Origin of the sequence: Marinobacter sp., from assembly GCF_048269445.1 — a bacterium.
Taxonomy (GTDB): domain Bacteria; phylum Pseudomonadota; class Gammaproteobacteria; order Pseudomonadales; family Oleiphilaceae; genus Marinobacter.
Genome location: NZ_JBLXIQ010000008.1, coordinates 1 through 57,671, shown reverse-complemented (window position 1 = coordinate 57,671; position 57,671 = coordinate 1). Strand labels below are relative to the sequence as shown.

The window sequence follows — 57,671 nt, the reverse complement described above, 5'->3', positions numbered from 1 at the left end:
CACCACGAGTACGCCAACCGGGGAATTCAGCGATTTCAGCGTGCGCTGAAACGTTCTCGCTCTCAGGGACGAGGCCTGTAAACCAACTGCTTTAGGGGCTTCGGTCGCGCCCGTCTTCAGGGCAATAAAAAAGCCCGGCAAGTGCCGGGCTTCATTATTGGCGGAGAGGGAGGGATTCGAACCCTCGATACGCTATTAACGTATACACACTTTCCAGGCGTGCGCCTTCAGCCACTCGGCCACCTCTCCAATAAACTGTTTCAAATCAGCAACGTTGTCGCTCATTTGAGGGCGCAAACTTTAATGGTTTTACGGGCGGTTGGCAACTCCCATTGGGGAAATCGTCAAAAATTTTCGGGAATCGTCCTGTTTTCGCCTTACCGGTTGAACAGATTCAGGACTATGGTTAACACAACGCTGATGATGATCATGGACGTAATCGGTATAAACACCCGGCTGTTTTCCGAACGAATGTGGACATCGCCCGGCAATTTCCCGAACCAGCTCAGGATACCGGGTGCGAAATGGAGGATAGCCCCTACTGCAATAAGTATGATGCCGGCAATAATGAACCAGCGTGCCATAACGCGTACCTTTATCAAGCGAAGCGGGCATCGATACGAGGAGAATAACAATGCTGATGAAAGTCGAGCAATCAATAGTGCTGCTGATTGACGTTCAGGAGAAGCTGATGCCGGCTATAAGCCACGGGGAAGAGGTGGTTGACCGCTGCATCACGCTCGCGACCATTGCTGGCCTGATGGCCGTGCCGGTGGTGGCTACCGAACAGCTGCCTGACAAACTCGGCCATAATGTCGAGTCCGTTCGGGAGCTTTGTGATCAAATCCTGGCAAAGCACCATTTCGATGCCTGCCCCGACGGGCTCGTGGACCTTCTTCCCGAAGGCCGACAACACATCGTGGTGGGTGGTTGCGAAACCCATGTCTGCATGTTGCAGACGGCACTGAGCCTTCTGGACGCCGGATACAAGGTCTGGGTGGTGGCCGATGCAACGGGTTCCCGGAACGAGTTTGACCGGGATGTGGCACTGGACCGTCTCAATGAGAGCGGAGCCAGGATCGTGACCCTAGAGATGGTGGCGTTTGAATGGATGCGTCATTGCAAACACCCGCAGTTCAGGAACATTCAGGCTCTGATTAAATAAAGGCATCTGGCGCGCAAGCGCCGACGTACACAACCGCTTCAGTCACCGTTGGTTTTTGAGGTTAGCAATGCTCAACATGGACTTTTCAAAAAAGGTCGTCATTCGCACCGCAGAGCAGGAATGGGTTCCCAGCCCGTCCGGAGGCGTTCTCAGGAAACCCCTGGCCCGGGAGGAAGCGGAGCGCGGCCATGCAACCAGTGTGGTCCGCTATGAGCCCGGGGCATCCTTCACGCGGCACGAACACCCGCTCGGCGAGGAAATCCTGGTTCTGGATGGTGTATTTTCGGACGAAACCGGCGATTACCCTGCCGGCACCTATCTACGCAATCCGCCAGGCAGCGGCCACGCCCCCTTCAGTAAGGAGGGTTGCACGCTACTGGTAAAGCTGCATCAGTTCGACGAGCGCGACCAGTCAGCAGTGCGAATCGATACGCGCAATACGCCCTGGCTGCCGGGCATAGGAGGCCTTGAGGTAATGCCGCTGCACGAGTTCGAGCATGAGCATGTGGCTCTGGTGAAGTGGCCCGCCAACGAGGTCTTTCAACCTCATCGGCACTTCGGCGGCGAGGAGATCTTTGTGCTGTCAGGAGAGTTCTGTGACGAGCATGGCCGCTATCCCGAGGGCACCTGGATTCGAAGCCCCCACCTTAGCCAGCACCATCCTTTCGTAGACAGGGAGACGGTCATCTGGGTCAAAACCGGCCATCTACCGGTTGCGGCGCAATAAAAAAGGGCCCCGAAGGGCCCCAACAGTGGCTAAGAGATCGCAGAGTGTTGCCAGTTGTGCCTGCTGTTCGAGTCGTTGCTTGCACCTTCGTGCATCGGGCTGAAGAGTGCTTCTTCGCCGGCCGGTACGGCGAACACGTGGTACGCTTCCGGGCCGAACGGATCCAGCGCCGTGTCGAGATACTCGAAGCTGTCGGGCACGGGTTCTCCGGAGGAAGCGACACGGAACTGCCGCTCCACGGTGGGGGTGGTGACGCTCAGGGGCTGCTCCACCCAGAGGTATACGGCCTTGTGGGGCACGATGTACTCGCTGCGTACCACCCTGTAACCCTCTTTGAGCGTGAGCGTGGTCGGCTCTTTGCCCGGTTCCAGACGGAATTTGTGGATGGTTTTCATAGCTGCTGCTCCTCTTTGGGTTGCGGCCTCTCACAACTCAATAATGGACAGGAACAGGGTTCGATAAAATAAGGATTTATGATCTTTTACCATCGAACTTTTCGATGATTCAGGATTGCCCGTTGCCCGAGTGGGCTTCGACAATCGCCCTCACACCCTCGTGAGCGGTTTTACGCCCGCGGGTTATGGCGAAAAGCTCATCCATGACTTCGTCGATCGAGGCAATCTGTTCAACCTCGTACTGTCGGCAGACCTCGTCGCGGATCGTGGTCGGAGCGGCAAAAACGCCGTATCCCTGGCTTCCAAAGACTTTGATGAGGGCACTGTCGTCGACCCGGGCAACGAGTTTCATACGCACCCCATTGAGTGAAAACCAGTTCATCAGCCGCTCGAAATAGGGCGCATCGGTGGCGTTAGCCAACAGCGGCTGGCCATTGAGGGACTCAGGAAACCCCTTCTTCAGCTTTGTCGCCAGCTCAGGCGCTGCAAACAGACTCATGCTCGAACCCGACAAGGGGTGTACGGTCAGGTTCCCGTCCTCCTGCACTCTTGGCATGCGATCGGTCAGAACCAGATCCAGCTCCTTGCGCTTCAGGCTCAGTACCAGATCCTCGGTGCGCCCCGTCTGGCATTCAAGCTGGATTGAGCGTTCGCCAGCCATGGCCGGTTGCAGCAGGTAGTAGGCAATCAGCTTATGAATGGAGGCGGATACGCCGGCGCGCAGCGTCAGAGGCCGCTCGGAAGGGTCAAGCCGGAGGGTTTCGGCAAGCTCGCCAGTGAGGGCAAAAATGTCGTCAGCATACCCCAGAATCAGACGCCCAAGATCGGTCAGGATCAGCTTGCGCCTTTCCCGGGAAAACAGACGACCACCCACGGAGGCTTCAAACGTGGCCAGCTGACCGCTGAGGGTCTGCGGTGCCAACTCGAGAACCTCACTGGCACGGGCGATCGAACCTTCCCGGCTGATCACCCAGAAATAATACAGATGGCGGAGGTTAAGCTGTTCCATCCCTTTGCCCTGCCCCTGCTTCAGGATGGCCGCGGAATCTTGAGTATCTCACCGAAGGTGACATACTCGCTTCCACCCAAACGGCCAATCGGGTCGATGGCAGCGCCATCAAAGGTGAGTCGGTTCTTGTCATCGTACCGGGTTGCCGCATCGGATACCCAAACCCGGGTTACCCTCCCGAACACCAGCGACTGGGGGCCGGCGCCAATCTCCTTGATGTCGTGGAGCTCACAGGCGAACGCTACGTGGCAATCCTTGAGGCGCGGCAGACTCGCGCCCTCGAAATCCGCCAGCTCCAGGTCAAGATTCTTCAATTCGGATTCGCCATGGGGCAGGGTTCGTGAGGATTCAGTGACCGCGGCAGCCAGGCCCCGGTGTGCAATATGGACAACGAAATGTTTCCGCGCCTCGATGTTGACCCGGGTATCCTTGGATACATCCTCCGACGGCTTTTTGCCGACGGAAATCATCAACAACGGCGGATTGCTGGTGATCGGTGTAAAAAACGAGAACGGCGCCAGATTGTAATCGCCGTCAGGGTTTTCACTCAGCACCCAGGCCACAGGACGCGGAATAACCGTCTGGGTCAGGATGTGGTAAGCATCCTTCGGGTCCAAACCTTCGAAATCTATGAGCATCATTCTCTCCCGTTAACTGCAGCTTCAGGTGACCGCTCCCGCAACAGCCACACAATCATCAGCAGCCCATGCAGAATGAGGAGCGGAACCGCGACCATGACCAGCCCGCCCCAGCCCAACCAGCTCAGTACGGCGCCGGCAGACAACGCAGCGGTGGCCTGGGAACCAAAGACCATGATGTCGTTCAGACCCTGAACACGGAAGCGTTCCGCATCCCGGTAGCCCCGGGGCAAGAGCGTCGTACCCCCGACAAACAGGAAATTCCAGCCAATACCCAGCAATAAGAGTGCGAAAAGGTAGTGGTGAAAACTGACGCCGCTGGCCGCAAGTACAATACAGCCGAGGTACGCCAGCAACCCCGCCGACATCATCAGCGGTATACCCACAACACTGACCAGCCAGCCGGTGATCAGCGAAGGCAGATACATGGCCATGATATGAAGCTGAATGACACGTTTGGCATCATCAAGGTCGTGCCCCGCCATCTCTGTCATGCTCAGTGGTGTGGCCGTCATAATGAAGCTCATCACCGCATAACCAATCGCAGCCGCGCTGATCGAGGCCCATACCAGTGGGTTGGCGAGAATTTCACGCAGGGGACGGCCACCGCCAGGATAGGTTTCCCTTACCAGCTCACCCTTCGCCCGGTAACCGACGCCGAGAATGATCAGGGCAGCGCCCTGCACCACCGTCAGACCAACCCAGCTGGTCAGAAACGGGTACTGCTCGGCTGATCCGCTACCGAAGGCGGCAACTTCCGGTCCGAGCCAGGCCGCGACCAACCCGCCGAGCAGCACCCGGGCGGCGGCGGAACCGGCCATTCCGGGAGGCACGGATTCCATGGCTGCGAAACGGTATTGATGGACCACCGCCAGGCCGGTACCACCAACAACCGCCGCCAGGCACAAAACCGAAAACAGTTCGAGCCAGGACGCCAGGGCGCCGAGCGATCCGGCCAGAATCCCCATGGTTGCGCCCAGCAGCATCACCCGTTTGCGGCCGAACCGCTCCATCAGCCAGGTGGCAGGTTTGATGGCCAGAACGGTCCCTACCACGACAAGGCCAACAGGAAGGGTGGCGTATTCGGCCGCCGGCGCGAGCAGGCGGCCCTGGATGCTGCCGATGAAAACAATGAAGGGCGCAGTGCACATGGCCAGCGCCTGAGCCGCAACCAGGACCCAGACATTAAGGGGCATGGGTCATTTTTTCCTGTAAATAATGCCGGGATGGCACTGGACCATCTCGTAAAGGTGGGGTAAACCGTTAAGAGATTCAGACGCACCAAGAACCAGATAACCGCCCGGATTAAGGGTGGCATGCATTCGGGTCAGGATGTCCTTCTTCGATTCCGCCGAGAAATAAATCAGAACGTTGCGACACATCACAATATCGAATTTGCCGAGCATGTAGCGCTCCAGCAAGTTCAGTTCCTTGAACTCCACCATGGTCTTGATCTGCGGCTTGATTTGCCAGCCACCGTTCTGGGATGGCGTAAAGAACTGTTTCTGTCGCTCCGGTGATAACCCGCGACCTATGGCAATCATCTCGTATTGACCCTTACGGGCAACCTCAAGCACGCTTTTGGAGATATCAGTTGCCGTGATCCTTACGTCACGTAACTTCCCTGGCCGGAGCCTTCGGAACTCTTCCACAATCATGGCAATCGAGTAAGGTTCCTGACCGGTTGAACAAGCGGCAGACCAGATTCGAAGCGGCTGGCTGGAATTGCGCTCGGCAAATTCGGGAAGCAGTTTTTCCTGAAGGATTCGGAACGGATGGTTATCGCGGAACCACAGGGTCTCATTGGTTGTCATGGCGTCAATAACGACTTCACGCAAGCCACCCCGGCCAGGGCGTTTGAGACGATCAAGGAGTTCACCGAGAGAGTTCATGCTGTTCTCCTCGAGAATCCGGCGTAACCGGCTTTTCACCAGATACTGCTTGTTCTCTCCCAGCAAAATCCCACAGGCGTCCTGCAGGAACGACTTGAAGGCTTCATATTCCTGTGGCGTTATATCCGCTTTCATTGGATCTCTGTTCTGAGTGAATCTCTGTTCTGAGTGAATCTCTGAGCAGGCTCATCAACCCTGGTCGATGATTTCCATCACCCGCTCGGCGAGTTCGTCGGGACTGAACTTTGCCATGAAGTCGTCGGCACCGACCTTCTTGACCATAGCCTGATTAAAGACCCCACTGAGTGAGGTGTGGAGCATGATAAACATGTCGGCAAGGGCCGGGTCCCCCTTGAGCTTCGTTACCAGCGTATAGCCGTCCATTTCTGGCATTTCAACATCGGAAATGATCAGAGAGAAATGATCCTTTGCCCGCGAACCGTCTGCGGTCACTTCCTTCAGATGCTCGTAAGCCTGTTTGCCGTCATTTTTGGTGACAACTTCCATTCCGATGGCCATCAGACACCGTTCTATCTGACGACGGGCCACGGACGAATCATCCACCACCAGTACTGGCAGATGGCCGGGCACACGACCGGCACTCTTGCTCAGCACGGCTTCGGTGACATCTTCACCGAGTGGAGAAACTTCTGCAAGAACCTTCTCTACATCAATGATTTCTACAAGTTTATCTTCGATTTTGGTGACAGCGGTAAGGTAAACATCCCTTCCGGCACCCTTGGGTGGTGGCAGTATATCTTCCCAGTTCATGTTCATTATCCGGTCGACACCCGTAACCAGGAAGCCCTGGGTTTTACGGTTGTACTCGGTAATGATGACAAAACTGGTCGCCAGCTCTTCCTGTGGTATTCCAGGCAAACCAATGGACATGCTCAAATCAATAATCGGAATGGTCTCGCCCCGGATGTGGGCAACACCCCTGACGACATTCCGGCTATTGGGAATGGATGACAGCCTGGGGCACTGCAAAACCTCCTTCACCTTGAAGACGTTGATGCCGTATATCTGACGCCCTCGCAAGCGAAAAAGAAGGAGCTCAAGGCGATTCTGCCCTACCAGCTGCGTGCGCTGGTTTACGCTGTCCAATACCCCTGCCATGTAATTTCTCCTGGCTTGCCGGTAGTACGCCGGCATATATCTTGCTGGTTACTGAATAATCGCCTGATCGACGGGAAACCGTCATCTCAGCGGCGGATTAGCCAATTTAACGGCCATTTGCCCGGAACCCTTAGCCATTGTTCGGGTTTTTCTGCCCTGATATTGACAGCATAGGACAAACTCATACGTATGCGCATCACCAATTTCGCCCTACTCCTGCTAATGTCTAGCCTGAGCGGCCCGTTGCTGGCCCAAACCACTGCCGAGCAGATCCGGCAGGCGACCCTGGCATTCCTGGACAACTTTGCCAACCAACAGACCGGTGCAGGCTATACGATTTCCTTTGAACCAGGGTCCATCGATAGCCGGCTCACCCTCGCCGAGTGCGAATACCCCCTGAGTGTCGAGTTCAGCGGCGACCCCTGGAAGAGTACAAGCCCTTCACTGCTGGTAGCCTGCGAAGGAAACCGCCCCTGGCGAATGTTCGTTACGGCCTCCGTCTCAATCCATGGGCCCGCCCTGGTTGCAACCCGCCCACTCACTCGCGGTGAGCGGATTACCCCCGATCTGGTAACGCACCAGTCCGTACAGATCAATGCCTCAAGGCGCGGAGCGATAACCGAGACCAGACAAGCGGTTGGAATGGAGGTTCGGCGTTCCATCAACGCCGGCTCATTAATAACCCCGGATATGCTCTCTGCCCCGGATGCGATAGAGCGTGGGGATCATGTTATCATTACCGCCAAAACCGGCGGATTTTCAGTGCGTTCCCGAGGTAAAGCTCTCGCCAACGCGGGCGTAGGAGAACAGGTTATGGTCGAGAATCTGAGCTCCTCTCGCACCGTAAAGGCGAACGTAGTTGCCCCCGGTCATGTGGAGATACAGATGTAGCCGCCCGCCGGCAGCATGTTGCCGGCACGGCAAGGTTCTGCCGGGACAACAATAGCCGGGTTATTCTGAAAGAATATCCGGGTAAAAAACGTTAATACGGACAGCAAAAAGTTTCTCAAAAAGTTTCTAAAGGTTTCTGCGGTTCCGCCGTTAAGAAGATATAAACTCGAGTAAGCGCCGCAAACGCGTGGCGCATCAGGCAAGCAGGTACTGATATGTCAGTTGACTTTAATGGAATTGGCCCCGGCCAGGTCAACACCCAGAGAACCACGGCCGACAAGGGCGCCGGCGCTCAGAGCAGCCAGCCAGCGACCAATGAGCAGGCAAAACCCCAGGCCCAGGGTGCCCGGGGTGAGAACGTGAGCCTGAGCAGTCAGGCCAGGAACCTCAAACAGCTTGAACAGAAGCTGGGTGATTATCCCGAGATGGATGATGACCGCATTGAACAGATCCGGTCCGCCCTCGAAAACGGGACCTACAAGATTGATGCCGAAAAACTGGCCCAGAAAATGCTTGAGATGGATGAAAGCATTTTCGGGTGAGTAAATCATGGCCGCAATCGATGATCTGAAGACTCTGCTATCCCAGGATGTCAGTCAACTGGAAACACTGGCTGACATCCTGGGCAGGGAAAAAACCTGCCTTGCCACCTCCAATCTCCAGGCGCTGAACGAATTGACCAGAGAGAAAAACGATCTTCTCGGGGCCATTCGTGAGCGGGCAAAACAGAAAATCCGGACACTGGTTCAGATGGGATATCGCCCCGAGAGCGGCGAGCCCTCTCGCTTTATTCGCAGTGCAGGTCTTTCTGACCTGTTGCAGCTTTGGCTGGAAGCGGATCAGAAACTGCGAGCCTGTCAGACGCTGAACCAAAACAACGGTCGGGTGATCGTCCACCTGCAAAAGCGCCTGACCCGGCTGACCGACATTTTCCGGGGCGCCAATGGTCAGCAGAAGCTTTACGGAGCACACGGGGAACACACGACAGTTTCTAGCCGGACAGTGCTCGCCAGCGCCTGACAACCGCGCGGGCCCTACCCCATAACCATTTCTATTGGGTATAGATAGTCATCGTGGAGTCCGGGTGAAATCGGATATCGTGAATGCTTACGTTGCCCATTGAGGCGCCCTGACTTCCGGTGACACGGATATTGTCCATGCGGATTTCTTCGATGCGCTCGGGAAACGCCAGCATCAACGCCCCATCCTCTCGGACCGCGTACCTGGGCTCCCCCTCCCGGTAGTGAACGCCCGAAATGGTAAAGTCCGATTCCAGGAAGCTCAGAACCGGCACGAAGATATTTGCCGTCAGTTTCAGCCCTTCAATAACATCAGCCGCCGGGCTTCCTCCCGCGCCGTCACCACCGATCGGGTTCTCTGCCATCGCCCCGACCAGTCCGATCCGGTCAAGCAGGGTCGGATCACCCTGCCCCGACACGGCCGCCAGTTCGGTTTCGGTCAGGGGAGCAAGATTCCCCCTTTGAAAAAGTTCGCCAGCTTGCATCCCCGATTGAGAGGCACCTGCAGTGTTACTGGCCGCAAAGGTCACCAGCGGTTGAAACGGAAGCGTGACCATGGTCACCAGGGCCGCCGCGTTACGATAGCGGGACTGGTGCTTGAGAACCCGGTGAAGTTCCTTTTCCGTGAGCCAGCCGGCCTGGATGAACACTTCGCCAAGACGCTGGCCGGTTTCGTGCTGAACTTTCAGGCCTTCTTCCACCTGGCCTTCAGACAGATAACCACGATTGACCAGCAATCGCCCAAGGCGTGATTTTTCTTCAAATCCCTGACGGATTCTCACCCAGTTTCTCCTTATTGAACCGTAATAACCGTACAACCTTGCCCGGCGAATGTTTTGCAGTCTTTTCTGCACCTGAAAAGGTTAGCTGATCGCAATCAAATGTGCGTGGATACAGTCCCCGTTTTACAATCATGTTCTGATAAGATCACGCACCGGAAAAACAGAATTCATTGAATTGTTGCAGGAAGAGCCCCTGCGAATAACACAGAGAGTGGCCGAATATGAAAAACCTGGTAAAGCCCGTGAAAAGTGTGACACCCGCACTGCTAATGCTTCTCTCATTGCTTTTCCCGGCTAGTACTACCCTGGCCCAGAACAGTGGCCAACCAGTCGATGAACCTCTTCCGAAAGTGCGGATGGTGACCAGTGAAGGTGCCCTTGAACTGCAGCTCCGCCCGGACGTTGCCCCGGCAACCGTTGCAAATTTTCTCCAGTATGCGAAAGACGGCTTCTTCGACGGCACCCTCTTTCACCGGGTAATTCCCGGCTTCATGATCCAGGGTGGCGGGTTTACCGAAGGCCTTTCCCGAAAATCCACCCGCCCCCCTGTCAAAAACGAAGCAAGGCCCACACTTCCTAACCTCCGGGGCACCATTGCCATGGCCCGGACCAGCTCGCCGGACTCCGCCACGTCACAGTTCTTCATCAACCTGTCGGACAACGACTTCCTCAATGCGGGCGTCCGCGGCCCTGGCTATGCCGTCTTCGGCAAGGTAACCGAGGGCATGGGTGTTGTTGATGCTATCGCACGCAAGCAGACTACCCGGAAACGGGGCATGGCCGATGTTCCGGTTGAACCGGTGATCATTGAGAAGGTCACCGTGCTGGACACGACTGACTGACCCCATGAGCTCGCCGCTGCTGCCTCCCGGGATCGCGCCTGCAGAACTGGCCTGGCGCGATGGCGTGCCGGAGTCTGTCTTGTTTGGGGATGTCTACTTCAACCGTGACAACGGGCTGGAGGAAACTCGCCATGTATTTCTTCAGCACAATAATTTGCTTGAGCGGTTCCCTCATGTTGAAGAAGGCGGCCACTTTGTTATCGCCGAGAACGGGTTCGGGACCGGCCTGAACTTTTTGGCATCATGGCAGGCTTGGCAGAACCATGGCCCGGCACATCACGCCACGCTCCACTTTGTATCGGTCGAACTATATCCTCTGACCCGGGAGGACCTCGCCCACTCGCTGGCACTGTGGCCAGAATTACAACCACTGGCCCGGGAGCTCATTGATAAATATCCGCCACTGGTACGGGGCGTCCACCGCCTGGTACTGGCAGAGGGGCGCGTACGCCTCACGCTCTATTTCGGCGACATCACCGACGCCTGGCAATCTCTCGATTTTGTTGCCGACGCCTGGTTTATGGACGGCTTTGCCCCCGCCCGTAATCCATCCATGTGGCTGAACAAGACGATTAACCAAGTCCGCGCCCACAGCAAGCCCGGCACTACACTGGCGACATTTACCTCCGTTGGCAGGATTCGTCGCGCCCTGGCCGAGGCCGGATTCGACATGCAGAAGACGCCCGGTTTTGGCCGCAAGCGGGATATGCTCCGGGGAGTGTTACCGGCGGATCGACATACTGACGAAAACAGGCCCTGTGCCATTGCGGTCGTCGGGGCAGGCATTGCCGGATGCACTCTGGCCAGAAACCTGGCCGAACGGGGGTTCCCAGTCACCCTGATTGATGGCGCCAACGGGCCAGGCACTGAAGCCTCGGGTAATGTTCAGGGCGCCATGTACGTGAAGCTAGGCGTTGAATTCAATGATCAAACCGAACTCGCATTACAGGCGCTGACCTATGCCCAGCGGTTCTACGAAACCTGGCGCGGAGAATACTGGCACCCGACCGGCCTGCTCCAGCTTGCCCAGACACCCCAGGAAGCAGACCGGCAACGCCGGTTCCTCCAGCGCAATCACTATCCACGGGAAATTCTGTATCCAGTGACCAGAGAGCAAGCCAGCGAACTCGCCGGTGTGCCCACAGAATCTGGCGCCCTCTGGTTCCCCGGCAGCGGCTGGCTCGAGCCGAAGCGGCTGTGCCAAACGCTCGCAGTCCACCCGAGGATCACCCCTGCGTGGGGTGTCAATGTGAACCGGCTGCTGCCCTGCAATGGTAAATGGCACATCTCGGGTTCGGACGGAAAGACCATTGTTGCCGACCGCGTGATCATCTGCGCTGGACACGTCAGCGCCGGTCTTATTCCGGTCAAGGGGACATTTCGACTTAAAAGCATCCGCGGCCAGGTAACGCACCTGCCGAAGACTGGCCTCCAGAGTCCCCGGGTGGTCATTTGCGGCAAACGTTATGTTAACCCAGTCCTGGGGCAAACAGCGGTAACCGGAGCTACCTTTGATTTGCATGATGCTAACCCGTTACCCACGACCGAGAGCCATCAGGAAAATATGCATGAACTTACAGCGATGGTGCCAGCCATTCTGAAACAAAATGATGAGGATAAGCTGGACCCCTCCAAGTTGGATGGCCGGGTAGCTTTTCGTTGCACAACCCACGATTACCAGCCCGTGGCCGGGCCGGTTTTTAATGGAAAAGGAGATGACCTTGAAGATCTTTTTTTGCTGACGGGGCTTGGCAGCAAGGGCTTGACCTACGCCCCCTTGCTTGCCGAATACCTGGCCGACCGGCTAACGGGGCAGCCCGCGTGTTTGCCGGAAAGGCTTATGCGGCGCCTGGAAACCCGACGGCTTTACCAGGCGGATGTGGTGATTTCGTAATAAACTGGACCTGAAGATTTCGCTCTGCCTGCCGATAAACGACCAGGGCACGGAGCGTTGCAACGGAGAAAATACATGTCCATTTTTGTCAGCGAACCCGGCCGCCCGATCGGAACCCGGCTACCGGAAGCCTTCCGGGCCCGGCGCGTGGGCGATGTCACAGAACTGACAGAAACGCAGGCCATTAATCCTGGCCGAAGTGAGGCAACGGATTCAGAGTTCCAGCTCGCCGCCAATGCAGGCAGGCACAAAGCCCTTGAGGAATATGGCGCTGCCGCCGCCGGAGAGCGCCGGGAAGAGCGCCCCTACCTTCCGGTATCGAGGATTTCTTCTTCTGCGCTCTATTCGGTGCCGGCTGATGCGACCGTTTCGGAGGCGTTGTCGGTGATGGACGAGCACCAGATTCATCACCTGGTTATCGTATCCGGCGATAACGTTGCGGGCCTTGTGGATCTCCGCTGGCTGCTTGGTTGGCTCCACGAACATGAAACCAGTGCCATGAGCGAAAGTCTCCTGCATATCGAGCTGCCCGCTTTCCTCACTGCTTCACCGGAAACAGACGCCCACCAGCTTGCCAGGCTGATGCTCGCTCACCAGCTTAATGCCGCCCTGGTCGTTAATGCGCAGGGCGCCGCCGCCGGCATAGTAACCAGCACCGACTACCTTCGACTGTACGCTAACGCAGGAAGGCACGAGGGAACCGTCTAGTTCTGGTGTCCGGCTAATCCAAAGGCGTCAGGAGCTCGCCTTCCGGGCTGAATAACAACACGAACCAGTCGCTACCTACCCGGGACAGGGCAACCACCTCGTCGTCCCGGAAATTCTCCAGATCCAGAATTTCCGAGTCATCCTGATCAAGCTGGTAACGCCAGTTATTCCTGAAGGTAGTATCTTCTGTGTCAGCGTCAGTCTCCGGAGCCAATGAAACCCGGGCCACAATGCCCTGATCGGCGCCGGAAACAATACCATTGCTGGCAAAATCGCCATCAGTGAAACCGGCAACAATCATGTCACTATCAAACCCGGTAAGGCTCGAGAGCACCACACTCGCCTGATCGTTCTCATCGTTGAGAGAAAATGCCCGGACCGGGATGCCAATAGAGGTGTAGCCAAGAAGGAAGCCGGCAGTGCTGGACACAGGATCTCTCTCCAGAACGGGATCCTCTTCTTCCGAATCCAGTATTGAGTAAAGACCATCACTGCTGCCAGTCAGCCACAGAGTGCTGGCCAAGTACAACCCGCCGGAGACGGCCTCGTCACCCTGCGTGCCCACCTGGCGGACATTGAGCTCAGCATCCGCACCGGAGGTATTCAAGAAAAAGGCATCTACGCCTCCGACAACCGGAGCCCCTTCCACCGAGCCAGCTGCGGAGCCGAACAGCAGCGGCGTCACGGAATCGGCGCTGCCCCCTGCCACATTGTCGTCTGCTGCGGACCCGGCCTGGCGGGTCCAGGCCACAGCAGGAAGCTGGCTGTTGCCGTCAAGCTCGGTGTCGATTCGCTGAAGAAAACTGTCCCGGCGACCCGATGCCTGCTGACCATCGAAAACGCCATCGGTTTCCCCCGCCAGCAACACATAGCCGGTGTCCCGGTTGATCCCGGCCCAACGGGCCTGGTCGTCTGCAGCGGTGCCTGTGCGGATGGTCCAGGTCGGCACATACTCGCCACCGTTACTGGCCGCATCAAACCAATAAACAGACGTCAACACGTCCGCTGCCCCGAGTGCGATTGTCCCGGCAACGGCCCGGTCGGTACTGTAGGAAACAACGAACTCGAAACGATCGACTTTGGTGTTGCCCTGGGTAACCTTGCGCTGAACAATGTTGATTACAGGATGCGGTTCCACCAGGCTGTCGCCGGCGGCAGAAACGTCTACCTGCTGCAGCTGAACTCCGCCTTGATCGAAAATCCGTACGAGCACCCTGTCGCTGTCCTGGCGGTTGTAGCCGGCTACAAACATACGTCCTTCCTGGCCCATGGCCATGTCCGTGGCCACAAACCCGTCAGTGCTATTCAGTGCAAGAGGTGTTGTCAGTTCATTGAGACTGACCCGGATCAGGTTGTCGCTTTCCCCCCGGGCATAATTCTCCCGGCCTGCCTGAAAGTCCCGATTGATGCCCAGCAATATGAACCGGTCACTTAAGGCGGGGTTTGAATAGCCTGCCGCAGGAACACGGATCCGGAACGGTATCTCATCCGTCCCGTTCGGGAAAACCAGTTCATCGTTTTCAACCCAGGCACCATCTTCCAACCGTTCAATCACAAATTCGGTACTCAGCCGGGCCGTCGAGTCTTCAGTGTGGGTAAGTTTGGCGAAGATGTCCCGGTCGCGCTCTCCCGAGAGTCTGGCAAGATACTCCCGCACATCGCCCACATTGAGGGTATCCCGGGAGCCGCCTTTGACGGTCTCAATCGAAAGAACCGGCTCGTTGTCCTGAATCGACAGGTTGGCAACCACGCCGCCGTTGCCATTTCCCAGGCCAGCCAGCCCGGAGCGCACCTCAGTCAGTGCCAGCCTGAGAGACTCATCGGGCTCGGGAAAGCTGTCTTCAACAACCTCCAGAGGAAGGTAGCACTCGGTAATACCCGGCTCGAGCGTGATGACTCCGCGAGTATAGAAACCCTCGTCATCCAGTTCATAATCAATGTAGCTGAGTTCATTTTCACCGGATTCGTCCCTTGGCATGGGACTATTGCTCCCAAGCCCGACAATGTCCCTGCCCAGCGAGGCATCGCCCACATTGACGTTACCCTGCTCACAATTCTGATGCGGGGGGGAAAAGCCGGAATCGCAGCGGGTCGCGTCATAATCCGACTGCAGCTCAAAGGCAACAGCAATCCGGGTCACGGAGGGTTGGTCCAGGCTCACCTTAACGAAGACCCTGCGTGTTGGCAGAGTTACCTCGCGGGTCCCAGATACAGTTCCGTCATCGTTATAAAGGTTAATTGTAAAACGGTGCTCACCCTCTGCCTCGATGTCTGGCAAGGCACACTGCTTCCGGTTGCTGCCTGGAATTGCCCGGCTCTCACCTTCTGTAAAGGGTTCAGCATCCAGGGACATGACGTTGTGTTTGACATCAATCTCAAAGGGCTGAACGCCGGACATCTGTCCGTCGGTTGTCACCAGGTTGATGGCTTCGGTTTTGCCGAGATCCGCCTCACCCCGGTTGCCCCCCGTTAAACCCGGAACGCCCCGCATGATAATACCCTGCCGGGCCTTGTTGCTGATGTCTTCCAATGCCAGCCAGGAAGGCGCGTTCGTCAGAGAGTAATCGAGTATATCTTCCCCCCCGTAGGCGCCGAAGTTGTAGGAATACTCCACGCCCAGATAGGCAACCACTGGAGGCACACCCAGAACCGTGGGTTGATCGGCGTCTTTCTCGGTTTTACAGGCAGAGAGCCCCCAAAAAAGCAGGCCGAGAATGGCAACCCGAAAGACGGGATGAATGCGGGAGTAGAAATCGGCGCCCATGTAAAAATCCGTTTAAAACGTAGTTGTTATAGCTGCGACGCCCGATGACAACGCCGGACGATTTACACACCGTTACAGAACAACGCCATGGTAGCCAATTTAATCTGTAGGGGATCTGCGCGAGTTCTCAGATTCAGCTAGCTCGGTTCCAGGCCATATTTTTTCAACAACGCCAACAAACCCGCCTCATCCAGGATCGGCACTTCCAGTTGCTCGGCCTTGGCAAGTTTGGAGCCAGCGGCCTCACCAGCCACAACGCAGGCTGTCTTTTTCGATACGCTCCCAGCCACCTTGGCACCGAGGGACTCCAGTTGTTCTTTAGCCTCATCCCGGGTCATTTCCGAGAGCGTGCCCGTCAGCACCCAGGTCTGACCCTTGAGCGGCTGATCACGTTGCTGAACCTGTTCTTCCTGCCACTTCACGCCCGCTTCCCGGAGTGCATCCAGCGTCTCTCGGTTGTGGGTCTGCTCAAAGAAGCTCCGGATATGGCCCGCCACAATAGGGCCGACATCCGGGACTGTCTGCAGAGATTCCTCGTCTGCGACGGCAATAGCTTCAAGGGTCCCAAAATGGGAGGCCAGGGCCTTTGCAGTAGCCTCTCCGACCTCCCGGATTCCGAGGGCGTACAGGAACCGCCACAGAACCGGGTTTCTGGCGCGGTCGATGGCCTCCACCAGATTCGAGGCAGATTTCTCGCCCATTCGTTCCAGGCGTATCAGATCGTCAGTGGTGAGGTGGTACAAGTCGGCAACGGTCTCAACCATACCCTGATCGACCAGGATATCGATCCACTTGTCGCCCAACCCTTCGATATCCAGTGCCTTGCGGGAGGCATAGTGACGAATGGCCTCTTTGCGCTGGGCCGGGCAGAACAGACCTCCGGAGCAACGGGCCACGGCCTCTCCTTCAATCTGGATAACATCAGAATCGCAGACCGGACAAGTGGCGGGTAACTCAACCTGCCGGGCGTTTGCAGGCCTCTTATCCGTAACGACCTTGACCACCTGGGGAATAACATCTCCAGCTCTTCTAATAAACACGGTGTCGCCGATGTGAACGTCGAGACGGCGGATCTCGTCCATGTTATGCAGGGTGGCATTGCTTACGGTGACACCACCTACAAATACCGGTTTCAGCCGCGCCACGGGGGTTACCGCGCCGGTCCGGCCCACCTGGAATTCAACGTCCTCAATAACAGTCAGCTCCTCCTGGGCCGGGAATTTATGGGCAATGGCCCAGCGCGGCGCCCGGGACACAAACCCCAGCGCTTTCTGCTGATCCAGACGGTTGACCTTGAATACAATGCCATCAATCTCGTAGGGCAAGGTGTCACGTTTTTCCATCAGTTCGTTATAGGCCTCAAGGCACTCATCCACACCCCGGGCCTTCCGCATCTCCGGATTGATCCGGAACCCCCAACTGCGGACCCGCTGAAGCCCATCCCACTGCGTCTCTGGAAGCAGGCTTTCGTCGGTAACCGCCACACTGTAGGCGCACATTTCCAACGGACGCCTGGCGGTGACGGTGGATTTTTTCTGTCTCAGGCTGCCAGCCGCCGCATTGCGGGGATTTACAAAGGTTTTCTCGCCGCGGTCGGCAAGCCGGCGATTGAGCTGCTCAAAGCCTTCCCTGGGCATGTAGACTTCGCCCCGAACCTCGACGAGATCCGGCACACTGCCACCACGCAGTCTAAGCGGTACCGACGGAATGGTACGGATGTTGGCCGTGATGTCTTCACCGGAATAGCCGTCACCGCGGGTTGCTGCGGTTGTCAGTGAGCCATTTTCGTAATGCAGGCTGACTGCCAGACCATCCAGCTTGGGCTCACAGACGTATTCCACTTCCTCGCTGACACCCAGCCGATCCCGCACCCGCCGATCAAAATCCCGGAGCTCCTCCTCGCTGAATGCGTTGTCGAGCGACAACATAGGCAACCGGTGAACCACTTCCTCGAAACTGGTTTCCGCGGCACTACCAACCCGACGGGTTGGTGAATTGTCCGAGGCCAACTCCGGATAGTCCGATTCGAGCTTCTGTAATTCCCGGAACAGACGATCGTACTCGGCATCCGGAATACGCGGATCGTCGAGCACGTAATAATGGTAATTGTGGTCATCGATAACCGACCGGAGTTCTTCTACACGCTGGATGATCTCGGGCGTGGCTTTGCTCATGGACTGGCACTCTCGTCTGTAAAAAAATGCCCGGATCAAACCGGGCACATTACTCAGTCTGGTTTCGTCTGGCTTCAGACCCGATGGGACCGCTGTTTGCGCTCAAACTCCCGAATCCGTTGGCGGCAGTGCTCGATGGTTTGTGGCGTCATCACACTCCGACGCTCATCCTTCAGTTCTCCCCCCAGATTCCGAACCACGCACTGGGCGGTCTCAAGCATGAAATCGAAGGCCTGAAGCGCGCTTGAGGGCCCTGGCATACTCATGAAGAAGCTGATGCCCGGGGTCGCCATTGCCGGCATATCCCGGGGCTTGAACGTGCCGGGCTCCACCGCATTGGCAACACTAAACTGTACCGGGCTGGTGGTATCAGACTGTTCGTGACGGTGGTAAATGTCCATATCGCCATACTCAAGACCACAGGCTTCAAACAGCTTCTTCAGTGCTGGGCCCTTGAACTCCTCGCCATTCCGGGCAAGCACATTAATAACCACCACCTCCCTGGCCTCCGGGCGATTGGCTCCCGCCAAAGGCTGTCCGCTGTTGGGACGGGAAGGTTCGCGCCTGGCCGTGTCTTCTTCCACTTCCGTTGTGATGGTCGGCGGCACCGCTTCGACGGCCTCTGATCGACCTTCCAGCTCGCCTGCGGAGCTTTCCGGCTCGGAAGGCTGCTCTGGCGGGACTACCCTGGCTTCTCCGACTATTTCGTCATCCTGCTCAATCTCATCCTCCGTGGCACCCCAGCCAGAATCCGGTTCCATCCCGGCGTACTCGTGGTCAAACGACTCCTGGCTCGACAGCCCGTAATCCAGCTCAGTGTCGGACGAGTCATCCTTGGATTCAGGTGCAGCACCCTGCTCTGGAGATCTGTTAGCAACAGCGGTTACGGGGCGTGTCGGCTTGGGCTTTGGGGAACCGAACCTGCTTGATTTTTCAGGTTTAACGTAGCCGCGCTCTTCAAGTGTATCCCTTGAAATCGTTCGTGCACCGCCGTTTGGCAACTCGGGATTGAATTCGTCATCCAACGGCGAATCCTTGAGCTCATCCGCGCCCATCCCCGATGAAATCGCCATGGATTCCTTTCGGGCACGCCGCATCCGGCGGACTCCGTCAATAACAATGGCGATGATAACAAGGGTACCGATGGCAATTAACCATTCCCTAAGTGACATAGTGCTGCTGTCCTGTTTGCAGATCCCGTAACATTGTTACTCTAAGAAAAGCCCGTAATGAATACAACGCACACCCGGGCCAGATGGCCGTTTTGTCATGGTTGCCGGATTTGTAGCCAGCCGGCCTCAGGCCCCCGCCAGGGCGGCGGCCTCGTCCACATCCACCGAGACCAGCCGGGAACAGCCCGGCTCGTGCATGGTCACACCCATCAATTGGTCTGCCATCTCCATGGCAATCTTATTGTGGGTAATGTAGATGAACTGAACCTGTTTCGACATCTCTTTAACCATATTGGCGTAGCGGCCAACGTTGGCATCATCCAGCGGGGCATCCACTTCGTCCAGCATACAGAAAGGCGCCGGGTTCAGCTGGAAAATGGAGAACACCAGGGCGATGGCCGTCAGCGCCTTTTCGCCACCGGACAACAGATGGATGGTGCTGTTCTTCTTGCCCGGTGGGCGCGCCATGATCGCCACGCCGGTCTCCAGCAGATCTTCACCCGTGAGTTCCAGATAGGCGTTACCGCCACCAAAGACCTTGGGGAACAGGGCCTGAAGCCCGCCATTGACCTGATCAAAGGTTTCCTTGAAGCGCTGCCGGGTCTCACGGTCAATCTTGCGAATGGCGGTATCCAGCGTCTCCAGTGCTTCCATCAGGTCTTCATGCTGGGAATCCAGGTAGGTTTTCCGTTCGCTCTGAACCTGATATTCCTCGATGGCCGCGAGGTTGATGGCACCAAGGCGCTGTATCCGGTTACCGATCCGTTCAAGCTCCTCCGCCCAGTCTTTCTCGTTGGCACCCTCTGGCAACTGCGGCAGGATATCCTGCAACTTCACATCCAGCTCCCTGAGCTGGTCGATGTAATTGCCAGAGCGGATCTCCAGAGCCTGGGATTCCATTTTCAGCGTCTCAAGCCGGGACCGGACATCCTGAATTCGGTGATCGGTGCCGCTTCGGCCCTGCTCCTTTTCCCTCACTTCCCGGTCAATCTCCTCAAGAGCATCACGAGCCGCACCAAGCTTTTCCTCTTCAGCCAGGCGCCGGTCCAGCAACCCTTCAAGCTGCATCTGCAGATCTTCGATTGGCTCCTCGGCGTTCTCCCGGGACTCCCGCAGAATCTCCAGACGCTCGTCAATGCGCTCCTTCTGCATCTGCATCCGCTCGATCGTCTGCCTCAGACCTTCTCGCTGGCTATGAAGTGACTGCAACTGGAGTTGCAACTGATGGGCATGATCGCGATCATGGCGCGCTTCCTGCCGGAGGCGGTCCAGGTTTTCACGGAGACTGTCGCGCTGCTCCAGCAGGCGCTCCTTTTCTTCGTCGCTGTCTTCGGTGGAGGCCAGGGCCTGCTGCCATTCCTCACGAGACTCCTGCAAGCTCTCCTGCTGTCCTTCCAAATTCCCGGCAACATCCGAGATGTCTTCCCGGATTCGCTGCAGCCGGGCGTCAATCTGTTCGGCGCGGGCGCGCAGCCCACTGACCCGTGAGGACAGCGCGCTCAGCTCCCGGTCTGCCTCGCTCAGACGAGTCTGGGCTTCATCACGCGCCGATTCGGAACGTTCAGCACGTTCCTGGAGACTATCCATGCGTTCACTGGCGGTTTCCAGGGTTTGCTCGGCCTCGGCCAGTTGCGAACTCAGTTCCGTGACTTTCTTCTGGCGTTCAATAACGCCAATTTGTCCGGTATCCGAATCCGGCATCAGCACCCAGTCCCTGGCAACCCAGACCCCTTCCAGAGTCATCACGCTCTGGCCTTCCTCCAGGCCGGATCGCATGCCCATGGCATCTGAGAGGGTCTCAACGGCATCAATACGCCGAAGCAATGCGGAAACCGCAGGTACCCCTGAGACTTTTGCCGCCAACCCACCGCCTGATCCGCTGGCAAACGTCCCGGAGCCAACGACAGCAAGGCCTCTGGGCGCGCCTCTCAAGGAAGGCGAGATCTGGTCGATATCCGGCAGGCACAAACCCTGGGTAAACCGACCGATCACCTGCTCAACGGCAAACTCCCAGCCATCATCAATCTGCAACTGACTGGCGACACGGGGCATATCGCTCAAAGAATATTCTGACAGCCAGGCTTGCAGGACATCGTCCTGGGATCCCATCTGCTCATCCAGCAGCGCCTGCTGCGATTCCAGGGACGCCCGCAGGCTCTGGACCCGCTGGCGCTCTTCAGACACGGCTTTCTCGGCATCACGCTGATTCTGGCGGGCTTCATAGAGCTCGTCCTGAATTGCGGCAATCCGTTCGGCAGCCTCTTCCCGCTGCAGCTCCAGCGATTCCTGCTGCTCCAGCAACTCTTCCAGCTCCGCCCGATCCATCTGGCCCTCCAGCAACTCCTGCTCATCCTGAAGTTTGCGCTGGCGACTCAGCAATTGTTCAATAGCATCCTCGAGGGAACGGATCCGGGACTGAGCCAGCTCGGCCTGGCGGCGGGCATCCGATGAGCGGGCACTAAAATCTTCCCATTGGTGCTGCCAATCGCCCATGGCATCTTCGGCCTGCTGCAATTTCTCGCCGGATTCCTCCGAACGCACGGCCAGCGCCTCCTGTTCAGGCTCCACCATGTCCAGCTCTTCCTGAATGCCCGCCAGTTTGTCTTCGTCCTGCTCCAGTTCCCGGGCCAGTTCACGCTGGTTCGCCAGGGCCTGATCAAGCTCCGTGGCCATCTGACGGCTGCGCTCCCTCTGGTGCTCGAGGCTTTGTTCAATACGGGCGATATCGGCGCCAGCCTCATAATAACGGGCCTGGGCGCGATTAAAGTGTTCAGTGCGGTCCTGGTGGCTGTCACGCAGGGATTCCAGTGATGTTTCCAGGCTGACCCGCTCTGTCAGGTACTTTTCCAACTCAAGCTCGGTGTCACGTATCTTGCCGCGCCAGGCCTGGAGGTCGTTATCCAGGGATTGCCAGCGGAGCACCGTCAGCTCGGCTTTCTTCAGGCGCTCTTCCTGTTTGTAGGCCTTGTACTTTTCCGCGGCAGCGGCCTGGCGCTCAAGATGCTGAAGCTGGCGCCCAAGTTCTTCACGCAGATCGGTAAGCCTCTCCAGGTTTTCCTGGGTCCGGCGAATCCGGTTTTCCGTTTCCCGGCGACGCTCCTTGTACTTCGAAATGCCGGCCGCTTCCTCAATGTAGATTCGAAGCTCTTCGGGCTTTGCCTCAATCAGCCTGGAAATCATGCCCTGCTCAATGATGGCGTAACTACGCGGCCCGAGGCCGGTACCGAGGAACAGATCGGTAATATCCCGCCGCCGGCACTTGGAACCGTTCAGAAAATATTCGGACTGGCCCTCACGGGACACCCGGCGGCGAACCGAAATTTCGTTGAACCGGAAAAATTCACCGGGCGCGGAGCCGTCGCTGTTATCAAACACCAGCTCGATCGACGCCTGCCCCACGGGCTTCCGGGCACTGGAACCGTTAAAGATGACGTCGGTCATCGACTCGCCACGAAGGTACTTGGCAGAGCTTTCGCCCATAACCCAGCGCACTGCGTCGATGATGTTCGACTTGCCGCACCCATTGGGCCCGACAACGGCGGTCATGTTCGATGGAAACGGCACGGTCGTAGGATCGACAAACGATTTGAAGCCGGAGAGTTTGATGGACTTCAGACGCATATCAGGCGTTCTCCTCCTGCCGGAGAATGGTCAAGACCTGCTGTCGCTGATGCTCTCCGAAGGCCTTAATCACCGTCTGCAGGCGCTCTGCATCGTCGCGGACCGCGGCGTCTGCCAATTGCCGGAAGAAGGTCGCTGTTTTCCCGATTTCATCCCGGAAATGTTCGAGTGCCACAAAATAGGTGCGACTGACGGCGGGACGGAAATTCTCGAGGGTTTCCTCAAGAAACGGGTTGTCGACCAGACCATAGGCATAACGCATGACACCAAAGCCGGCGTCAATCACCTGCTCGGCCGCGTCTTCACTGGTGGCGTTCAGGGCATCAATCACGGCCTGTAATTCACCGACCTGGCTCATAACACCACCAAGCTCCTTACCGGACCAGCGCTCCAGGACCTTGCGCCCTAGCATGCAGAGAAGGTCAATATAGATGTCGTAAAGGCTGTTGACGCTTTCAGGAGTCAGGCTTGAGACCACCGCACCCCGGCGGGGAAAGATCTCGATCAGGTGGCGTCTTTCGAGAATGAGTAACGCCTCGCGGACCGAACCGCGACTGACGTTCAACTCCCCCGCCACTTTAAGCTCCTGAATGCGCTCTCCAGGTTTGAGATCTCGCGTGATAATCCGCTGCCCAAGGTGCTGGGCTATTTGTTCGGATAGACTTTCCGGGGCCTGAAACCTCATAAAGTTAGTCGCTCACTTCTGCAGACGGCTCAAATACAAGCGCAGAAGTTTACCACACGCTCTCACCAGCCCCATCCCCTTGTCTGACATTTTGCCAAGGTGTTGAAGAATCAACGGCAAAACGCTGCCGGTTTTTTGACGACAGGGCGCGTGCCAAATTCTAAAACCTGAAGTCAAATCTTGAATACTCTCCTTACCAATTGTTTTTGCTTGTTTTTAATTATTACGGAACGGTTTCTGCAAAACAGCGGCCTGTGCACTGTAAACTTCTGCGACAGAGTGAGCTGTAGTGAAACACATACCGTCAATCCACAATTCCGGTTCCCAGCCCCAGAAATTGGCAGCTCTGCGCCAGGCTCACCAGGATCGGAACAACGCACCGGATGTCCTCACCAGGCTGACCCGTCGCCTGTCCACCACACTGTCACTGGAACAACACCTGGCGATTCTGACCGAAGAACTGGGCGCGATTGTGCCCTTTGAAACGCTTCATTACCGGCATCGGATCGGAAAGCAGGATTTCGTCTACGCCACCGGCATGGGCGGTCCTCACCGATGCGAATATCGATTGAGCCTTGAAGGGGTGAATTACGGGACCCTGGTATTGCATCGCAGGCAGCGGTTCTCTGACCAGGAACTTGAGGGTGTCGAGATGATACTCGGTGCCGCGATCTGCCCGATTCGAAATGCCTGCCAATACATTGCCATTGAGCAGGCATCACTGACGGACTCACTGACCGGCATCCCCAACAAGCGGGCGATGGACGACGCGTTACAGCGTGCCAGCCTGTTGTCAGAGCGACATGGCGAGCCTTACTCGCTTGTCCTGTGCGATCTGGACCATTTCAAAGCAGTCAACGACACCCACGGGCATGTGGTCGGCGACCACCTCCTCCAGATTGCAGCCGCCGAGCTTGAGAAGGCCGTGCGAACGTCAGACAGCGTCTACCGGTTTGGTGGTGAAGAGTTTGCCGTTCTACTGCCTCATACTGCTGAGCGGGATGCAAAAGACGTAGCTGAACGGATTCGCGAGGCAATTGCGGGTATTCGGGTTGATGCTGGCGAGAAAGAACTTCGGGTAACGACCAGCTGCGGGGTAGCCACCTTCCTGCACAAAGAATCTGCCCAGGAATGGCTCGCCCGGGCCGATGAGGCCCTCTACCGTGCCAAACACCAGGGCCGAAACTGCACCCGGGTGTTTGCCACCATTTCCTGAATATCAGCTACGGGGCGTTTTGCTCCGGGGCCGATCGGATTTTGAGGTTTGCCCGGCAGGTTTGGCCGGCCTGGTATCGCTGACTGCCCATTTTTTGCCAGGCGTCTTCTTGCCGGATCGCCCCGGACTCTTGCGACGCTGGCGATCATGAGCAGCCTTTTCATCCGGTGTTTTCTGTGGAATATCAACGGAATCGAGCCCAACGCTGCGACTGAGCATATCGACGGCTTTCTGGTCAAGTTCCTCCCATTTGCCAACTGTCAGACGACTTGGCAGAAAGATCGGTCCGTAGCGGACCCGCTTCAGGCGGCTGACCCGAACGCCCTGGGATTCCCAGAGCCGGCGGACTTCCCGGTTTCGCCCTTCCAGCAAGGTAACGTGAAACCAGCGATTCATGCCACTGCCACCCGCCGGCGAAAGGTCGGTAAACTTTGCCATGCCATCTTCGAGCAAAACGCCCTGAAGCAGACGCTCAATCATTGCATCATCCACTTCCCCGAAGATACGCACCGCGTATTCCCGGTCTATCTGGTTGGAAGGGTGCATCAGCCTATTGGCAAGCTCTCCGTCTGTGGTAAAAAGCACCAGGCCAGTGGTGTTGATGTCGAGCCGGCCAATGGAAATCCAGCGGTGCTCCTTCAGGCGTGGCAGGCGATCAAATACCGTCGGTCGGCCCTCCGGATCCTTTCGGGTGTTAACTTCGCCTTCGGGCTTGTTGTAGATGAGCACACGACGCAACACTTCCGAGGCGCCGGAAACCTCAAGGCGCTTACCATCAAGTTCAAATCGGTCTGCCACGGTGGCTTTCTGGCCCGGAGCCACTGCCAGGCCGTTTACCGTAAGGCGGCCAGTTTCCATCCAGCCCTCAATCTCCCGGCGCGAACCGATACCTGCCCTGGAGAGCAGCTTCTGGATCCGTTCGGGACCATCGTGGGTCACTTTGTCCACCGGCCTTGCTGACGCTTTCGCCGTCCTGGCCGGTTCTTTCGCCTTTCTGGCTGGTTTTTCGGGGCGTTCTGCCGCCATGAAATCAATCCTTAGTCTCTGACTGATACCCGAATGGTATCAATGAAGTGTCTGGCCCGGAGAGTCGTCACCGCTCTCCGCAGCGGGCGATTCAAATTCGATCTCCGCCTGTATGTTCTTTTCGATTTCCCGGCCGATTTCTTCCAGATCCCGGACCTCAGACAGCGGCGGCATCTGATCCAGCCCCGCCAGGTTGAAATAGTCCAGAAACTGTTTGGTCGTCGCGTACATGGCCGGCCGGCCAGGAACATCACGATGGCCGACAACGCGCACCCACTCTCGCTCAAGCAGTGTACGAATGATATTGCTGCTTACCGTAACACCTCGAATATCTTCAATTTCGCCCCGGGTAATCGGCTGCCGATAGGCGATCAGCGCCAGGGTTTCCAGCAACGCCCGCGAATAACGCTGGGGCTTCTCCTCGAACAGCTGACCAACCCAGGGAGCGTACTCCTGACGAACCTGGAGACGGTAACCGCTGGCCACCTTTTTCAGCTCGAACCCGCGACCCTCGCAGGCATTTTCCAGCAGCACCATGACATGCTCCATAACCTGCCGGGCCGGCCGCTCCTCTTCAGAAAACAAATCCCGCAACTGGTCGAGGGACAGCGGCTTGCCGGCCGCCAACAAGGCGGCTTCAGCAATCGCCTGGATTCTCAGGAGATGTTCTTCGTTCATGATGATTACCCGTGTTTCCGTGCTTCCAGCCGTGAACAGGACACTAACTGACCGCCCGGGCGCGCAAATGAATCGGCCCCAGGACTTCGCCCTGCACCACCTCGATCAACTGCTCTTTTACCAACTCCAGCGTGGCCAGGAACGTAACGACCACACCAAGTCGACCCTCTTCAACGGTGAACAGGCTTTCGAACGTCACAAAGCGATCATCCTGCAGCGCAGACAGAATCGCGGACATACGCTCACGGGTCGACAACCGCTCCCGTTCCACGTGGTGGCTGGTAAACAGATCAGCCCGCCTCAGTACACCCTGCAGTGCAAGCAGCATCTCCCGCAGATCCACATCCGGGTGGGGCTGGCTAGAGGGCATGCTCGGCAAAGCCGCAGAGGCGGCAAAGTTGTCCCGTTCCAGGCGGGGCAGTTGGTCAATATCCTCGGCTGCCTGCTTGAAGCGCTCATACTGTTGCAGCCGGCGGATCAGCTCAGCCCGCGGATCAACCTCTTCCTCATCGTCACTCTCCTGCCTGGGCAACAACATCCTGGATTTGATCTCTGCCAGGGTCGCGGCCATCACAAGGTATTCTGCGGCCAGATCGAAGCGCATGGCTTCCACAGCACCAATGTAGTCCATGTACTGTCGAGTGATCTCGCTGACATCGATTTCCAGAATGTTCATGTTCTGGCGACGAATGAGGTAAAGCAGAAGATCCAGGGGCCCCTCAAAAGCCTCCAGAAAAACCGCCAGGGCATCCGGCGGAATGTAGAGATCCTTGGGAAGATCCACAACCGGCTTGCCGGAAACCCGGGCCAGCGGCGACGGCTCGGGCGTCGTTTCCTGCACTTCGGGCGCTACCGAATCTGTGGATTCTTCCGTCATAACCTATCTCTCCGGGACGGAGCTGCACAGTGCAGCTCCGGATCGCGGGCATGTAAGGATTCAGCGGTAATGGAGACCCATGGCTGCCCGGACTTCCTCAAGGGTATCCCGGGCGGCATCACGGGCATGCTCACGACCTTCCTGCAAGATCGAATGCACCAGATCCGGGTTGCCCTCATACTCACGCGCACGTTCATGCAAAGGCCGCTGCTCCTCTACAATAGCGTCAATCAATGGTTTCTTGCAGTCCAGGCAACCAATGCCAGCGCTCCGGCAGCCGGTCTGGACCCACTCCTGGGTGTCGGCGTCGGAATAGATCTTGTGCATACCCCAGACAGGGCACTTCTCGGGCTCACCCGGATCGGTGCGGCGAACCCGTTGGGGATCGGTCTGCATCGTCCGGACCTTTTTGGCCACACTGTCCGGCTCTTCACGCAACCCAATGTAGTTGTTGTAGGATTTGGACATTTTTTGGCCATCCAACCCTGGCAACTTGGATTCCGGTGTGAGCAACGGCTGGGGTTCGGGTAAAATAACCTTGCCACCGCCCTCGATGTAACCATACAGGCGTTCGCGATCACCCAGGGAGATATTCTGCTGCTCCTTGAGCAATGCCCTGGCGGTTTCCAGGGCTTCCATATCGCCCTCTTCCTGATAGCGCTTCTTGAGGTTGCGATACAGTTTGGCGTTCTTCTTGCCCATCTTGACGATGGCACCTTCCGCCTGTTCTTCAAAACCCGGCTCGCGACCGTAGATGTGGTTGAAACGGCGGGCAATTTCCCGGGTAATCTCGACATGGGAAACCTGATCAGCGCCCACCGGCACCTTGCCGGCGCGGTAAACCAGGATATCGGCGCTTTGCAGCAGCGGATAGCCCAGGAATCCGTAGGTGGCCAAATCTTTTTCCCGCAATTTTTCCTGCTGGTCCTTGAAGGTCGGGATCCGCTCAAGCCAGCCGAGAGGCGTGATCATGGACAACAGCAGATGCAACTCCGCGTGCTCGGGCACCTGGGACTGAATGAACATAGTGGATGACCCAGGGTTGACCCCGGCCGCCAGCCAGTCGATGACCATGTCCCACACACTCTGTTCAATCCCGGAGGGGTCGTCGTAGTTCGTGGTGAGGGCGTGCCAGTCTGCCACGAAAAAGAAGCACTCAAATTCGTGCTGGAGTTTCACCCAGTTTTTCAGCACACCATGATAGTGGCCAAGGTGAAGCTTGCCGGTTGGACGCATGCCGGACAAAACCCTTTGCTGGGAATCTACAGAACTCAAAGCACGAACTCCTTATTTAGTATTAGATTCGCCATCATAGTTCAGGCGACCCGGCATTATAAATAAAAAACCCCCGCTCTGCAGGGCAGAAACGGGGGGTTTAACTGAAAGAAGGCCAGCTTACCAGCCAGTGACTTCCTTCAGGGCCTTACCGATCTCGGCCAGACTGCGAACAGTCCGCACACCGGCGTCTTCCAGAGCGGCAAACTTTTCGTCTGCAGTACCCTTACCACCGGAAATGATGGCGCCAGCATGGCCCATACGCTTGCCCGGGGGCGCAGTGACACCAGCGATGTAGGAAACCACCGGCTTGGTGACGTTCTGCTTGATGTAGGCCGCAGCTTCTTCCTCGGCAGTACCGCCGATCTCTCCGATCATCACAATGGCTTCAGTTTCAGGATCTTCCTGAAGCAAGGCCAGAATGTCGATAAAGTTGGAACCCGGGATCGGGTCACCACCGATACCGATACAGGTAGACTGACCGTAACCGTAATCGGTGGTCTGCTTGACCGCTTCGTACGTCAGGGTGCCTGAGCGGGACACGATACCCACCTTGCCCTTCTTGTGGATGTGGCCAGGCATGATGCCGATCTTGCACTCGTCCGGAGTGATAACACCCGGGCAGTTGGGACCAATCATGCGAACGCCTTCGCGATCCACGTACTCTTTGGCGTACAGCATATCGATGGTCGGGATGCCTTCAGTAATACAGACGATCAGCTTGATGCCGGCATCGGCCGCTTCGATAATGGCGTCTTTACAGAACGGCGCAGGAACATAGATAACGGTCGCCTCTGCACCGGTTTTCTCAACCGCTTCACGTACGGTGTTGAACACCGGAAGTCCCAGATGCTCTGTGCCACCCTTGCCGGGGCTGACGCCACCAACCATCTTGGTCCCGTAGGCAATGGCTTGCTCAGAGTGGAAAGTACCCTGCGCGCCGGTAAAGCCCTGACAGATAACCTTGGTGTCTTTGTTGATCAGGATGCTCATTATTTACCCCCTGCGGCTTTAACGACTTGCTCTGCCGCATTCGACAGACTGGTGGCGGCAATGATATTCAGGCCACTATCGGCGAGTACCTGGATGCCCTTCTCGGCGTTGTTGCCTTCAAGACGAACAACCACAGGAACCTTGACGCCCACTTCCTTGACGGCGCCAATAATGCCCTCCGCGATCATGTCGCAGCGAACGATGCCACCGAAGATGTTGACCAGAACCGCCTGGACGTTGTCGTCAGACAGGATGATCTTGAACGCTTCGGAAACGCGCTCTTTGGTAGCGCCGCCCCCTACATCCAGGAAGTTGGCTGGCCGGCCACCGGACAGCTTGATGATGTCCATGGTACCCATGGCCAAGCCCGCGCCGTTAACCATACAACCGATGTTGCCTTCCAGAGCGACGTAGTTGAGTTCCCACTTGGCAGCTTCCGCTTCACGGGAATCTTCCTGGGACGGATCGTGCATGTCGTGGATTTTTTTCTGACGGTAAAGCGCGTTTCCGTCGACGCCGAGCTTTGCGTCCAGGCAGTGCAGATCACCGGCCGGCGTGATTACCAGCGGGTTGATCTCAACAAGCGCCAGATCGCACTCTTCAAACAGTTTGGCCAGACCCAGGAAGATCTTGGTGAACTGCCCGATCTGCTTGCCTTCTAGGCCCAGTTTGAACGCCAATTCGCGGCCCTGGTAAGGTTGCGCGCCGACCAGCGGATCGATTTCCGCTTTCAGGATCTTCTCAGGGGTTTCCTCAGCAACCTTCTCGATCTCGACACCGCCTTCGGTGGAGGCCATGAACACGATGCGGCGGGTGCCACGATCGACAACGGCACCCAGGTACAGTTCCTGGTCGATGTCAGTGAGGGATTCAACCAGAATCTTGCTGACCGGCTGGCCATGTTCGTCAGTCTGGTAAGTTACCAGCTTTTCGCCCAGCCATTTCTCGGCAAACTCACGGATCTCTTCTTTGCTCTTAACCAGCTTTACACCGCCAGCCTTGCCACGGCCACCCGCGTGAACCTGAGCCTTCACGACCCATGCGTCACCGCCGATCTCGCCGGCAGCGTCAACAGCTTCTTTCGGAGTATCACAGGCAATGCCCTTGGATACTGGCAGGCCATATTCAGCAAAAAGCTGTTTGCCCTGATATTCATGCAAATTCATAGTTAATGTCCCGAATTAAAAAATTCCTGGTTTGCGTTACTTCTTCTTGCGGCGGTTGGCGATATGAATCGCGCCACCACCGACGGCCAGAGCTGCTTCATGCACAGACTCGGACAGAGTCGGGTGTGCGAAACAGGTCAGGGCCAGATCTTCGGCGCTGGAACCGAATTCCATGGCGATAACGCCCTGGGCAACGATTTCAGAAGCCTGGGGACCAACGACATGGAACCCGACGATACGGTCGGTTTTCGCGTCAGCAATGATCTTGACCAGGCCAGATGCCGAGTTTGCAGCCATGGCACGGCCATTAGCGGCAAACGGGAAGGTACCCACGTTATATTCTTCACCTTCAGCCTTGAGCTGCTCTTCGGTCTTACCAACCCAGGCAACTTCCGGTGCGGTGTAGATAACGTTCGGGATGCAGTCGTAATTCACCTGGGGCTTGTGCCCGGCAATACGCTCGGCAACCATAATGCCTTCTTCAGAGGCTTTGTGAGCCAGCATCGGGCCACGAACCACGTCACCAACGGCCCAAATGCCCGGCGCCTCGGTTTTGCAATTGTCGTCCACGAAGATGAATCCACGTTCATCCATCTGGACACCGGCATCCTCAGACAGCAGGTTGTCGGTATAGGGACGACGACCAACGGCAACGATCAGCTTGTCGAACTTGGCTTCATGCTTGCCCTTGGAATCCTCATAGGTCACGTTAACCAGCTTGCGCTTCACTTCCGCGCCGGTCATGCGCGCACCCATGACGATGTTGAGACCCTGCTTCTGGAATTGCTTCAGGGCGTCCTTCGCAACCTGCTGGTCTACAGCGGGCAGGAAGGTATCCTGGGCTTCCAGAACTGTCACTTCAGCACCCAGACGAGCCCATACACTGCCGAGCTCTAGGCCGATAACACCGGCGCCGATAACGCCAAGGCGTTTGGGTACTTCGCTGAACTCCAGCGCACCCTCGGAATCCACGACGTAGTCGCCGTCAAACGGTGCGGGCGGAATCTGGATTGGCTTGGAGCCGGTCGCCAGAATCACGTTTTCAGCTTCATAGGTCGTGGTCTTGCCGTCTTTGTCGGTGACTTCCACCTTGCGGTTCGCAAGCAGCTTTCCGTGACCGTGGATAGACGTCACACCGTTAGCCTTGAACAGACCCGCAATCCCGCCGGTCAGCTGCTTAACGATGCCGCTCTTGCGTTCCATCATCTTTGCGATGTCCATTTTGACATCCTTTGCGATGATGCCCTGCATCTCGTAGCCGTGGCTGGCTTCCTCGAACTTGTGAGAAATCTCCAGCAGCGCCTTGGAGGGAATGCAGCCCACATTCAGGCAGGTACCGCCGAGCACCTGACCCTTTCCGTCTTCAGCGGTCCAGGACTCGACACACGCGGTCTTCAGGCCGAGCTGCGCCGCTTTGATGGCGGCCACATAGCCCCCGGGGCCTGCACCAATGACAATGACGTCGTACTTATCAGACATAGTTAATCCCGTTTTCCGATTCGTTAAGTGTCGGCTCAGACGTCCAGCAGAATACGTGCCGGGTCTTCAAGCATTTCCTTGATCGCAACAAGGAACTGCACTGCTTCCTTGCCATCGATCATACGGTGGTCGTAAGAAAGCGCCAGATACATCATTGGCTGGATTTCCACCTTGCCATTCACCGCCATCGGGCGCTCCTGGATCTTGTGCATACCCAGGATCGCGGTCTGCGGAGGATTCAGGATCGGGGTGGAAATCAGAGAACCGAAGATACCGCCATTGGTGATGGTGAAGGTACCGCCGGTCATATCCTCAATACCAAGCTTGCCGCCTTTGGCCTTGGTGCCGTACTCGACAATCTTTTTCTCAATATCGGCGAGGCCCAGTGCGTCAGTATCGCGAACAACCGGGACCACCAGGCCACGATCGGTAGAGACCGCCACACCGATATCCTGGTAACCATGGTAAACCATGTCGTTGCCGTCGATGGAGGCGTTAACGGCCGGGAAGCGCTTCAGTGCTTCGGTAGCCGCCTTGGTAAAGAAGGACATGAAGCCCAACTTGATGCCGTGGCGCTTCACGAAGCTGTCCTGGTACTGCTTGCGCAGCTCCATGATCGGCGCCATGTTCACTTCGTTGAAGGTGGTCAGCATGGCCGCGCTTTGCTGTGCGTTGACCAGACGCTTGGCGATGCTGGCGCGCAGGCGCGTCATGGGAACACGTTTCTCCGGGCGTTCGCCCGCTGAAACATTTACCTCTGGCATATCCGCAGCCGGCTTGGGTGCAGTTTCACCACCGGATGACTTCGCACTTTCGACGTAGCTCTGAACGTCTTCTTTGGTTACACGGCCATCTTTGCCGGTACCCTTGACCGCGCTTGGGTCAACGCTGTTTTCTTCGGCCAGCTTGCGGGCCGCCGGGCTCAGGATGGCATCGCCGGAAGCAGCATCACTTTTCGCCTCTTCCTTTGGAGCCTCTTCCTCGCTCTTTCCTTTCTTGCCTTCCGCAGGCTTGGACTCGCCCGCTGCACCTGCCTTGAACTTGCCGACTACTTCGCCGCTCTCAACAGTATCGCCTTCGTTCTTGAGGATTTCTTCGATAACGCCATCAGCAGGCGCAACAACCTCAAGAACGACTTTGTCGGTTTCAATATCGACAATTAGTTCGTCACGCGAACAGGCTTCGCCCGGCTGCTTGTGCCAGGTCGCAACAGTACCCTCTGCGACCGACTCCGGGAAAACGGGGGCTTTAATCTCAGTTGACATTACAGATCCTTAGTTCGGTAGCTCGTCAAATTTCAAACGCGTCGGTAACCAGTTTCTTCTGCTCTTCTATGTGCGCAGACATATGCCCGCATGCAGGAGCAGCGGAAGCGTCACGGCCGGCATACTGAAGGTACAGCTTGGGATTCTTGCGGTGCAGGGCATTACGCATGTGATGCTGACTGCAGTACCAGGCACCCTGGTTCATCGGCTCTTCCTGACACCAGACAACATGCTTGAGCTTGCTGTAATGGCTCAGCAGTTCATCCAGATCATCACCCGGGAACGGATAGAGCTGCTCGATGCGAACAATGGCGACGTCGTCACGCTCGTCGGATTTCTTCTTCTCCAGAAGATCGAAATACACTTTGCCGCTGCACATGATCAGGCGTGTCACCTTCTTCGGATCGGACGGCTCCTTCTCGGGGAGCACCGTCTGGAAGGTGCCACTTGTCAGATCATCCAGATCAGAGGTCGCTTCCTTGTGACGCAGCAGGCTCTTCGGCGTAATCGCGACCAGCGGCTTGCGCAGTGGGCGCTTGACCTGACGACGAAGCATGTGGAACACCTGCGACGGCGTTGTCGGCACACATACCTGAATATTGTGCTCAGCAGACAATTGCAGGAACCGCTCAAGACGAGCAGAACTGTGCTCCGGCCCCTGGCCCTCGTAGCCGTGTGGCAGCAGCAGGGTCAGGCCACAGAGGCGGCCCCACTTATGTTCACCACTGGTCAGGAACTGGTCGATGACCACCTGGGCGCCATTGGCAAAGTCACCAAATTGCGCTTCCCATACCACCAGGCCGTCCGGCGCGGTGGTTGAATAGCCATATTCGAACGCCATGACTGCTTCCTCAGAAAGCAGCGAGTCGTAGAGCTCGAACTTTGGCTGGTCTTCGGACAATTGCTCAAGCGCAATGTGCGTTGAACCGTCTTTCTGGTTGTGCAAGACCGCGTGACGATGGGAGAACGTACCCCGGCCGACGTCCTGACCCGTAATGCGGATCGGATGACCCTCGTTTATCAGCGTTGCATACGCCATAACCTCGCCATAGCCCCAGTTAATGGGCAAGGCACCTGCCGTCATCTTTTCGCGATCTGATACGATCTTGGAAACCTGACGCTGGATGCTGAACCCTTCAGGAACCGAGGTCAGCTTCTTGCCAAGCTTCTGAATCGTCTTCAGGGGCACGCTGGATTTGCACTTGGCGGTCCACTCGTGACCGAGGTACGGCGTCCAGTCGACATAGAGCTCCTTGTTGGGCTCCTTGACCAGGGATTTGACCACGTGCTCGCCGTTATCCAACGCATCACGGTAGTCATTTTCAATCTGCTTGGCTTCGTCCTCGCTGATCACGCCTGCTTCCATCAGCTGGTCAGCGTAAAGATTGCGAGTCGTTTTCAGCTTGCGGATCTTCTCATACATGACCGGTTGGGTTGCGGCAGGCTCATCCGCTTCGTTATGGCCGCGGCGGCGGTAGCACACCAGATCGATAACTACGTCGTTTTTGAACTCGTTGCGGTAGTCCATCGCCATCTGGGTAACGAACATAACCGCTTCCGGATCGTCCGCATTCACGTGCAGGATCGGTGCCTGGATCATCTTGGCAACGTCGGTACAATATTCGGTGGACCGAGCATCTTCCTGCCTACTCGTGGTGAAGCCAACCTGGTTGTTGATGACGATATGGATGGTACCACCAACACCGAAACCACGGGTCTGGGACATCTGAAAGGTTTCCATCACCACGCCCTGACCGGCAAAGGCCGCGTCACCGTGCATGATGATCGGGACCACCTGTGTGCCGTCGTTGTCATTTCGACGGGTCTGGCGGGCACGAACCGAACCCTCAACCACCGGAGAAACGATCTCCAGATGAGACGGGTTAAAGGCCATGGCAAGGTGAACCTCACCGCCGGGGGTCATCACGTTGGATGAGAAACCCTGATGGTATTTCACGTCACCGGAACCGGAAGCTGCCAGCTTCTTGCCTTCAAACTCGTCGAAAAGTTCTTTCGGGTTTTTACCGAGGGTGTTCACCAGAACGTTCAGGCGGCCACGATGAGCCATGCCCAGAACGATCTCTTTGGCACCATAAGAACCTGCACGCTGGATCAGTTCATCCAGACAGGGAATCAGACTCTCACCACCTTCAAGGCCGAACCGCTTGACGCCCGGATAGCGGGAGCCCAGGTATTTTTCCAGGCCCTCGGCAGCGGTCAGGCGTTCCAGGATGTGCTTGCGGGTCTTCGCCTCGTACTCCGGCCGTGAGCGAACCGGCTCCATACGCTGCTGAAACCAACGCTTGATGCGGGTATCGACGACGTGCATGTATTCCGCGCCGATGCTCTCGCAATAGGTCTGACGCAGCCCCTTCACAATGTCCCCGAGCTTCATGGTCTCGGAGCCTAGATTCAGGGAACCGGTCTGGAACTCCAGATCGTTGTCGGAATCCGAAAGTTCGTGGAACGACGGATCCAGATCTTCTACCTGAGGACGCTGCCATACGCCGAGCGGATCCAGCTTTGCTTCCTGATGACCACGGAAACGGAAGGCATTGATCAGCTGGAGAACACGAATCTGCTTTTTGTCTGCGTCGGACGTAGCACTGGCGGGAACACCGCCGCTGGCGAGAAAGCGCTGATTGCGAGAGATATGTTCAAACTGTTCGCGGATGGAAGAGTGGGCAACGTCGCGGCCCTGATAGCCATCGACACTGGGAAGCTTGTCAAAATAGCTTCGCCACTCTTCGGGAACGGCATTGGGGTCTGTCAGGTAGGTTTCAAAAAGCTGTTCAACATAGGCGAGATTACCACCCTGCAGGTGGGAAGTCTGCCATAACTGCTCCATTATGCTTTCGTGCATCTTGAATAGCTCACCTTGGGCTGGTGCGGGGAGCCCGGTATGGTCGGCCAGGGGTAATTCTCAGTCAATACGGGTTTTTACGGGATCGACTTTGGCCACCACACCCGACATGGATGTTTTCCGTTCCCCGGTGGTTTTTGTACTCAGCAAAGCTGGGTGAAAACTTTATAAGTTCCCGCCACGGCTTGCGTAGTGTGCACCCGGATAAGACTTTTGACTATAAGCCTTTGGTTGAAGGCCCCACAAACTGCGGGGCCTTCCGGATACTAACCTTGTCAGAACAGTATAGCGCCTGCCTGAAATCCTGCCGCTTAAGTCGCCCGTTGCAGCAGAAGATTCCGAATATGGCCGATAGCCCTTGTGGGGTTAAGACCTTTCGGGCAGACACTGACACAGTTCATAATTCCCCGGCAGCGGAAAACGCTGAACGGGTCATCGAGATTGGCGAGACGCTCGTCCTGGGCGGTGTCACGGCTGTCCGCGAGGAAGCGGTAGGCCTGCAACAGGCCTGCCGGGCCAATGAACTTGTCCGGATTCCACCAGAACGACGGGCAGGATGTGGAACAGCAGGCACACAGAATGCACTCGTACAGGCCGTCCAGCTTCTCCCGGTCCTCGGGAGACTGCAGACGCTCGATAGCGGGTGCCGGCTTGTCATTCACGAGGTACGGCATGACCTTTTCGTACTGCTTGTAGAAGAGGCTCATGTCGACAACGAGGTCACGAATGACAGGCAGACCCGGCAGTGGCCGAAGCACCAGCTTGTCGTTCTTCACAACCTGGGAAACCGGTGTAATGCAGGCCAGACCATTCTTGCCGTTCATGTTCATGCCATCAGAGCCACATACGCCCTCACGGCAGGAACGGCGGTAGGCCATCGAGGGATCCCGCTCCTTGATGAGATTGAGAACATCAAGAACCATCAGGTCCTTACCCGCCGGAATCTCGACATCTACGTCCTGCATATAGGGCGCATTATCGGCTTCCGGGTTATAACGATATAGGCTTACTAACATTTTCGACGTCCCCCTTAGTAAGTCCGGATCTTCGGCTCAAACGTGGCCACGGTCTTCGGCGCGAAATTCACATCTCGCTTACCGACACGCTTGTCTAGCGGGAAGTACATGGAGTGCTTCAGCCAGTTTTCATCGTCACGTTCAGTGAAGTCATTCCGGGCATGAGCGCCACGGCTTTCTTTGCGTTCGTAGGCGGAAATTGCAGTAGCCAGAGCCACCTCAAAGAGGTTATCAAGCTCAAGCGCCTCAATCCGGGCCGTGTTGAAGGCATTGCTGGTATCCGCCAGCTTGGTATTGCGTGCGCGCTCACCAATCGCCTCAAGCCTCTTCAGGCCTTCTTCCATGCTCTTGCCATCCCGGAATACGCCGAAATACAGCTGCATGCAGTTTTGAAGATCCTTGCGAACCTCGGCTACACTTTCACCCTCAGACGCACTGTTCAGGCGATCAAGGCGAGCCATGGCACGCTTGATATCCTCTTCGCTGGCGCCATCTACCTCGAACCCGCCACGAAGCTGCTCTTCGATGTGCAGACCAGCAGCCCGACCGAACACAACCAGATCCAGCAGCGAGTTACCGCCCAGACGGTTGGCACCGTGCACGGATACACAAGCCGCCTCACCACAGGCGAACAGCCCTGGGATAGCTTTGTCATTACCGTTTTCGTCCTGAGTCAGCGCCTGACCACCGACGTTGGTCGGGATGCCGCCCATCATGTAATGACAGGTCGGGACCACCGGAATCGGCTCTTTCACCGGATCCACATGTGCAAAGGTTCGGGACAGCTCACAAATACCTGGCAGACGCAGATTCAGAGTTTCTTCGCCCAGATGATCCAGCTTCAGCAGAACGTGGTCCTTGTCGGGCCCACAACCGCGACCCTCCAGAATCTCTATAACCATCGCCCGGGCGACAACATCACGGCCCGCCAGATCTTTTGCGTTCGGAGCGTACCGCTCCATGAAGCGCTCACCTTCAGCGTTGATCAGGTAACCACCCTCACCCCGGCAACCTTCCGTTACCAGCGTACCAGCACCGTAAATACCCGTCGGGTGGAACTGCCACATCTCCATATCCTGCATCGGGAAACCGGCGCGCAGGGCCATGCCGACACCATCACCGGTGTTGATCAGGGCATTCGTGGTAGATGCGTAAATACGGCCTGCACCGCCTGTCGCAAGAACCGTCGCTTTTGACTTAATGTAAGCCACTTCGCCGGTTTCAACCTCAATGGCCACAACACCGACAACTTCGTCTTTGCTGTTCTTAACGAGATCAACTGCGTACCACTCATTAAGGAAAGTAGTCCCACCCTTGAGATTGGCCTGGTAGAGCGTGTGCAGAAGTGCATGACCGGTACGGTCAGCGGCAGCACAGGTTCGCGCTGCCTGCGTTGGGTTATCGGGGCCCTTGGACTGGCCACCGAACGGACGCTGGTAGATACGGCCCTGTTCGGTACGTGAGAACGGAAGTCCCATGTGCTCCAGCTCAAAGACGGCTTGAGGGCCGACTGAGCACATATACTCAACAGCATCCTGGTCAGCGATATAGTCCGAACCTTTCACCGTGTCATACATGTGCCAACGCCAATCATCGTTGGGATCAGCACTTGCAATTGCACAGGTAATGCCACCCTGGGCGGATACCGTGTGCGAACGCGTCGGAAACACCTTGGTGATACACGCAGTATTGACACCGGACTCGGTCAACTGCAGTGCGGCACGCATGCCGGAACCGCCACCACCGATAACGATCGCGTCGTAAGACATGGTCTTGATATTAGCCATTGATTAAAGCCCCCAAAGAATCTGAATGCCCCAGACCACATACACAAACATGGTCAGACCACAAGCTGCCTGCACGAAGAACCTTGGACCCATAGGCTTGATGTAGTCAGTGGTAACCGTCCAGAGACCTACCCATGCGTGCGCACCAATAGAAAGCAGTGTCAGCAAGGAAAAGATACGGAACCAGGTCTGACCAAACAGGGAAGACCAAGTGTCGTAGTTGACGTCAGACGCCAACATAAACCCAAGCAGGAAAATTGTATACAAAGCAAGTACGTAGGCTGTTACCCGCTGGATCAGCCAGTCGAAAACACCACTGCGACCAAGGTTCGTGACGCTGTTTACCATACCCAGACTCCTGCCAATACGATGAGAATGACGGAAACCACAATCGTGATCTTCGCGGCGAGACGGCCGCTCTCGAGCTCTTCACCAATGCCCATGTCCATGAGCAGGTGCTTGATCCCTGCGACGAGGTGGTACAGCAGAGCAGACAAGATGCCCCAGATAATCAGCTTGGCAAAAAAGCTGTCCAGCAGTTCACTTACACGGCTGAAGCCCTCTTCCCCGGACAAGGAAAGCTGAAGCCCGTAAAGCATGAACGCAACACCAACAAAAATGATGATGCCGCTGATGCGGTGCAATATGGACGTAATGGCTGGCAGCGGAAAATGAAACTTGCCGAGATCGAGATTTACTGGTCGTTTGCTATTCACAGCGCTCTCACACTCTCTTTTGGTTCCGCGGAACCGGAAAAACCGGGTGCGGATGGTTGGTATGTAAGGATCAGCGTGCAGATACGAAACCGGCACACGATTGGCTCAGGAGGGAGGAAACCTCGCCGGCAACCCGTTATTTACAGGCACCAAAGAAAGGTTTATCCCCGATTCCGGGCTACGGATTATAAGGAGTACCCTAAGCAATTACAAACCTGCAACGCCCTGTGGGCCGCGTATTTCAGGGGGTTAGGCAAGCTATAAGCATTATTGACAAATTATTTTCTCTCCCCAATCCGTTGTTATTCGGGATATCCCTCATTTACAACCCATGTCAAATTCCGGCTTTTCCTGACTCTTCCATTGACAAAAAAAGCCAACGCCCTATATTTTGCCGCCAGTTTTGCGATAATACGCGCCTTCTCGCGCATCTATAAATGTAGATTAAGCTGTCTAAGCTGATAAATAGGAGAGCACCATGACCGACAGGAAAGCCACGCTCTCGGTGGGGGACAAGTCCATTGAGCTACCGGTTTATTCCGGCACCGTCGGCCCAGACGTTATCGACGTACGAGGCCTGGTCCAGGAAGGCGTTTTCACATACGATCCAGGGTTCGTATCCACAGCTGCCTGCGAATCAGCCATTACCTACATAGACGGAGCGAACGGCGTTCTCCTGCACCGTGGCTACCCGATTGAACAGCTTGCAGAGTATTCGGATTATCTGGAAGTGTGCTATCTGCTACTGAAAGGCGAACTACCGACTCCGGAAGAAAACAAGCGGTTCCACGACACGATCAAGAACCACACCATGCTGCATGACCAAATGCGCAACTTCTTCCAGGGCTTTCGCCGTGACGCGCACCCCATGGCCATCATGTGCGGTGTGGTTGGCGCCCTGTCAGCGTTCTACCATGACCAGATGGACGTGGCTGACGAGCATCAGCGTGAAATCACGGCACACCGCCTGATAGCAAAAATGCCAACCATTGCGGCTTGGTGCTACAAATACAGCATTGGCCAGCCGTTCATGTACCCCCGGAACGATCTTTCGTACTCCGAGAACTTCCTGCAGATGATGTTTGGCGTTCCCTGCGAGGAATACAAGCCGAACCCGATCCTCGCCAAGGCGATGGACAAGATCTTTATCCTGCACGCGGATCACGAACAGAACGCTTCCACCTCAACCGTTCGCCTGGCCGGCTCCACCGGCGCCAACCCCTACGCGTGTATCGCATCGGGCATTGCCGCACTATGGGGCCCTGCCCACGGCGGCGCCAACGAAGCGGTTCTAGACATGCTCGCCGAGATTGGCGACGAGTCCAATATCGAGAAGTTCATTGCCAAGGCCAAGGACAAGGACGATCCATTCCGCCTGATGGGCTTTGGTCACCGGGTTTACAAGAACTTCGACCCGCGCGCCAAAGTGATGGCCGAAACCGCTCACGAAGTCCTAACCGAACTTGGACTGGAGAACGACCCTCTGCTGAAGATTGCACAGCGTCTGGAGAAAATCGCACTGGAAGACGACTACTTCGTCCAGCGCAAACTGTACCCGAACGTGGACTTCTACTCGGGCCTGATTCTCAAGGCTATCGGCATCCCGACCTCGATGTTCACTGTCATCTTCGCGATGTCGCGGACCATCGGTTGGTTCTCGCACTGGAACGAAATGGTCAGCGGCGATTACCGCATCGGCCGTCCACGCCAGCTGTATACCGGCTCAGAAAAGCGGGACTACCCGAAAACATAAATCCGGCATGACCGTATCCGCAATGCTAAGGCCGCTGATTCAGCGGCCTTTTTTTATTCACCGCCCGCCCTGCTCTTCTATGATAAGTTAACTCAACAAAAACATAAGAGGAGAAATCAGTGACTACAGCAGCATTTATCGGCTTGGGCGTCATGGGCTATCCGATGGCCGGCCACCTGGCAAAAGCCGGACTCACTGTCAGGGTCTGGAACCGAACATCCGCCAAGTCAGAGCAATGGACAAAGGACCATTCCGGAATCAGCTGCACCACCATTGCTGAAGCCGTCAAGGGCGCCGATATCATTCTGACCTGCGTAGGTGCAGACAAGGACTTGAAGGCGGTCTACGAGGGCGAGGACGGTATTCTTGCTCACGCTCAGGAAGGCGCCGTTCTAGTCGACCACACCACTGCCTCCGCTGGCATTGCCGAATACCTTGCCGAAGCCTCCCGCCGCAACGGAATGGGTTTTGTTGATGCCCCGGTTTCGGGCGGCCAGCAGGGCGCTGAGAACGGCAAACTGACCATCATGTGCGGAGGCTCCGAAGAAGACTACGCTAAAGCCCAGCCCGTTATGGAGCACTACGCCCGCGCTCTGAACCTGATGGGACCTGCCGGTAGTGGCCAGAAAACCAAAATGGTGAACCAGATTGCCATTGCAGGGCTGGTACAGGGGCTCTCGGAGGCGCTGCATTTTGCCGAACAGGCGGAACTGGATGTCGCAAAAGTGGTGGATGTCATTTCCAAAGGGGCGGCCCAATCCTGGCAGATGGAAAACCGCTCGAGCACCATGATCGCCGGCGAATTTGAACACGGCTTTGCCGTGGACTGGATGCGGAAAGATCTCGGTATCTGTCTTGAGGAGGCCCGCAAGGTCAATGCCTCATTGCCAGTCACCGCCCTGGTGGATCAGTTTTATGCAGACGTGCAATCGATGGGTGGGAAACGCTGGGATACTTCCTCTCTGATACAGCGGCTCAGGAAGTTCCGTTAAGGAGCTGAGATTGGGGTCAGATGAAAGCTTTCATCTGACCCCGTGTTCTTCTACCCGGCTACTTTTTCTTGTCCTGCGGCTGCCATTTCCCGTTAACGTACCACGCAGACCAACCCGTTGCCTTTCCCTCCTTTTCGGACATGACGTACTGCTCCTTGGTCTTGCGACTGTAACGGATCACCGTCGGATTGCCTTCAGGATCACGCTCGGGGGCATCCATCAGGAAATCGTACTTTGGATCAATCTCCTTGCGGTGCGGCTTAATCTCCATAACCAGTGGCGGTCGGGTCTCGCGGTTTTTCGGGAACTTGCTGGCTGCCAGAAATAAGCCTGATGCCCCGTCTCGTAGCACGTAGGTGTCATCGACCTTCTGGCACTGTAACTCCGGCATCGGAACCGGATCCATTTTGGGAGGCGCAGGCTCTCCACTTTTCAGCAGCTTACGAGTGTTTTTGCATTCTGTGTTGGTACAACCAAAGTACTTACCGAAACGGCCGGTTTTCAGCTGCATCTCGGAGCCGCACTTGTCACACTCCAATGTCGGACCGTCATAGCCTTTGATTCGGAAGGTGCCTTTCTCGACTTCGTAGCCGGAGCAGTCCGGGTTATTACCACAGACATGCAGCTTTCGGGTTTCATCGACCAGGTAGCTATCCATGGCCGTGCCGCATTTCGGGCACCGGCGCTTTTTCCGGAGCAGACGGGTCTCGCCCTCACCTTCTACGTCATCCTCTGCGCTGACAACTTCATCGCCCGAAACCAGGTTGACGGTGGTTTTGCAGCGCTCCTTCGGAGGCAGCGAATACCCGGAACACCCAAGGAATACACCCGTGCTGGCCACACGGATCTGCATATTGCGGCCGCAGCTGGGACATGGGATATCTGTTTCGGTGGGCGTATTGGCACGCATACCGCCGTCATCAGAACTTTCAGCCTTCTCCAACTGCTGCCGGAAACGGCCATAAAAATCATTCAATACCTTTTTCCACTGGACCTCACCCTCGGCAATTTCATCCAGCTCGTCTTCCATTCTCGCTGTGAAATCGAAGTCCATCAGGTTCGGAAACGACTCCGACAGTCGCTCAGTGACGATTTCACCCATCTTTTCCGCATAGAAACGGCGGTTCTGTAGCCGCACATAGCCACGATCCTGAATGGTGGAAATGATGGAGGCATAAGTCGAAGGGCGACCGATGCCCTGCTTTTCAAGCTCTTTAACCAGGCTGGCTTCCGTGTACCTGGGTGCAGGCTTGGTAAAATGCTGGCTCGGATCCAGCTTTTTCAGATCCAAAACTTCATCCACCCGAATATCCGGCAGCGAGACATCCTCGTCCTTTTTGGCAGACTGGGGGGCCGCCTTGAGGAAACCCTCAAACTTGATGATCCGGCCACGGGCACGCAGCTCGTAGTCGCCATTGGCCACCACAATGGAGGTGCTCAGGAACTCGGCATCAGCCATCTGGCACGCAATAAACTGCCGCCAGATCAGGTCGTAAAGTTTTTCGGCGTCCTTCTCAAGGCCGCTGATATCAGCGGGCCGGCGACTCACTTCGGTCGGGCGAATAGCTTCGTGAGCCTCCTGAGCGCCTTCCTTACTTCCGTAGACCCTCGGCTTTTCGGGAAGATACTTGTCCCCGAACTGCTTCTGAACGAAATCCCGGCAACTGCTAACCGCGTCCTGGCTCAGGTTGGTGGAGTCGGTACGCATGTAGGTAATAAAGCCGGCTTCGTAAAGGCGCTGTGCCAGCATCATGGTTTTCTTGACACTGAACCCCATGCGGTTGCTTGCAGCCTGCTGAAGCGTGGAGGTAATAAAGGGCGCTGACGGCCGGGACCGGGTTGGTTTGTCCTCGCGTTTGGCAACCTTGAATTCGCCTGCCTTCAGGCGGATTACATGTTCGGTGCTTTGCTGCTCATTAACCGGCCGGTAGGGCTTATCGTCGTGACGGGTTACCTCAAACCGGACCGGCTGATCGGCCTTTTCGGACGCGAGGTCGGCATGGAGCTGCCAGAACTCCTCGGGTACGAATTTCCGGATCTCCCGCTCCCGCTCTGCAATCAGGCGCACGGCGACCGACTGAACCCGACCCGCCGACAAGCCACGGGCGATCTTGGCCCACAACAGCGGAGATACCATGTAGCCCACAACACGATCCAGGAACCGCCTTGCCTGCTGGGCATTCACACGGTTTGTGTCGAGATTGCCAGGGTCCTTGAAGGCTTCCTGAATGGCCCGCTTGGTGATCTCATTGAACACCACCCGCCGGTATTTTTCCGGCTCGCCACCAATTGTTTCCTGCAAGTGCCAGGCAATGGCCTCACCTTCGCGGTCCAAATCCGTTGCGAGGTAGATATGGTCAGCAGATTTCGCCAGACGCTTGAGTTCGCTGACCACCTTTTCCTTGCCAGGAAGGATCTCGTAACGGGCACTCCAGTCGTGATCTGGATCAACACCCATCCGTGCCACCAGTTGTTCCCGGGCCTTGCGCTTTTTGTGCGTGGCTTTTTCGTCCGGGCTCATCTTCCGGGTAGCCGCAGCCTGCCTGGCCCGCTCCTTGGGATCAGACTGCGATCCGCTCCCACTGACGGGGAGATCACGAATATGACCGACGCTTGACTTGACGATAAAGTCGGGGCCGAGGTATTTGTTGATGGTCTTCGCTTTCGCTGGCGACTCGACAATAACGAGACTTTTTCCCATATCGGAGATCTGTGTCCTTGGCGATAATCGGTTAAAAAATCAGCAAACCGTAAACTCGCTGTAAAATCAGTCGGCTAGAAAACACTCAATAGCCGCCACATTGGTATAGGTGCATTGTTTTACAGGGTCAAGAAAAGCAAGACAACCCATTCTTCTGTTTATGGCCGGCTTTTTTGCGCGGTCAGAGACAGGAAAGCCCGGCATTTGCCGGGCCTCCTGAGAGCTTGCTTCCGATTCGGCTATCCGGATCAGAGACGCTCCCACACCGTTGCAATGCCCTGACCAAGACCGATACACATGGTGGAAACACCAAGCTTACCGCCTTTGGCCTGCATGACATTCAGCAGGGTTGTTGAGATACGTGCACCGGAGCAGCCCAGCGGATGGCCCAGGGCAATCGCACCACCGTTCAGGTTCACTTTCTCTTCCATGACACCCAGCAGCTTCAGGTCTTTCAGAACCGGCAAGGACTGACCAGCGAAGGCTTCGTTCAGCTCCCAGAAGTCGATATCTTCAACTTTCAGGCCTGCACGCTTGAGCGCCTTCTTCGTGGCCGGAACCGGACCATAGCCCATGATGGCGGGATCACAGCCGGCAACCGCCATGCTGCGGACCCTGGCAATCGGCTTCAGACCCAGGGCCTCGGCACGTTCTGCCGACATGAGAACCATGGCTGCAGCGCCGTCAGTCAACTGCGAAGAGGTACCAGCAGTAACAGTACCGTTCTTCGGATCAAAGGCTGGCTTCAACTGACCAAGTGACTCCGCGGTCGTATCCGGACGAATGGTTTCGTCCTCTTCGATCAGCTTCACGAAGCCATTCTCGTCGTGACCTTCGATGGGCACGATTTCGTTCTTGAAACGGCCTTCAACCGTTGCCTCATGGGCCAGACGGTGTGACCGGGCACCAAACTCATCCTGCTGCTCACGGGTGATGCCGTGCATCTTGGCAAGCATTTCTGCAGTGAGGCCCATCATGTTTGAGGCCTTGGCAGTGTACTTGGACGCAGCCGGATTGTGGTCGAAACCTTCGGTCATGGATACGTGACCCATGTGCTCGACACCACCGGCGACGAACACATCGCCGTTGCCGGTCATGATCGCCTGGGCAGCCGTATGGATTGCGCTCATGGAGGAACCGCACAGACGGTTCACAGTCTGGGCCGCCGACTCATGGGGTATGCGGGTAAGCAGGGAAATCTGCCGCGCCACGTTGAAGCCCTGTTCCTTGGTCTGGTTTACACAGCCCCAGATCACATCTTCAACTTCTTTCGGGTCGAGCTTCGGGTTGCGCTCAAACAGTGCTTCAATCAGAGCGGCGGACAGGGTTTCTGCACGCACATTCCGGAAACAACCGTTTTTGGCACGACCCATCGGAGTCCGCACGCAATCGACGACGACAACGTCTCTCGGATTAAGGCTCATAGATCTTTCTCCGTTCGGAATCAGGGTTAGCCAAAGAATTTCTTGCCAGTCTTGGCCATTTCACGCAGCTTCTGGGTCGGGTGGTACAAAGGACCGAGGTCTGCAAACTTGTCTGCCAGTTCGACGAACTTGTCTACACCCATGTCGTCGATATACCGCAGGGCACCACCACGGAACGGCGGAAAACCGATACCGAAAATCAGGCCCATATCAGCATCTGCCGGATCTTCGACAATGCCGTCTTCCAGGCAGCGAACGGTTTCCAGGCACAGCGGGATCATCATGCGGGCAATGATGTCGTCTTCCTCGAAGTCCTTCTTACCCTCAACCACAGGTTCGATGAGCTTGTAGGTTTCTTCGTCGGCAATTTTCTTAGACTTGCCCTTGCGGTCTTCTTCGTACTTGTAGAAGCCCTTGTCGTTCTTCTGGCCATAACGGTCGTTCTCGAACATGACGTCGATGGCGGACTTGAAGTCGGCCTTCATGCGATCCGGGAACCCGTCGGCCATCACTTCGTTGGCGTGCCTGGCAGTGTCCATGCCGACGACATCAAGCAGGTAAGCCGGGCCCATTGGCCAACCGAACTTTTCCATGACCTTGTCGATCTTCTGGAAATCAGCGCCGTCACGCACCAGTGCGGCAAAGCCACCGAAGTACGGGAACAGAACACGGTTAACCAGGAAGCCGGGGCAATCGTTGACTACGATTGGCGTCTTTCCCATGGCCTTGGCGTAGGCTACCGTGGTGGCAATAGCGCGATCACTGGTTTTCTTGCCACGAATCACCTCAACAAGCGGCATCATGTGCACCGGATTGAAGAAATGCATGCCACAGAAGTTTTCCGGACGCTTCAGGTTTTTCGCGAGAAGGTCAATGGAGATCGTGGAGGTGTTGGAGGTCAGGATGGTGTCCTCGCGAACCGCATCTTCGGCTTCACGCAAAACGGCATCTTTGACCTTGGGGTTCTCGACAACGGCTTCGACTACCAGATCTACGTTCTTGAAATCACCGTAGTTGAGGGTCGGCGTGATGCTGTTTAGCACATCGGCCATCTGGTCAGGCTTCATCTTGCCTTTAGCAACGCGCTTGGTCAGAAGCTTCTTGGCTTCCTTCAGGCCCAGGGCGATACCGTCCTGGTTGATGTCCTTCATGATAATCGGCGTGCCTTTCAGGGCAGACTGGAATGCAACACCACCACCCATGATACCGGCGCCGAGAACGGCGGCCAGGTTCACGTCATTGGCTTCTTTTTCCCAGGCCTTGGCCTTCTTCTTGAGTTCCTGATCGTTCAGGAACAGGCCTACGAGGCACGCCGCAACGTTGGTCTTGGCCATCTTGGCGAAGCCTTTGGCTTCCACTTCGATCGCCTTGTCACGGGTCATACCGGCATGCTTCTGCATGACCTTGATGGCCTCGACAGGAGCCGGGTAGTTCTTGCCAGCCTTGCCGGCAACGAACGCCTTGGAGATCTCGAATGCCATCATGCTTTCCATGGCATTGAGTTTGATCTTGCCCTTCTTCTCTTCACGACGTGCCTGGTTGTCCAGTTTGCCTTCGTTGCACTGGTTAATGATGGCAACGGCAGCTTCAACCAGTTTTCCTGACTCAACCACGGCGTCAACGGCACCCACTTTCAGTGCGGCTTCGGCACGATTCTCGGTGCCACCGCTGATCCACTCAACAGCGTTGTCGACACCCACCAGACGGGACAGACGCACGGTACCACCGAAACCAGGGAAGATGCCCAGCTTCACTTCCGGAAGGCCAACCTTCGCCTTCGGGTCCATAACCCGATAGTCGGTGGCAAGGCACATCTCGAAACCGCCGCCCAGTGCCATACCGTTGATTGCGGTAACAGTGGGGAACGGCAGATCTTCAACGGCGTTGAATACTTCGTTGGCCTTGAGGTTGTTGGCTACCAGATCCTCTTCCGAGCCCGCAAACAGCTCGGTGAATTCGGTAATGTCGGCACCAACAATAAAGCTGTCCTTGGAGCTGGTAACCACCAGACCCTTCAGGTTCTTTTGCGCTTTCAATGCGTCAGTCGCGGCGCGGAGCTCTTCAATAGTAAGACGGTTAAACTTGTTTACTGACTCGCCCTGCAAGTCAAAGTTCAACTGAGCGATCCCGCCTTCGATCTCTTTAACCGTGATGGCTTTACCTTCGTAAATCATCAACTGATCTCCAGTCTGTGTTTGGAACTGCTTCCAGCCAAGTGGCGCTGTCAGTTCGCCAGCGCGGCTGTTTGTGCAGCGAGATTTTGGTCACTGCCCGATCATTCTATCCAAGATTCATACAGTCGTTTGAATCGTGAGGGCACACGATGAAAAAAAACGGCGCGTTTGTCAATTTGTTTCTTCGGATAAGGGGCGCAAAAGTCCCCGAAAAACCGGAGGCGCCCGAAGAAAACTGGAAAGGAATTGTTATGTTTCAGTGAACTGGAAGCTACTTCTAAGACAAAACCGGAACTTCATCACGCAAATTTAAAAGTTGTTTACATTTGCGAGCGCCAGCGCCACCAAAACTGCTTGATTGGCTGCCAGAGTTACTTTACCTTCGATCTACGACTTTGGTCCACAATAATAAAACAGGATTACGGAGACTCATCCGATGAAAGACACTAACCTGCGGATACGCTCCCTTGTAACCGCGCTCATTATTTGTGCACTGGCCTCTATGAGCGCCCGCGCTCAGGAAGGTGCCAACGGATTCCTCTCCGATCTACACAATTTCCGGGTCAGTAACTACATGGCCCTGGATGCCTTCTATCGCTTTAGTGGAACCGGCGATACCAACACCCTGAACGAGATTGTGCAGGGCATCAATTCAGCTAACGATTCCATGAATTCTATCGCCGGCAGCGATTCCGGCGTGCTGTCTGCCGAAGAGATTGAAGGGCTGAACCTGGAGTTCGACAAGTTCAAGAACCTGATGCGTGACAACATCAATGATGTGCGCAACCGGGGGTATCCGGATCTGCGCCTGGTGTCCGACATGGCCAACCAGGCTCTTGCCATGAACGAGATTGCGACCGAGCTTTATCGGACCGCCCAGGAAAGCTCAGAGACAGAAACCAGTCACAGGGTTGAGGCAGCCCGGCTAGCGGCCGTCAAAATGGCGCAGATGATGGCCAAGTACTCAGTACGCACCAACTCTTCAGTGGCCCAGACGTTCCAGGGCTCCTCATCCGAGTCGCCGCTTGATGTTCAGGCCACGGAGCTGGACGCATTGCTCCAGACTGTGATGCAGGGCGAAGGCACACCGGAACTGAAAGCAATCCTCAACGATATCTCGTCCAAGTGGCAGTTTATCCGAGGCTCCTACATCAACTACAATGAAAAAAACGTGGGTTTCGTGATTGACCGGTATTCCAAAGGCATCCTGAAAGGGCTGGCTACCACCATTGAGCTCCTGAAAGGCAGCGCCTGATTCTCTCCCACGCTTTCTGGCAGGCCTGATTGCCTGCCAGAAAAGTGTTTTCCGCCGTCTATATTGATACCAGTCAGTTTCCCGCCAGGCTTTTCCGATTAGATTTAAAGTACTATCCTCAAACAATATCCCGTGCGCGAAGGAGCGATGCCATGTCCGCCTATAAAAAAATGCTTGTTGCCATTGATCTGACTGAAGAAGCCCCGCAGGTGCTCAACAAGGCGAAAGCCGTTTGCGAAGCCCATGGTGCGGAGCTGATGCTGGTTCATGTGGTTGAGCCCGTTGGTTACGCCTATGGCGGTGATATACCAATGGATCTGACCGAACTTCAGGATCAACTCGACAAGGCCGCCCGTGAGCAGCTGGGAACCTACGGTGATCAATATGGAGTTTCGAAGGCGAACCAGGTAGTTACAGTCGGGCGTCCGGAATCTGAAATCCACAGGCTTGCCAAAGAGCAGGACGTGGATCTCGTGATAGTGGGTAGCCACGGAAGAAAAGGCTTTCAGCTCTTGCTGGGCTCAACCGCCAACGGGGTTTTGCACGGTACCGAATGTGACGTTCTGGCCGTGCGGATTCACTGAGTCGTCTCGCGGGACCGGTCCCGGGATTTGGCCCGGGACCGGTCAGTGACGCAGGGCTATTAATTCCCCTCCCCGCCCATTTTTGCCTCAAGCTTTCGAAGCTGGCTTTCCAGCGAGAAGCTGACACTTGAGGCCATCGAGAAGAAATTCAGTAACGCTTTCAGATTACTGTCACCCTTGCAGACCGAATGAATACGCTGCCAAAGGGCCTGATTTACAAGCTGCAATCTCTGATTCCTTTCAACAAGCCCCTTCAGCTCCCAGTCTGGCGCCTGATGATTACGCTTGGCGAAATATTGTTGCAGCAGGTAATGGGACACACTGCGCATGATGAATTCATCGGTATTGGCAAAAGGCAGATGGTGCACTGCCATGGGTTTGAGCTCTGACAACACAGGGCACCCGCTAGTTGCCATTTTCAGCCCAAGCAGAGATCTGAGGGCCTCTTCCAGAGCCGTCTGCTTCACGTAGCTGCGCCGGTCATCGGTAACCTTGACCTCAACCTTCTGGTAGGCATCTTCCGCCTGAAATGCTTCGACAACAGGCAGTATCTCGGTAGCTGCCGGGCAATAAGGCGAATCCGCAGACTTCAAAGGGCAGTTACTGCACTGACAATGCCCGAGCTTGGTCCAAGAGGGCAAAGCTCCGGATGCCGGTGACGGCTGATCCGTGACTTTAAACTCGACGGTACGTCCATCCTGAAACCTGAAATCGTAGTTCACATTCATTGATTTGCCTGTTCTTCCAGCTCCATCCACCGCTCGATAACCTTCTCCAGACGGTTCTCCGTTTCCGTCAACGCGTCCAGAGCGGCCGATACTTCGTTCGCTGGGCCTGAATAAAAATCGGCCGAGGAAATCTTTTCCTTCAAGCCGGCGACGTCCTGCTCCAGCGCCTCGATCTGCCCGGGCAGCTGTTCGAGCTCCAGTTTGAGCTTATAGCTCAGCTTCACGGGCTTGCTCTTTTCAGACGAAGCCACCTGTTTTACGCTTCCTGGCGCCTTTTGTTCACTTTTTTTACCGGTTTCTTTTCCCGATTTTCCGGCTTTGTCCTGTTTGTCCGGCCGATTGCCTGTCGTTTCCGAAGGGAAACGACCGCCCTGACGGCGCCAGTCGGTGTAACCACCGACAAACTCCCGCACTTTGCCCGATCCATCAAGGAATACCGTTTCAGTGATCACATTATCAAGAAACTCCCGGTCGTGACTGATCACAATCACTGTGCCGGCAAATTCCGCCAACTGTTCTTCTAACAACTCCAACGTTTCCACATCCAGATCGTTGGTCGGCTCGTCAAGCACCAGTATGTTCGCTGGTTTGCTGAACAGCTTGGCAAGCAGCAGCCTCGCGCGTTCGCCACCAGAAAACACACTGACGGGCGATCGGGCCCGCTCAGGGGTGAACAGAAACTCCTGCAAATATCCAAGCACATGCTTGCTCTGACCATTAATATCAATGAATTCCCGGCCCTCGGAAAGGTTATCCAGGGCATTCCGGGTCAGATCCAGTTCCCCGCGAAGCTGATCGAAATAGGCCACTTTCAGATTGGTACCCAAACGCACCGAGCCTTCAGTTGGCTCAAGGTCTCCCAGTAAGAGCCGAACCAACGTGGTTTTTCCAGTCCCGTTTTCGCCCACAAGGCCGATCTTGTCGCCCCTGAGGATTGTCAGGTTCATGTCGCGGATCACCGGCGTACCGTCGGGATAGGCGAAGCCCGCATCCAGGGTTTCGACGACTAGTTTTCCTGAACGGGCTGCATCCTCCACCGCGAAGCTTGCGGTACCGCCGCGCACTCTCCGTTGCCGGTGTTCCTCTCGCATAGCCCTGAGGGCGCGCACCCGGCCCATGTTGCGCGTTCTGCGCGCCTTGATACCCTGGCGAATCCAGGCCTCTTCCTGCTTGAGCCGCTTGTCGAACAGCGCATTCTGGCGATCTTCCTCTTCCAGCGCCTTTTCCTTCAGCTCAAGGTAGCGGTCATAGGTAGCGGCAAAGCTCACTAGCTTCCCTCGATCCAGCTCAACAATCCGGGTCGCCATGCGCCTGATAAACGCCCGGTCGTGGCTGACAAACAGCATGGCGCCACGGAACTGGCCCAAAGCTTCTTCCAGCCAGGCGATGGCAGGCACATCAAGGTGGTTCGTGGGCTCGTCCAGTAACAGGATATCCGGATCAGCAACCAGGGCTTTTGCCAGCAGAACACGGCGCTGCCAACCGCCGGATAGCGTGTTCAGCGTCTGATCCGGGTCGACACCGTACTGGCCGAGAATGGTGGTTACCTTCTGATCCAGGCGCCAGCCATCGAGGGCTTCCAGCCGTTCCTGGACTTTCATCAGGCGGTCCAGGCTGGACTCATCCGCATGCTGGGACAGCTGATGAAACTCCGCCAGCAAGGTCCCGGTTTCCGGAAACGCGCTGGCAACTACTTCATAGGCGGTGCGGGAATCCTCCGACGGCAGGTTTTGCGGAAGTACCGCAAGGACTGATCCATCATCCAGACGCACCACCCCGCCATCAGGTACCACTTCCCCACTAACGATCTTGAGCAGGGTGGACTTGCCTTCACCATTCCGTCCCAGCAAACACACACGCTCTCCGGCGTCGATTACCAGCGATGCCTGGTCCAGCAGCGGGTGCATTCCAAAAGCGAGAGAGACTGAGTCCAGCGTTAACAAGGGCACGTTTATTTTTACTCCGATTTGTTGATGGTAACGGGATCACCAACCCGGATACTTCCCGGTGATTCATGAATAGCGTTCTGGCCGAAGATCACGCCGTCCAGCGTTCTTCGGTAGCCTGACAGGGTTCTGAGCGGTTGCAAGGTGGCATCTTTTTTCCCCGTTGCGGGATCCACGGTGGTCATTACACAGCGGGAACAGGGCTTCACAATGCTTAGACGATTGTCGCCAATGGTCAACTGCTGCCAGCTGTCCTCATCCCAGGGTTCGGCACCTTCCACCACGATATTGGGTCGGAACCGCCGCATTTCTACCGGAGTATTCAGGCGCCCGTTCAGCTCCAAAAGTGATGCCATATTGGCAATCAGGAACGGAAAACCGTCAGCAAAGCCGACACGTCGGTATTCGTCCACTCGCCCGGCATCAACACGTCGGAATGAACTGTCTGGCATGTAGACAAACCGTACAGACTTCCCGCAGAACCGGCTCAATGCTTCGCTGGCTTCAGGCTGACCGATGACAGCCTTGACCCAGTCACGCCACACCAGAACCCGAACCTCGGCGTCGGGCGAATCTGTCTCATCAATGGCGCTCAGGAGAAACCTGCCCTCACCCGGAATGTCGACAATCACATTGCCACACTCAAGCGCGGTGCCAACCAGTGCCAGCTCCGGATGCTCTCTCTGGGTCACAAAGCGGAGGTCATCGTCGACGATCATCCAGCGCCTGTCCGCCACGGGGCCGAAATCATCGGTGTCGAAGCTGCTCACCTCGATGCCGGACAGGGACTTGACGGGGTATACAGACAGCGAAAGTACCTTCATGGCAGGCAGGCCTCCCCCACATAATCAGGATATGAAACAGGCTGCTGAGTATACCTGACCACACGGCATGGCGCCGAGTTTGTGATGGCCGAATACGAAAAAACCCGGCCTTTTTCAAGACCGGGTTTTCTGAATCTGGAGCGGGAAACGAGATTCGAACTCGCGACCCCAACCTTGGCAAGGTTGTGCTCTACCAACTGAGCTATTCCCGCAATGCTGATCGGCTGTTACCGACAACGGAGGCGTATTCTACGGATCCAACTGGCGCCGTCAACCACTTTTTTTCATGTTTTTTCCCGCCAGAGTTGTGTTGTCGCACTTGAGGAAACCAGAACTGTGCAACCACTCCTGATCGGGATAGTACTTGAAAACAAGCTGGCCACCCTTGAGATTATCAACTACCTGCCGGATGACCTGGTTATCAACCGCCGGACAACCGTGGCTCCGGCCTATCCGACCGTATTTGCTGACCCAGCTATCACTCACATAGTCCGCACCGTGAATCACAATTGCCCGCTGCCGGGCATGATCATTGATGCCCGGCTCAAGTCCATCGAGCCGCAGCGCATATCCGTGCTTTCCATAGTAGGACTCACTGGCCTGGAAGAGACCGATACTGGACTGATAGCTACCTTCTTTGTTTGAGAACTCAGTGGATTCGAAATTCCCGGAATTCTTGCCGTGAGCCACGAGATCCCGGAGTAACAACTTTCCTTTCTCCAGATCAAAAATCCACAGCCGTTCTTCGCTGGACGGTAGCGAAAAATCGATAACCGCCAGTCGCTGAGGCATCTCTACACCATTGGAAACGGCACAGCGTGATGCGCTGAACGCCGTTTTGAGCACGGACCTGTCCAGCTTTGGGGCTGCTTTACTCAACTGGCTCAGTAACTTATCGTCAAGAGAAGCCGCATACGACGAGAGAGAAAACACGGCACACAAGGCCGCAAGAAGCACAGCGGGCCGGAAACGCGGCCAATTCACCATCACAAATCCCCGATAAAGTATGTGCGGGTGACAGTGATACATCGTGCACCCGCTTCGAAATAAGTGTCGCGCATTCTATCAGGCAAAAAGGCCAACTCGGTCAAGATGTACACTTTTTATACAAAAGTTTAAGGAAGCGGCCAATTCCGTCGTCTGGCCAATCAGGGCTCACAAGGAGCAACTCTACTGGCCGAATCGCTGACCGCTTTGCAAGTAAACATCTTCTTCTGGTGTGGACGCGCGCGCCAGAGCCTTGTTCCGATGCGGGAAACGGCCGAATTTCATAATGATGTCGCGGTGATCCAGGGCGGACTGATAAAAGCTACCCATAAAATCCGCCAGGAGCCCCTGGGTAGAACGTGCAAGCTGCTCGTAGCAATCCACAGAAGTATCCTGGTCATCCTTTTTCTCTGAGTGTTGCAGGGGCATATACAGAAAAGCCCGCTGAACCGGAGGAAGTAACATATCCTGCCCCTTACGCATGGCCTGCCTGCAGAGTTTCCGGGCCTGTCGATCCTGATCAAACGCCATCGCGCCGCCCCGGAAGATGTTTCGGGAAAACTGATCGAGGAGTAGAATTTCGGCAAGTATACCGCCGGCTTCCCGCCGCCAGTGCTCCAGCCCCTGCTCCGAAGCGAACAGCACCATGGACAGAAACCGGCGGCGAATCTCTTGATCGAACTTGCGGTCTGACCGAAACCATTTGTTTCTGTGGTCACCGTCGGGCAATCCGTGCTCATCCAGTTCACCAAACCAGAAATCCAGAATCTCTTTCCAATCGAACATTCTATGTAACCCTGTTACTTTGGATTCTGTTACGCCCGCTTCCGGGCTAACACTCCGGATTTACGACAGGCCCCATCAAACTGACTACTCAGGAGAGGCGATGAACAGCCCCCGCATTATTCTGTTGGCACATGGAAGCAGTGACAAGCGCTGGTGTGAAACCTTCGAACAGCTCGCCAAGCCCACGCTCAAGGCTGTCGATAATGCCCGTATTGCCTACATGGAACTGGCGGAACCATCCATGGACACAGTCATCGCAGAGGGGGTCGCGGAAGGCGCCCAAAGCTTCACTATTGTGCCGCTGTTCCTGGCGGCCGGACGGCATCTGCGCAAGGATGTTCCTGCAATGATAGTAGAGCTCGAGCGCACCCATGGCACGAACATCCATCTGGCTCCGCCGATTGGTGAAAATCCACTTCTGGGGCAGGCCATCCGGGATGTTGTTATGCTGCAATTAGAGCAGGCGCCGTCCGGAGCCGGACGGTCATAAGGCACGCTAGCCAACCAGGCGGCATCGGGAGGGAGCATCATGACAAAAAGGATTCTGATTACCGGAGGCACCGGATTTATCGGGCACGTGCTGTGCCGAGAACTTTTGGCGCGCGATCACGAACTGACGGTTTTCAGCCGACAATCATCAGAAACCGTCAAAGCGTGCTGCGGGCGGGTTGAAGCCGTCCGGGATTTGCAGCAACTCCGCTCCCACCCCGGGTTCGATGCCGTTATCAATCTGGCTGGCGAAGGCATCGCTGACAAACGCTGGTCTGAAGCTCGGAAACAGCAACTCCGGGACAGCCGGATCGGTGTCACCGAAACACTCGTCGCCGTGATTCGAAGCTGGGAACACGCTCCTGAAGTCCTGGTCTCAGGTTCCGCGGTGGGTTTCTATGGCGACCAGGGCTCGGCCAGGGTAACTGAAGATACCAACCCACATGATGAATTTACCCATCGTTTGTGCCGGGACTGGGAAAACGCTGCACTCCCTCTCGCCGATGACGGCGTAAGAGTGTGCTTTTCGCGAACCGGGGTCGTGGCAGGCCCCGGAGGCGGCTTTCTGGAGCGTATGATTCTGCCCTTCAAGCTGGGACTTGGAGGTCGCCTCGGCAATGGTACCCAGTATATGCCCTGGATCCACCGAGACGATGTTGTTGAAGCCCTGATCTGGATGGTCGAGACCACCAGCGCCTCAGGCCCATTCAACGTGGTCAGCCCTAATCCGGTCACCAATGCCGAATTTACCCGGTGCCTTGGAAAGGTTCTTCACCGCCCTACTCTTTTTCCCGCTCCGGCTCCGGTGCTCAAGGTCGCACTGGGTGAAATGGCGCGGCTCCTTTTAACAGGCCAGCAGGCCGTTCCCGCACGACTCACGGGGGCAGGTTTCCAGTTCCAGTATCCCGAACTGGAGCAGGCGCTCGCCCAGTCGGTTAATCCGGGGGCGGCAAGGTAACAGCACCTGCAACTGGCCAAAACGCCGAACCAGTGCATCAGTCAACGCCGGTATTTTTTTAAAAAAGGCGTTGACACTCCCCAGAGCCTTACTTAATATACGCGCCACCTCGACGAGGCAAGGTGTTGAAAACGTTGCGTCCCCTTCGTCTAGTGGCCTAGGACTCCGCCCTTTCACGGCGGCAACAGGGGTTCGAACCCCCTAGGGGACGCCAAT

At 56.3% G+C, this 57,671-nt stretch carries 50 protein-coding genes and 3 tRNA genes (1 of these 53 running past the window's edge); 17 read left to right on the top strand and 36 right to left on the bottom strand.

Annotation, left to right across the window (positions count from 1 at the left end; all coding sequences use genetic code 11):
• Positions 1–49: the final stretch of an acylphosphatase gene (locus ACN0XM_RS16385; RefSeq protein WP_417568012.1), read on the top strand. Its footprint begins 227 nt before the window's first position; the window shows 49 of its 276 coding nt (coding positions 228–276); its start codon lies beyond the left edge, outside the window; it ends in the stop codon at positions 47–49.
• A 109-nt stretch (positions 50–158) separates the two neighbouring features.
• On the opposite strand, the gene ACN0XM_RS16380 is transcribed toward ACN0XM_RS16385, so the two are convergent.
• Both ACN0XM_RS16380 and ACN0XM_RS16375 read right to left on the bottom strand, forming a co-directional pair.
• Positions 159–249, bottom strand: a tRNA-Ser gene (locus tag ACN0XM_RS16380).
• A 128-nt stretch (positions 250–377) separates the two neighbouring features.
• Positions 378–584 carry a DUF2905 domain-containing protein gene (locus ACN0XM_RS16375; RefSeq protein ID WP_417568011.1) on the bottom strand — a complete coding sequence of 69 codons (207 nt, stop codon included), beginning with the start codon at positions 582–584 and terminating at the stop codon, positions 378–380.
• A gap of 50 nt (positions 585–634) precedes the next feature.
• Here ACN0XM_RS16375 and ACN0XM_RS16370 point away from each other — a divergent pair, with 50 nt between their 5' ends.
• Together ACN0XM_RS16370 and ACN0XM_RS16365 are read left to right on the top strand one after the other, a co-directional pair.
• Entirely contained in the window at positions 635–1,165 is a 531-nt protein-coding gene (locus tag ACN0XM_RS16370; protein WP_417568010.1) for an isochorismatase family protein, read from the top strand.
• Positions 1,166–1,232: 67 nt separating this feature from the next.
• A complete protein-coding gene (locus ACN0XM_RS16365; protein ID WP_417568009.1) occupies positions 1,233–1,892 on the top strand; it encodes a cupin domain-containing protein in 660 nt (219 codons plus the stop codon).
• Between the two features lie 29 nt (positions 1,893–1,921).
• Here the strand turns inward: ACN0XM_RS16365 and ACN0XM_RS16360 are convergent, their stop codons facing one another.
• The 6 genes from ACN0XM_RS16360 to ACN0XM_RS16335 all read right to left on the bottom strand — a co-directional run bounded on the left by ACN0XM_RS16360 (position 1,922) and on the right by ACN0XM_RS16335 (position 6,945).
• Complete coding sequence (locus ACN0XM_RS16360; RefSeq protein WP_417568008.1) at positions 1,922–2,287, bottom strand: hypothetical protein; 366 nt, start codon at positions 2,285–2,287, stop codon at positions 1,922–1,924.
• 109 nt (positions 2,288–2,396) lie between these two features.
• Positions 2,397–3,296 carry a LysR family transcriptional regulator gene (locus ACN0XM_RS16355; RefSeq protein WP_417568007.1) on the bottom strand — a complete coding sequence of 300 codons (900 nt, stop codon included), beginning with the start codon at positions 3,294–3,296 and terminating at the stop codon, positions 2,397–2,399.
• A 20-nt stretch (positions 3,297–3,316) separates the two neighbouring features.
• A complete protein-coding gene (locus tag ACN0XM_RS16350; RefSeq protein ID WP_417568006.1) occupies positions 3,317–3,937 on the bottom strand; it encodes a flavin reductase family protein in 621 nt (206 codons plus the stop codon).
• The gene (locus tag ACN0XM_RS16345; RefSeq protein WP_417568005.1) at positions 3,934–5,130 is read right to left on the bottom strand and encodes an MFS transporter; all 1,197 of its coding nucleotides are present in this window, start codon (positions 5,128–5,130) and stop codon (positions 3,934–3,936) included. The genes ACN0XM_RS16350 and ACN0XM_RS16345 overlap by 4 nt, the downstream gene beginning before the upstream one ends.
• Before the next feature lie 3 nt (positions 5,131–5,133).
• Positions 5,134–5,961 (bottom strand): CheR family methyltransferase, encoded by an 828-nt coding sequence (locus ACN0XM_RS16340; RefSeq protein ID WP_417568004.1) that lies wholly within the window; start codon positions 5,959–5,961, stop codon positions 5,134–5,136.
• Positions 5,962–6,015: 54 nt separating this feature from the next.
• Positions 6,016–6,945, bottom strand: coding sequence for a chemotaxis protein CheV (locus ACN0XM_RS16335; protein WP_417568003.1), 930 nt, complete (start codon positions 6,943–6,945; stop codon positions 6,016–6,018).
• A gap of 189 nt (positions 6,946–7,134) precedes the next feature.
• On the opposite strand from ACN0XM_RS16335, the gene flgA reads away from it, so the two are divergent.
• The 3 genes from flgA to ACN0XM_RS16320 all read left to right on the top strand — a co-directional run bounded on the left by flgA (position 7,135) and on the right by ACN0XM_RS16320 (position 8,856).
• On the top strand, positions 7,135–7,836 hold the full coding sequence (flgA, locus tag ACN0XM_RS16330; RefSeq protein WP_417568002.1) for a flagellar basal body P-ring formation chaperone FlgA: 702 nt from the start codon (positions 7,135–7,137) through the stop codon (positions 7,834–7,836).
• Between the two features lie 215 nt (positions 7,837–8,051).
• Positions 8,052–8,378: a flagellar biosynthesis anti-sigma factor FlgM gene (flgM, locus tag ACN0XM_RS16325; RefSeq protein ID WP_417568001.1), complete on the top strand. Its 327-nt coding sequence runs from the start codon at positions 8,052–8,054 to the stop codon at positions 8,376–8,378.
• A 7-nt stretch (positions 8,379–8,385) separates the two neighbouring features.
• Complete coding sequence (locus tag ACN0XM_RS16320; protein ID WP_417568000.1) at positions 8,386–8,856, top strand: flagella synthesis protein FlgN; 471 nt, start codon at positions 8,386–8,388, stop codon at positions 8,854–8,856.
• A gap of 31 nt (positions 8,857–8,887) precedes the next feature.
• On the opposite strand, the gene ACN0XM_RS16315 is transcribed toward ACN0XM_RS16320, so the two are convergent.
• Positions 8,888–9,637, bottom strand: coding sequence for a pilus assembly protein PilB (locus ACN0XM_RS16315; RefSeq protein ID WP_417567999.1), 750 nt, complete (start codon positions 9,635–9,637; stop codon positions 8,888–8,890).
• A 269-nt stretch (positions 9,638–9,906) separates the two neighbouring features.
• Here ACN0XM_RS16315 and ACN0XM_RS16310 point away from each other — a divergent pair, with 269 nt between their 5' ends.
• The 3 genes from ACN0XM_RS16310 to ACN0XM_RS16300 all read left to right on the top strand — a co-directional run bounded on the left by ACN0XM_RS16310 (position 9,907) and on the right by ACN0XM_RS16300 (position 13,081).
• Complete coding sequence (locus ACN0XM_RS16310; RefSeq protein ID WP_417568144.1) at positions 9,907–10,479, top strand: peptidylprolyl isomerase; 573 nt, start codon at positions 9,907–9,909, stop codon at positions 10,477–10,479.
• Positions 10,480–10,483: 4 nt separating this feature from the next.
• Positions 10,484–12,373, top strand: coding sequence for a bifunctional tRNA (5-methylaminomethyl-2-thiouridine)(34)-methyltransferase MnmD/FAD-dependent 5-carboxymethylaminomethyl-2-thiouridine(34) oxidoreductase MnmC (gene mnmC / locus ACN0XM_RS16305; RefSeq protein WP_417567998.1), 1,890 nt, complete (start codon positions 10,484–10,486; stop codon positions 12,371–12,373).
• A gap of 75 nt (positions 12,374–12,448) precedes the next feature.
• The gene (locus ACN0XM_RS16300; RefSeq protein WP_417567997.1) at positions 12,449–13,081 is read left to right on the top strand and encodes a CBS domain-containing protein; all 633 of its coding nucleotides are present in this window, start codon (positions 12,449–12,451) and stop codon (positions 13,079–13,081) included.
• A 13-nt stretch (positions 13,082–13,094) separates the two neighbouring features.
• On the opposite strand, the gene ACN0XM_RS16295 is transcribed toward ACN0XM_RS16300, so the two are convergent.
• The 5 genes from ACN0XM_RS16295 to ACN0XM_RS16275 all read right to left on the bottom strand — a co-directional run bounded on the left by ACN0XM_RS16295 (position 13,095) and on the right by ACN0XM_RS16275 (position 23,497).
• Entirely contained in the window at positions 13,095–15,845 is a 2,751-nt protein-coding gene (locus tag ACN0XM_RS16295; protein ID WP_417567996.1) for a hypothetical protein, read from the bottom strand.
• A 137-nt stretch (positions 15,846–15,982) separates the two neighbouring features.
• Entirely contained in the window at positions 15,983–18,019 is a 2,037-nt protein-coding gene (gene ligA / locus ACN0XM_RS16290; RefSeq protein WP_417567995.1) for an NAD-dependent DNA ligase LigA, read from the bottom strand.
• A 74-nt stretch (positions 18,020–18,093) separates the two neighbouring features.
• Positions 18,094–19,191, bottom strand: coding sequence for a cell division protein ZipA (gene zipA / locus ACN0XM_RS16285; RefSeq protein WP_417567994.1), 1,098 nt, complete (start codon positions 19,189–19,191; stop codon positions 18,094–18,096).
• 126 nt (positions 19,192–19,317) lie between these two features.
• On the bottom strand, positions 19,318–22,812 hold the full coding sequence (gene smc / locus ACN0XM_RS16280; protein WP_417567993.1) for a chromosome segregation protein SMC: 3,495 nt from the start codon (positions 22,810–22,812) through the stop codon (positions 19,318–19,320).
• 1 nt (position 22,813) lies between these two features.
• Positions 22,814–23,497 (bottom strand): GntR family transcriptional regulator, encoded by a 684-nt coding sequence (locus ACN0XM_RS16275; protein WP_417567992.1) that lies wholly within the window; start codon positions 23,495–23,497, stop codon positions 22,814–22,816.
• Positions 23,498–23,786: 289 nt separating this feature from the next.
• Here ACN0XM_RS16275 and ACN0XM_RS16270 point away from each other — a divergent pair, with 289 nt between their 5' ends.
• Positions 23,787–24,713 (top strand): GGDEF domain-containing protein, encoded by a 927-nt coding sequence (locus tag ACN0XM_RS16270; RefSeq protein WP_417567991.1) that lies wholly within the window; start codon positions 23,787–23,789, stop codon positions 24,711–24,713.
• Positions 24,714–24,716: 3 nt separating this feature from the next.
• Here ACN0XM_RS16270 and rluB read toward each other — a convergent pair whose 3' ends face one another.
• The 13 genes from rluB to sdhC all read right to left on the bottom strand — a co-directional run bounded on the left by rluB (position 24,717) and on the right by sdhC (position 39,854).
• Positions 24,717–25,739 (bottom strand): 23S rRNA pseudouridine(2605) synthase RluB, encoded by a 1,023-nt coding sequence (rluB, locus tag ACN0XM_RS16265; RefSeq protein ID WP_417567990.1) that lies wholly within the window; start codon positions 25,737–25,739, stop codon positions 24,717–24,719.
• Positions 25,740–25,778: 39 nt separating this feature from the next.
• The gene (scpB, locus tag ACN0XM_RS16260) at positions 25,779–26,417 is read right to left on the bottom strand and encodes an SMC-Scp complex subunit ScpB (RefSeq protein WP_417567989.1); all 639 of its coding nucleotides are present in this window, start codon (positions 26,415–26,417) and stop codon (positions 25,779–25,781) included.
• 43 nt (positions 26,418–26,460) lie between these two features.
• Entirely contained in the window at positions 26,461–27,294 is an 834-nt protein-coding gene (locus ACN0XM_RS16255; RefSeq protein ID WP_417567988.1) for a segregation and condensation protein A, read from the bottom strand.
• Positions 27,295–27,354: 60 nt separating this feature from the next.
• Positions 27,355–28,569: a tryptophan--tRNA ligase gene (locus ACN0XM_RS16250; RefSeq protein WP_417567987.1), complete on the bottom strand. Its 1,215-nt coding sequence runs from the start codon at positions 28,567–28,569 to the stop codon at positions 27,355–27,357.
• Positions 28,570–28,689: 120 nt separating this feature from the next.
• Positions 28,690–29,562 (bottom strand): succinate--CoA ligase subunit alpha, encoded by an 873-nt coding sequence (sucD, locus tag ACN0XM_RS16245; protein WP_417567986.1) that lies wholly within the window; start codon positions 29,560–29,562, stop codon positions 28,690–28,692.
• On the bottom strand, positions 29,562–30,728 hold the full coding sequence (sucC, locus tag ACN0XM_RS16240; RefSeq protein ID WP_417567985.1) for an ADP-forming succinate--CoA ligase subunit beta: 1,167 nt from the start codon (positions 30,726–30,728) through the stop codon (positions 29,562–29,564). Before sucC ends, sucD begins: the two co-directional genes overlap by 1 nt.
• A gap of 36 nt (positions 30,729–30,764) precedes the next feature.
• Entirely contained in the window at positions 30,765–32,207 is a 1,443-nt protein-coding gene (lpdA, locus tag ACN0XM_RS16235; RefSeq protein ID WP_417567984.1) for a dihydrolipoyl dehydrogenase, read from the bottom strand.
• A gap of 35 nt (positions 32,208–32,242) precedes the next feature.
• A complete protein-coding gene (gene odhB / locus ACN0XM_RS16230) occupies positions 32,243–33,472 on the bottom strand; it encodes a 2-oxoglutarate dehydrogenase complex dihydrolipoyllysine-residue succinyltransferase (protein ID WP_417567983.1) in 1,230 nt (409 codons plus the stop codon).
• A 25-nt stretch (positions 33,473–33,497) separates the two neighbouring features.
• On the bottom strand, positions 33,498–36,335 hold the full coding sequence (locus ACN0XM_RS16225; protein ID WP_417567982.1) for a 2-oxoglutarate dehydrogenase E1 component: 2,838 nt from the start codon (positions 36,333–36,335) through the stop codon (positions 33,498–33,500).
• 311 nt (positions 36,336–36,646) lie between these two features.
• Complete coding sequence (locus tag ACN0XM_RS16220; protein ID WP_417567981.1) at positions 36,647–37,351, bottom strand: succinate dehydrogenase iron-sulfur subunit; 705 nt, start codon at positions 37,349–37,351, stop codon at positions 36,647–36,649.
• 14 nt (positions 37,352–37,365) lie between these two features.
• Positions 37,366–39,138 (bottom strand): succinate dehydrogenase flavoprotein subunit, encoded by a 1,773-nt coding sequence (gene sdhA / locus ACN0XM_RS16215; protein ID WP_417567980.1) that lies wholly within the window; start codon positions 39,136–39,138, stop codon positions 37,366–37,368.
• Positions 39,139–39,141: 3 nt separating this feature from the next.
• Entirely contained in the window at positions 39,142–39,486 is a 345-nt protein-coding gene (gene sdhD / locus ACN0XM_RS16210; RefSeq protein ID WP_417567979.1) for a succinate dehydrogenase, hydrophobic membrane anchor protein, read from the bottom strand.
• The gene (gene sdhC / locus ACN0XM_RS16205; RefSeq protein WP_417567978.1) at positions 39,480–39,854 is read right to left on the bottom strand and encodes a succinate dehydrogenase, cytochrome b556 subunit; all 375 of its coding nucleotides are present in this window, start codon (positions 39,852–39,854) and stop codon (positions 39,480–39,482) included. Before sdhC ends, sdhD begins: the two co-directional genes overlap by 7 nt.
• 478 nt (positions 39,855–40,332) lie before the next feature.
• On the opposite strand from sdhC, the gene gltA reads away from it, so the two are divergent.
• Positions 40,333–41,607, top strand: coding sequence for a citrate synthase (gltA, locus tag ACN0XM_RS16200; protein WP_417567977.1), 1,275 nt, complete (start codon positions 40,333–40,335; stop codon positions 41,605–41,607).
• A gap of 119 nt (positions 41,608–41,726) precedes the next feature.
• Positions 41,727–42,599 carry an NAD(P)-dependent oxidoreductase gene (locus ACN0XM_RS16195; RefSeq protein ID WP_417567976.1) on the top strand — a complete coding sequence of 291 codons (873 nt, stop codon included), beginning with the start codon at positions 41,727–41,729 and terminating at the stop codon, positions 42,597–42,599.
• 58 nt (positions 42,600–42,657) lie between these two features.
• Here the strand turns inward: ACN0XM_RS16195 and topA are convergent, their stop codons facing one another.
• The 3 genes from topA to fadB form a co-directional block, all read right to left on the bottom strand.
• Complete coding sequence (topA, locus tag ACN0XM_RS16190) at positions 42,658–45,300, bottom strand: type I DNA topoisomerase (RefSeq protein ID WP_417567975.1); 2,643 nt, start codon at positions 45,298–45,300, stop codon at positions 42,658–42,660.
• Between the two features lie 248 nt (positions 45,301–45,548).
• Positions 45,549–46,724: an acetyl-CoA C-acyltransferase FadA gene (fadA, locus tag ACN0XM_RS16185; RefSeq protein WP_417567974.1), complete on the bottom strand. Its 1,176-nt coding sequence runs from the start codon at positions 46,722–46,724 to the stop codon at positions 45,549–45,551.
• A gap of 26 nt (positions 46,725–46,750) precedes the next feature.
• Positions 46,751–48,898: a fatty acid oxidation complex subunit alpha FadB gene (gene fadB, locus ACN0XM_RS16180; protein ID WP_417567973.1), complete on the bottom strand. Its 2,148-nt coding sequence runs from the start codon at positions 48,896–48,898 to the stop codon at positions 46,751–46,753.
• A 436-nt stretch (positions 48,899–49,334) separates the two neighbouring features.
• Between fadB and ACN0XM_RS16175 the strand changes: the two genes are divergently transcribed.
• Positions 49,335–50,153, top strand: coding sequence for a hypothetical protein (locus ACN0XM_RS16175; RefSeq protein ID WP_417567972.1), 819 nt, complete (start codon positions 49,335–49,337; stop codon positions 50,151–50,153).
• 152 nt (positions 50,154–50,305) lie between these two features.
• Positions 50,306–50,737 (top strand): universal stress protein, encoded by a 432-nt coding sequence (locus ACN0XM_RS16170; RefSeq protein ID WP_417567971.1) that lies wholly within the window; start codon positions 50,306–50,308, stop codon positions 50,735–50,737.
• A gap of 59 nt (positions 50,738–50,796) precedes the next feature.
• On the opposite strand, the gene ACN0XM_RS16165 is transcribed toward ACN0XM_RS16170, so the two are convergent.
• From ACN0XM_RS16165 to ACN0XM_RS16140, 6 genes are all read right to left on the bottom strand, one after another.
• Positions 50,797–51,465: a DUF6901 family protein gene (locus tag ACN0XM_RS16165; protein ID WP_417567970.1), complete on the bottom strand. Its 669-nt coding sequence runs from the start codon at positions 51,463–51,465 to the stop codon at positions 50,797–50,799.
• Positions 51,462–53,414, bottom strand: a complete 1,953-nt coding sequence (locus ACN0XM_RS16160) for an ATP-binding cassette domain-containing protein (protein WP_417567969.1) — start codon at positions 53,412–53,414, stop codon at positions 51,462–51,464. Before ACN0XM_RS16160 ends, ACN0XM_RS16165 begins: the two co-directional genes overlap by 4 nt.
• An 8-nt stretch (positions 53,415–53,422) precedes the next feature.
• Positions 53,423–54,235: an MOSC domain-containing protein gene (locus ACN0XM_RS16155; protein WP_417567968.1), complete on the bottom strand. Its 813-nt coding sequence runs from the start codon at positions 54,233–54,235 to the stop codon at positions 53,423–53,425.
• Between the two features lie 136 nt (positions 54,236–54,371).
• Positions 54,372–54,447: transfer RNA gene (locus ACN0XM_RS16150), tRNA-Gly, on the bottom strand.
• A gap of 58 nt (positions 54,448–54,505) precedes the next feature.
• The gene (locus ACN0XM_RS16145) at positions 54,506–55,222 is read right to left on the bottom strand and encodes a murein L,D-transpeptidase catalytic domain family protein (RefSeq protein ID WP_417567967.1); all 717 of its coding nucleotides are present in this window, start codon (positions 55,220–55,222) and stop codon (positions 54,506–54,508) included.
• A gap of 183 nt (positions 55,223–55,405) precedes the next feature.
• Complete coding sequence (locus ACN0XM_RS16140; RefSeq protein ID WP_417567966.1) at positions 55,406–56,008, bottom strand: DUF924 family protein; 603 nt, start codon at positions 56,006–56,008, stop codon at positions 55,406–55,408.
• Positions 56,009–56,108: 100 nt separating this feature from the next.
• On the opposite strand from ACN0XM_RS16140, the gene ACN0XM_RS16135 reads away from it, so the two are divergent.
• From ACN0XM_RS16135 to ACN0XM_RS16125, 3 genes are all read left to right on the top strand, one after another.
• A complete protein-coding gene (locus tag ACN0XM_RS16135; protein WP_417567965.1) occupies positions 56,109–56,498 on the top strand; it encodes a sirohydrochlorin chelatase in 390 nt (129 codons plus the stop codon).
• Positions 56,499–56,537: 39 nt separating this feature from the next.
• A complete protein-coding gene (locus tag ACN0XM_RS16130; RefSeq protein ID WP_417567964.1) occupies positions 56,538–57,455 on the top strand; it encodes a TIGR01777 family oxidoreductase in 918 nt (305 codons plus the stop codon).
• A 138-nt stretch (positions 57,456–57,593) separates the two neighbouring features.
• Positions 57,594–57,669, top strand: a tRNA-Glu gene (locus ACN0XM_RS16125).
• The last annotated feature ends 2 nt before the right edge of the window (positions 57,670–57,671 follow it).

Bases quoted from the DNA above. Each gene is read 5' to 3' on its own strand.
- ACN0XM_RS16375 (WP_417568011.1), bottom strand. From the start codon at position 584: ATGGCACGCTGGTTCATTATTGCCGGCATCATACTTATTGCAGTAGGG.
- ACN0XM_RS16370 (WP_417568010.1), top strand. From the start codon at position 635: ATGCTGATGAAAGTCGAGCAATCAATAGTGCTGCTGATTGACGTTCAG.
- ACN0XM_RS16365 (WP_417568009.1), top strand. From the start codon at position 1,233: ATGCTCAACATGGACTTTTCAAAAAAGGTCGTCATTCGCACCGCAGAG.
- ACN0XM_RS16360 (WP_417568008.1), bottom strand. From the start codon at position 2,287: ATGAAAACCATCCACAAATTCCGTCTGGAACCGGGCAAAGAGCCGACC.
- ACN0XM_RS16355 (WP_417568007.1), bottom strand. From the start codon at position 3,296: ATGGAACAGCTTAACCTCCGCCATCTGTATTATTTCTGGGTGATCAGC.
- ACN0XM_RS16350 (WP_417568006.1), bottom strand. From the start codon at position 3,937: ATGATGCTCATAGATTTCGAAGGTTTGGACCCGAAGGATGCTTACCAC.
- ACN0XM_RS16345 (WP_417568005.1), bottom strand. From the start codon at position 5,130: ATGCCCCTTAATGTCTGGGTCCTGGTTGCGGCTCAGGCGCTGGCCATG.
- ACN0XM_RS16340 (WP_417568004.1), bottom strand. From the start codon at position 5,961: ATGAAAGCGGATATAACGCCACAGGAATATGAAGCCTTCAAGTCGTTC.
- ACN0XM_RS16335 (WP_417568003.1), bottom strand. From the start codon at position 6,945: ATGGCAGGGGTATTGGACAGCGTAAACCAGCGCACGCAGCTGGTAGGG.
- flgA (WP_417568002.1), top strand. From the start codon at position 7,135: ATGCGCATCACCAATTTCGCCCTACTCCTGCTAATGTCTAGCCTGAGC.
- flgM (WP_417568001.1), top strand. From the start codon at position 8,052: ATGTCAGTTGACTTTAATGGAATTGGCCCCGGCCAGGTCAACACCCAG.
- ACN0XM_RS16320 (WP_417568000.1), top strand. From the start codon at position 8,386: ATGGCCGCAATCGATGATCTGAAGACTCTGCTATCCCAGGATGTCAGT.
- ACN0XM_RS16310 (WP_417568144.1), top strand. From the start codon at position 9,907: ATGCTTCTCTCATTGCTTTTCCCGGCTAGTACTACCCTGGCCCAGAAC.
- mnmC (WP_417567998.1), top strand. From the start codon at position 10,484: ATGAGCTCGCCGCTGCTGCCTCCCGGGATCGCGCCTGCAGAACTGGCC.
- ACN0XM_RS16300 (WP_417567997.1), top strand. From the start codon at position 12,449: ATGTCCATTTTTGTCAGCGAACCCGGCCGCCCGATCGGAACCCGGCTA.
- ACN0XM_RS16295 (WP_417567996.1), bottom strand. From the start codon at position 15,845: ATGGGCGCCGATTTCTACTCCCGCATTCATCCCGTCTTTCGGGTTGCC.
- ligA (WP_417567995.1), bottom strand. From the start codon at position 18,019: ATGAGCAAAGCCACGCCCGAGATCATCCAGCGTGTAGAAGAACTCCGG.
- zipA (WP_417567994.1), bottom strand. From the start codon at position 19,191: ATGTCACTTAGGGAATGGTTAATTGCCATCGGTACCCTTGTTATCATC.
- smc (WP_417567993.1), bottom strand. From the start codon at position 22,812: ATGCGTCTGAAGTCCATCAAACTCTCCGGCTTCAAATCGTTTGTCGAT.
- ACN0XM_RS16275 (WP_417567992.1), bottom strand. From the start codon at position 23,497: ATGAGGTTTCAGGCCCCGGAAAGTCTATCCGAACAAATAGCCCAGCAC.
- rluB (WP_417567990.1), bottom strand. From the start codon at position 25,739: ATGGCGGCAGAACGCCCCGAAAAACCAGCCAGAAAGGCGAAAGAACCG.
- scpB (WP_417567989.1), bottom strand. From the start codon at position 26,417: ATGAACGAAGAACATCTCCTGAGAATCCAGGCGATTGCTGAAGCCGCC.
- ACN0XM_RS16255 (WP_417567988.1), bottom strand. From the start codon at position 27,294: ATGACGGAAGAATCCACAGATTCGGTAGCGCCCGAAGTGCAGGAAACG.
- sucD (WP_417567986.1), bottom strand. From the start codon at position 29,562: ATGAGCATCCTGATCAACAAAGACACCAAGGTTATCTGTCAGGGCTTT.
- sucC (WP_417567985.1), bottom strand. From the start codon at position 30,728: ATGAATTTGCATGAATATCAGGGCAAACAGCTTTTTGCTGAATATGGC.
- lpdA (WP_417567984.1), bottom strand. From the start codon at position 32,207: ATGTCTGATAAGTACGACGTCATTGTCATTGGTGCAGGCCCCGGGGGC.
- odhB (WP_417567983.1), bottom strand. From the start codon at position 33,472: ATGTCAACTGAGATTAAAGCCCCCGTTTTCCCGGAGTCGGTCGCAGAG.
- ACN0XM_RS16225 (WP_417567982.1), bottom strand. From the start codon at position 36,335: ATGCACGAAAGCATAATGGAGCAGTTATGGCAGACTTCCCACCTGCAG.
- ACN0XM_RS16220 (WP_417567981.1), bottom strand. From the start codon at position 37,351: ATGTTAGTAAGCCTATATCGTTATAACCCGGAAGCCGATAATGCGCCC.
- sdhA (WP_417567980.1), bottom strand. From the start codon at position 39,138: ATGGCTAATATCAAGACCATGTCTTACGACGCGATCGTTATCGGTGGT.
- sdhD (WP_417567979.1), bottom strand. From the start codon at position 39,486: ATGGTAAACAGCGTCACGAACCTTGGTCGCAGTGGTGTTTTCGACTGG.
- gltA (WP_417567977.1), top strand. From the start codon at position 40,333: ATGACCGACAGGAAAGCCACGCTCTCGGTGGGGGACAAGTCCATTGAG.
- topA (WP_417567975.1), bottom strand. From the start codon at position 45,300: ATGGGAAAAAGTCTCGTTATTGTCGAGTCGCCAGCGAAAGCGAAGACC.
- fadA (WP_417567974.1), bottom strand. From the start codon at position 46,724: ATGAGCCTTAATCCGAGAGACGTTGTCGTCGTCGATTGCGTGCGGACT.
- fadB (WP_417567973.1), bottom strand. From the start codon at position 48,898: ATGATTTACGAAGGTAAAGCCATCACGGTTAAAGAGATCGAAGGCGGG.
- ACN0XM_RS16175 (WP_417567972.1), top strand. From the start codon at position 49,335: ATGAAAGACACTAACCTGCGGATACGCTCCCTTGTAACCGCGCTCATT.
- ACN0XM_RS16170 (WP_417567971.1), top strand. From the start codon at position 50,306: ATGTCCGCCTATAAAAAAATGCTTGTTGCCATTGATCTGACTGAAGAA.
- ACN0XM_RS16165 (WP_417567970.1), bottom strand. From the start codon at position 51,465: ATGAATGTGAACTACGATTTCAGGTTTCAGGATGGACGTACCGTCGAG.
- ACN0XM_RS16155 (WP_417567968.1), bottom strand. From the start codon at position 54,235: ATGAAGGTACTTTCGCTGTCTGTATACCCCGTCAAGTCCCTGTCCGGC.
- ACN0XM_RS16145 (WP_417567967.1), bottom strand. From the start codon at position 55,222: ATGGTGAATTGGCCGCGTTTCCGGCCCGCTGTGCTTCTTGCGGCCTTG.
- ACN0XM_RS16140 (WP_417567966.1), bottom strand. From the start codon at position 56,008: ATGTTCGATTGGAAAGAGATTCTGGATTTCTGGTTTGGTGAACTGGAT.
- ACN0XM_RS16135 (WP_417567965.1), top strand. From the start codon at position 56,109: ATGAACAGCCCCCGCATTATTCTGTTGGCACATGGAAGCAGTGACAAG.
- ACN0XM_RS16130 (WP_417567964.1), top strand. From the start codon at position 56,538: ATGACAAAAAGGATTCTGATTACCGGAGGCACCGGATTTATCGGGCAC.